The sequence below is a fragment of the Streptomyces olindensis genome (assembly GCF_040645895.1).
Classification (GTDB): domain Bacteria; phylum Actinomycetota; class Actinomycetes; order Streptomycetales; family Streptomycetaceae; genus Streptomyces; species Streptomyces olindensis.
On the sequence record NZ_JBEYZD010000063.1, the window covers coordinates 1 to 52,805 of the forward strand.

General features: G+C 72.0%; 42 protein-coding genes and 1 tRNA gene. 13 read left to right on the plus strand and 30 right to left on the minus strand.

Features of this window, described 5'->3' with window-relative positions; genetic code table 11:
- Positions 1–47: 47 nt before the first annotated feature.
- The 11 genes from ABZ948_RS31130 to bldG form a co-directional block, all read right to left on the minus strand.
- Positions 48–124: transfer RNA gene (locus ABZ948_RS31130), tRNA-Thr, on the minus strand.
- A gap of 108 nt (positions 125–232) precedes the next feature.
- Positions 233–1,894 carry an alpha/beta hydrolase gene (locus ABZ948_RS31135; RefSeq protein WP_359765131.1) on the minus strand — a complete coding sequence of 554 codons (1,662 nt, stop codon included), beginning with the start codon at positions 1,892–1,894 and terminating at the stop codon, positions 233–235.
- 156 nt (positions 1,895–2,050) lie between these two features.
- A complete protein-coding gene (locus tag ABZ948_RS31140; RefSeq protein ID WP_359765133.1) occupies positions 2,051–3,256 on the minus strand; it encodes a DNA polymerase III subunit delta' in 1,206 nt (401 codons plus the stop codon).
- A gap of 150 nt (positions 3,257–3,406) precedes the next feature.
- The gene (tmk, locus tag ABZ948_RS31145; protein WP_359765134.1) at positions 3,407–6,748 is read right to left on the minus strand and encodes a dTMP kinase; all 3,342 of its coding nucleotides are present in this window, start codon (positions 6,746–6,748) and stop codon (positions 3,407–3,409) included.
- Between the two features lie 154 nt (positions 6,749–6,902).
- On the minus strand, positions 6,903–9,737 hold the full coding sequence (gene topA / locus ABZ948_RS31150) for a type I DNA topoisomerase (protein ID WP_359765136.1): 2,835 nt from the start codon (positions 9,735–9,737) through the stop codon (positions 6,903–6,905).
- A 246-nt stretch (positions 9,738–9,983) separates the two neighbouring features.
- The gene (locus ABZ948_RS31155; RefSeq protein WP_359765139.1) at positions 9,984–10,181 is read right to left on the minus strand and encodes a hypothetical protein; all 198 of its coding nucleotides are present in this window, start codon (positions 10,179–10,181) and stop codon (positions 9,984–9,986) included.
- Between the two features lie 298 nt (positions 10,182–10,479).
- Entirely contained in the window at positions 10,480–12,009 is a 1,530-nt protein-coding gene (locus ABZ948_RS31160) for a DUF7059 domain-containing protein (protein WP_359765141.1), read from the minus strand.
- A gap of 141 nt (positions 12,010–12,150) precedes the next feature.
- Positions 12,151–12,738 carry a small secreted protein gene (locus ABZ948_RS31165; protein ID WP_359765142.1) on the minus strand — a complete coding sequence of 196 codons (588 nt, stop codon included), beginning with the start codon at positions 12,736–12,738 and terminating at the stop codon, positions 12,151–12,153.
- Between the two features lie 193 nt (positions 12,739–12,931).
- Complete coding sequence (locus ABZ948_RS31170) at positions 12,932–15,337, minus strand: sodium-translocating pyrophosphatase (RefSeq protein ID WP_359765144.1); 2,406 nt, start codon at positions 15,335–15,337, stop codon at positions 12,932–12,934.
- A gap of 272 nt (positions 15,338–15,609) precedes the next feature.
- Positions 15,610–16,047, minus strand: a complete 438-nt coding sequence (locus ABZ948_RS31175; protein ID WP_359765146.1) for an ATP-binding protein — start codon at positions 16,045–16,047, stop codon at positions 15,610–15,612.
- A gap of 134 nt (positions 16,048–16,181) precedes the next feature.
- The gene (bldG, locus tag ABZ948_RS31180; RefSeq protein WP_003991900.1) at positions 16,182–16,523 is read right to left on the minus strand and encodes an anti-sigma factor antagonist BldG; all 342 of its coding nucleotides are present in this window, start codon (positions 16,521–16,523) and stop codon (positions 16,182–16,184) included.
- A 79-nt stretch (positions 16,524–16,602) separates the two neighbouring features.
- Here bldG and ABZ948_RS31185 point away from each other — a divergent pair, with 79 nt between their 5' ends.
- Entirely contained in the window at positions 16,603–19,137 is a 2,535-nt protein-coding gene (locus ABZ948_RS31185) for a DEAD/DEAH box helicase (protein ID WP_359765149.1), read from the plus strand.
- Here ABZ948_RS31185 and ABZ948_RS31190 read toward each other — a convergent pair.
- From ABZ948_RS31190 to ssd, 7 genes are all read right to left on the minus strand, one after another.
- Complete coding sequence (locus tag ABZ948_RS31190; protein ID WP_435857664.1) at positions 19,022–19,609, minus strand: Rv3654c family TadE-like protein; 588 nt, start codon at positions 19,607–19,609, stop codon at positions 19,022–19,024. The genes ABZ948_RS31185 and ABZ948_RS31190 overlap by 116 nt on opposite strands.
- On the minus strand, positions 19,606–19,965 hold the full coding sequence (locus ABZ948_RS31195; protein WP_114254506.1) for a TadE family type IV pilus minor pilin: 360 nt from the start codon (positions 19,963–19,965) through the stop codon (positions 19,606–19,608). The genes ABZ948_RS31190 and ABZ948_RS31195 overlap by 4 nt, the downstream gene beginning before the upstream one ends.
- Positions 19,952–20,161 carry a DUF4244 domain-containing protein gene (locus ABZ948_RS31200; RefSeq protein WP_359765151.1) on the minus strand — a complete coding sequence of 70 codons (210 nt, stop codon included), beginning with the start codon at positions 20,159–20,161 and terminating at the stop codon, positions 19,952–19,954. Before ABZ948_RS31200 ends, ABZ948_RS31195 begins: the two co-directional genes overlap by 14 nt.
- An 86-nt stretch (positions 20,162–20,247) precedes the next feature.
- Positions 20,248–21,036, minus strand: coding sequence for a type II secretion system F family protein (locus ABZ948_RS31205; protein WP_359765153.1), 789 nt, complete (start codon positions 21,034–21,036; stop codon positions 20,248–20,250).
- Between the two features lie 34 nt (positions 21,037–21,070).
- Positions 21,071–21,964 (minus strand): type II secretion system F family protein, encoded by an 894-nt coding sequence (locus tag ABZ948_RS31210; protein WP_359765155.1) that lies wholly within the window; start codon positions 21,962–21,964, stop codon positions 21,071–21,073.
- Positions 21,961–23,169: a TadA family conjugal transfer-associated ATPase gene (locus tag ABZ948_RS31215; protein WP_359765157.1), complete on the minus strand. Its 1,209-nt coding sequence runs from the start codon at positions 23,167–23,169 to the stop codon at positions 21,961–21,963. Before ABZ948_RS31215 ends, ABZ948_RS31210 begins: the two co-directional genes overlap by 4 nt.
- On the minus strand, positions 23,166–24,278 hold the full coding sequence (ssd, locus tag ABZ948_RS31220; RefSeq protein ID WP_359765159.1) for a septum site-determining protein Ssd: 1,113 nt from the start codon (positions 24,276–24,278) through the stop codon (positions 23,166–23,168). Before ssd ends, ABZ948_RS31215 begins: the two co-directional genes overlap by 4 nt.
- A 575-nt stretch (positions 24,279–24,853) precedes the next feature.
- Between ssd and ABZ948_RS31225 the strand changes: the two genes are divergently transcribed.
- Positions 24,854–25,687, plus strand: a complete 834-nt coding sequence (locus ABZ948_RS31225; protein ID WP_359765161.1) for an HAD family hydrolase — start codon at positions 24,854–24,856, stop codon at positions 25,685–25,687.
- A gap of 332 nt (positions 25,688–26,019) precedes the next feature.
- Here ABZ948_RS31225 and ABZ948_RS31230 read toward each other — a convergent pair whose 3' ends face one another.
- Positions 26,020–26,844, minus strand: a complete 825-nt coding sequence (locus tag ABZ948_RS31230) for a Fic family protein (RefSeq protein ID WP_359765163.1) — start codon at positions 26,842–26,844, stop codon at positions 26,020–26,022.
- Positions 26,845–26,954: 110 nt separating this feature from the next.
- The gene (locus ABZ948_RS31235; RefSeq protein ID WP_359765165.1) at positions 26,955–28,220 is read right to left on the minus strand and encodes a polysaccharide deacetylase family protein; all 1,266 of its coding nucleotides are present in this window, start codon (positions 28,218–28,220) and stop codon (positions 26,955–26,957) included.
- 292 nt (positions 28,221–28,512) lie between these two features.
- Between ABZ948_RS31235 and ABZ948_RS31240 the strand changes: the two genes are divergently transcribed.
- The 6 genes from ABZ948_RS31240 (at position 28,513) to ABZ948_RS31265 (ending at position 36,792) form a co-directional block, all read left to right on the plus strand.
- Positions 28,513–30,879 carry a bifunctional SulP family inorganic anion transporter/carbonic anhydrase gene (locus ABZ948_RS31240; protein ID WP_359765167.1) on the plus strand — a complete coding sequence of 789 codons (2,367 nt, stop codon included), beginning with the start codon at positions 28,513–28,515 and terminating at the stop codon, positions 30,877–30,879.
- Between the two features lie 464 nt (positions 30,880–31,343).
- Entirely contained in the window at positions 31,344–33,299 is a 1,956-nt protein-coding gene (gene acs / locus ABZ948_RS31245) for an acetate--CoA ligase (protein WP_359765169.1), read from the plus strand.
- Positions 33,300–33,492: 193 nt separating this feature from the next.
- Positions 33,493–34,926: a Na+/H+ antiporter NhaA gene (nhaA, locus tag ABZ948_RS31250; RefSeq protein ID WP_359765170.1), complete on the plus strand. Its 1,434-nt coding sequence runs from the start codon at positions 33,493–33,495 to the stop codon at positions 34,924–34,926.
- A 120-nt stretch (positions 34,927–35,046) separates the two neighbouring features.
- Entirely contained in the window at positions 35,047–35,535 is a 489-nt protein-coding gene (locus ABZ948_RS31255; protein ID WP_359765172.1) for a phage holin family protein, read from the plus strand.
- The gene (locus ABZ948_RS31260; RefSeq protein WP_359765174.1) at positions 35,532–36,482 is read left to right on the plus strand and encodes an alpha/beta fold hydrolase; all 951 of its coding nucleotides are present in this window, start codon (positions 35,532–35,534) and stop codon (positions 36,480–36,482) included. The genes ABZ948_RS31255 and ABZ948_RS31260 overlap by 4 nt, the downstream gene beginning before the upstream one ends.
- 127 nt (positions 36,483–36,609) lie before the next feature.
- A complete protein-coding gene (locus tag ABZ948_RS31265) occupies positions 36,610–36,792 on the plus strand; it encodes a hypothetical protein (RefSeq protein WP_078650763.1) in 183 nt (60 codons plus the stop codon).
- A gap of 51 nt (positions 36,793–36,843) precedes the next feature.
- Here ABZ948_RS31265 and ABZ948_RS31270 read toward each other — a convergent pair whose 3' ends face one another.
- The 3 genes from ABZ948_RS31270 to nth form a co-directional block, all read right to left on the minus strand.
- On the minus strand, positions 36,844–38,043 hold the full coding sequence (locus ABZ948_RS31270) for a MarP family serine protease (RefSeq protein ID WP_359765176.1): 1,200 nt from the start codon (positions 38,041–38,043) through the stop codon (positions 36,844–36,846).
- Positions 38,044–38,056: 13 nt separating this feature from the next.
- Positions 38,057–38,752, minus strand: coding sequence for an NUDIX hydrolase (locus ABZ948_RS31275; protein WP_359765178.1), 696 nt, complete (start codon positions 38,750–38,752; stop codon positions 38,057–38,059).
- Between the two features lie 115 nt (positions 38,753–38,867).
- Entirely contained in the window at positions 38,868–39,962 is a 1,095-nt protein-coding gene (gene nth, locus ABZ948_RS31280) for an endonuclease III (protein ID WP_359765180.1), read from the minus strand.
- A gap of 374 nt (positions 39,963–40,336) precedes the next feature.
- Between nth and ABZ948_RS31285 the strand changes: the two genes are divergently transcribed.
- A complete protein-coding gene (locus ABZ948_RS31285; RefSeq protein ID WP_031115987.1) occupies positions 40,337–41,011 on the plus strand; it encodes a Crp/Fnr family transcriptional regulator in 675 nt (224 codons plus the stop codon).
- A 152-nt stretch (positions 41,012–41,163) separates the two neighbouring features.
- Positions 41,164–41,991, plus strand: coding sequence for a nucleotidyltransferase (locus ABZ948_RS31290; protein WP_359765182.1), 828 nt, complete (start codon positions 41,164–41,166; stop codon positions 41,989–41,991).
- Here the strand turns inward: ABZ948_RS31290 and ABZ948_RS31295 are convergent.
- The 4 genes from ABZ948_RS31295 to sp36 form a co-directional block, all read right to left on the minus strand.
- Positions 41,988–42,818, minus strand: a complete 831-nt coding sequence (locus tag ABZ948_RS31295; RefSeq protein WP_359765184.1) for an MBL fold metallo-hydrolase — start codon at positions 42,816–42,818, stop codon at positions 41,988–41,990. The two genes, ABZ948_RS31290 and ABZ948_RS31295, sit on opposite strands and share 4 nt — an antisense overlap.
- A complete protein-coding gene (locus ABZ948_RS31300) occupies positions 42,815–43,693 on the minus strand; it encodes an NUDIX hydrolase (protein ID WP_359765186.1) in 879 nt (292 codons plus the stop codon). The genes ABZ948_RS31295 and ABZ948_RS31300 overlap by 4 nt, the downstream gene beginning before the upstream one ends.
- Positions 43,694–43,774: 81 nt before the next feature.
- Entirely contained in the window at positions 43,775–44,236 is a 462-nt protein-coding gene (locus ABZ948_RS31305) for a RidA family protein (RefSeq protein ID WP_359765188.1), read from the minus strand.
- Positions 44,236–44,394, minus strand: a complete 159-nt coding sequence (gene sp36 / locus ABZ948_RS31310) for a Sp36 family protein (RefSeq protein ID WP_003991873.1) — start codon at positions 44,392–44,394, stop codon at positions 44,236–44,238. The genes ABZ948_RS31305 and sp36 overlap by 1 nt, the downstream gene beginning before the upstream one ends.
- A gap of 118 nt (positions 44,395–44,512) precedes the next feature.
- Between sp36 and bagA the strand changes: the two genes are divergently transcribed.
- Both bagA and bagB read left to right on the plus strand, forming a co-directional pair.
- Positions 44,513–45,490: an ATPase BagA gene (bagA, locus tag ABZ948_RS31315; protein ID WP_359765190.1), complete on the plus strand. Its 978-nt coding sequence runs from the start codon at positions 44,513–44,515 to the stop codon at positions 45,488–45,490.
- Between the two features lie 178 nt (positions 45,491–45,668).
- A complete protein-coding gene (gene bagB / locus ABZ948_RS31320; protein ID WP_359765192.1) occupies positions 45,669–47,066 on the plus strand; it encodes an ATPase BagB in 1,398 nt (465 codons plus the stop codon).
- A 103-nt stretch (positions 47,067–47,169) separates the two neighbouring features.
- Here bagB and wblA read toward each other — a convergent pair whose 3' ends face one another.
- Positions 47,170–47,508 carry a transcriptional regulator WblA gene (gene wblA, locus ABZ948_RS31325; protein WP_031115994.1) on the minus strand — a complete coding sequence of 113 codons (339 nt, stop codon included), beginning with the start codon at positions 47,506–47,508 and terminating at the stop codon, positions 47,170–47,172.
- Positions 47,509–47,928: 420 nt separating this feature from the next.
- Entirely contained in the window at positions 47,929–49,155 is a 1,227-nt protein-coding gene (locus ABZ948_RS31330) for an IS110 family RNA-guided transposase (protein ID WP_359765200.1), read from the minus strand.
- A 585-nt stretch (positions 49,156–49,740) separates the two neighbouring features.
- On the opposite strand from ABZ948_RS31330, the gene ABZ948_RS31335 reads away from it, so the two are divergent.
- Positions 49,741–52,041, plus strand: a complete 2,301-nt coding sequence (locus tag ABZ948_RS31335; protein ID WP_359765194.1) for a transglycosylase domain-containing protein — start codon at positions 49,741–49,743, stop codon at positions 52,039–52,041.
- A 300-nt stretch (positions 52,042–52,341) separates the two neighbouring features.
- Here the strand turns inward: ABZ948_RS31335 and ABZ948_RS31340 are convergent.
- The coding region (locus tag ABZ948_RS31340) for a GatB/YqeY domain-containing protein (protein ID WP_359765196.1) at positions 52,342–52,805 on the minus strand (464 nt) is incomplete at its 5' end.

The following is a 52,805-nucleotide window of genomic DNA, read 5'->3' on the forward strand; positions in this document are numbered from 1 at the left end:
TCGTCGTACAAAAGGCCAGGTCAGAACGCATCTGACCTGGCCTTTGCTGGAGCCGCCTTCGGGATTCGAACCCGAGACCTACGCATTACGAGTGCGTTGCTCTGGCCATCTGAGCTAAGGCGGCGCGCCGTCCGCACTATGGTGCGATCAGCAACGACGGTAAGTCTACACAGTTTCCGGGGGTGCTCCGTACCAGCCCCGGAGGGGAGCCCTCCGGGGCCGGGCGCGGCGGCTATGAGCAGCGCTTTCCGTCCTGGGGCGGGGTGCCGCGGAGCAGGTACGCGTTGATCGTGGAGTCGATGCAGGAGCTGCCGCGGCCGTAGGCCGTGTGGCCGTCGCCCTCGTAGGTGAGCAGGCGGGCCGAGGAGAGCTGGCCGGCCAGGGCCTCGGCCCAGCGGTACGGCGTCGCCGGGTCGCGGGTGGTGCCGACCACGACGATGGGCGCCGCCCCCTTGGCCTCGATGCGGTGCGGCTCGCCCGTGGCCCGCACGGGCCAGTACGCGCAGTTCAGGGCGGCCCAGGCCAGGCCCTCGCCGAAGACCGGGGACGCCTTCTCGAACGCGGGCAGCGACCTGCGCACCTCGTCGGGGCTGTCGAAGGCGGGCGGCAGGTCCAGGCAGTTCACCGCCGCGTTGGCGAACATCAGGTTGCTGTAGCCGCCGTCGGCGTCCCGCTCGTAGTAGCCGTCGGACAGGACGAGGAGTCCGGAGCCGTCGTTCTCCTTCATCGCGGACGTCAGCGCCTCGCGCAGCTGCTGCCAGGCGCCCTCGTCGTACATGGCCGCGATCACACCGGTCGTGGCGAGCGACTCGGTCAGCTTGCGGCCGTCGGCGTCTCCGGTCGGCACGGGGCGCGCGTCCAGCTTCTCGAAGAAGGCCTTGAGGTTCTCGCCGACCTTCCCGGGCGAGGTTCCCTCGGCGCCCAGGGGGCAGTCGGGCTGCCGTACGCAGTCCCGCGCGAACGAGCGGAACGCCGTCTCGAAGCCCGCGGTCTGTTCGAGGTTCAGCCGCCGGGCGGGCAGCGACGGGTCCATCGCGCCGTCCAGCACCAGCCGGCCCGTCCGCTGCGGGAAGAGCCCGGCGTACGTCGCGCCGAGGAACGTCCCGTAGGAGGCTCCGACGAAGTTGAGCTTCTCGTCGCCGAGCGCCGCCCGCACGATGTCCATGTCCCGGGCCGTCTCCACGGTCGACACATGGCGCAGCAGCTTGGGCGCGTCCGCGCCGCAGCCCTCGGCGAACGTCCGGTACGCCGCGACCAGCCCGTCGGTCTCCTTCGCGTCGTCGGGCGTGGCGTCCGTCTGCGTGTACGTGTCCATCTCCGGCCCGTCCAGGCACTCGACGGGCTCGCTGCGGGCCACGCCGCGCGGGTCGACCGCCACCATGTCGTAGCGGGCCCGCACCTCGGACGGATAGCCGATGCCCGCGTACGCCTGCACGTAGCCGATCGCCGAGCCGCCCGGCCCGCCGGGGTTCACGAGCAGCGAGCCGAGCCGCTCGCCCGGGCCCGTGGCCTTCTTGCGGGCGACGGCGAGCCGGACGTCGCCGCCGGACGGCTTGTCGTAGTCGAGCGGCGCCTTGACCGTGGCGCACTCGAAGCCCGGGACGCCGCAGCCGCGCCAGGCCGGCTTCTGCCGGTAGTACGGCGAGAGCGCCGCGGGGACGGGCCGCGGCAGCGCGACGAGCGCCGCCGTGTCGGCCGCCGCGGAGGCGGCGGACGCGGTGGACGTCGTCGAACTGCCGGAGGAGCAGGCGGAGACGAGCAGCGCGGCCGTGGCGAGGAGGCCGGCCGCGGTCCTGGCTCCGCTGCGGGCCCTGCGGTGGACGCCGCCGGAGCGGGAGACCGAGGCGGCGCGGAGGGAGACCGAGGCGGTGCGGGGGGTACGCCTTGTGTACATCCAGCGAGCGTAACTCTGCGCGACGGAATGGACGCCCTGCGTGCGTGTCGTGCCTCGTACGAGTGACGCGGTCAAGCCCGTGCATGCCTCGCGAGAGGTGCAGGAGCGCGCCATGTGAGCCCTGCGCGAGTGCCTCGTGAGCGGTGCGGCTTTTCCTCAGCCCGCTCTGAGCGCCATCGTCATCGCCTCCACCGCGAGGAGCGGCGCCACATTGCGGTCGAGCGCGTCACGGCAGGCGGAGATGGCCTCGATGCGGCGCAGCGTGGACTCCGGGGAGCTGCCGCGGGCGAGGCGCTCCAGGGCGTCCTCGGCGTCCGCGTTGGCGATGGCCACGCGGGAGCCGAGCTGGAGGGCGAGGACGTCGCGGTAGAAGGCCGTGAGGTCGGTCAGGGCGAGGTCGAGACTGTCGCGCTGCGTGCGCGTCCTGCGGCGCTTCTGCTTGTCCTCCAGGTCCTTCATCACGCCCGCCGTGCCGCGCGGCATGCGGCCGCCCTGCGCCGCGCCGAGGGCGGCCTTCAGCTCCTCGGTCTCCTTGCCGTCCGTCTCCTCCGCGAGCTGCTTGGCGTCCTCCGCGGCCGCGTCGACCAGCTCCTGGGCGGCCTTGAGCGCGCCGCCGATCTCCTCCACGCGCAGTGGCAGCCGCAGCACGGCGGCCCGTCGCTCGCGCGCCGCCGGGTCGGTGGCCAGGCGGCGGGCCCGGTCGACATGGCCCTGGGTCGCACGGGCCACCGCGGCGGCGACGTCCGGCTCGATGCCCTCGCGGCGCACCAGCATGTCGGCGACGGCGTCGACCGACGGCGTGCTCAGGTTCAGGTGGCGGCAGCGGGAGCGGATGGTCGGCAGGACGTCCTCGATGGAGGGGGCGCACAGCAGCCAGACCGTGCGGGGGGCGGGCTCCTCCACGGCCTTGAGGACGGCGTTGGCCGACTTCTCGTTCAGCCGCTCGGCGTCCTCGACGAGGATGATCTGCCAGCGGCCGTTCGCGGGCGAGGTGAACGACTTGCGGACCGTGTCGCGCATGTCGTCGGCGAGGATCTGCGTGCCTACCGCGGCGACCGTGGTGACGTCGGCGTGCGTGCCGACCAGGGCCGTGTGGCATCCGTCGCAGAAGCCGCAGCCCGGGGCTCCGCCGAGCGCGCGGTCGGGGCTGACACACTGCAGCGCCGCCGCGAACGCCCGCGCCGCCTGGTTGCGGCCCGCTCCCGGCGGGCCCGTGAACAGCCACGCGTGCGTCATCTTCGACGCCTCGGGCGGAGGGGCGTCGGAGGCGGCCGCGGTGACCAGCGCGTCGGCGTCCCGGGCGGCAGCGGCCAGCTGCTCGCTCACCCTCTGCTGCCCGACGAGGTCGTCCCACACGGTCATGGGTCACGCCGCCCTTCCGTCATGTTCTGCGGTGCGGAATCCATTGTGGGGGTGGGCACTGACAGTGCCGGACGGGAGCCGTACGAAAGGGGCCCGGACCGGGTGGGTCCGGGCCCCTTTTCCGCCCTCGTTCGTCTTACGCCGGAGGCCTCAGCGGCCCCGGCCGCCCCTCCCGCGGCGCCCGCGGCCCTCGTCCTGCTCCTCGTCGTGCGGTCCGAGCAGTTCGTCCGCCAGCGACGGCAGGTCGTCCAGCGGCGTCTCCTCGGCCCAGTCGGAGCGGCGGCGGCGCGGCGCCCCCTCGGCGTCGACCTGGGGCAGCTCCCGCGTGCGGTCTTCCGTACCGTCGGGCCGGGCTGTCGGGGCGGCGTCGTCCCGGAAGTAGCCGGGCGGCACCCGGTCCGCCGGTCCGTCCCCACGCACGGGAGGCAGCACGGCCGTCTCTTCGGCATCCCGGACGGGGGGCAGCACTGCCGTCTCCTCGGCATCCCGGACAGGGGGCAGCACGGCCGTCTCCTCGGCGTCCCTGACAGGCGGCAGGACCGCCGTCTCCTCGGAGTCGCTCGGCCGGACCGGCGGCAGCACCTCCGTCTGCTCCCCAGCCGTCCCCTCCCCAGCCGTCCGCTCCCCGGCCGTCCGCTCCTCCGCCGCCGGCGGAATCGGCGGCTTCGGCAGCTCGGCCGTCACCTCGGCTTCGGAGTCACCGGAGGCCCGGCCCCGGCCCTGCTCCTCGTCCCGCACCGGGCGCAGCACGGTCGTGTCGTCCGCCGAGCCGCCCGGTGTCACCACGGGCGTCGGCACGGTCGCCGCGTCCTGTCCCGCCTGCGGGCCGGAGGGGCGCTCCGGCGCGGGGCTCTTGGACATCGAGATCTTCGGTCCGGCCTCGGCCGCGGCGGCCGCCGCCTCCGCGAGCCGCCTCGCCTCCTCGGCCCGCAGCAGGGCCTCCTCGGCCTTGCGCTGCTTCTCCAGGCGGAGCGCCTCGGCCTCGGCACGCAGCCGCGCCTCCTCCTCGGCCTGCTTGCGGCGCCGTTCCTCCTCGGCCTTGCGGCGGGCCTCCTCCTCGGCCCGGGCCTTCTCCTCCGCGAGGAGCCGTGCCCGCTCCTCCTCGGCCTTCTTCCGCGCTTCCTCGGCCCGGCGCCGGGCCTCCTCCGCCTGCCGTTCGGCCTCGCGGCGCTGCGCCTCCTCCAGCTCGCGGCGCTTGCGCTCCTCCTCCTCGGCGCGCAGCTTGGCCAGCTGCTCCTGGCGCTCGCGCTCCAGGCGCTCCTCCTCGGCCTTGCGGGCGGCCTCTTCCTCGGCCTTGCGGCGGGCCTCCTCCTCGGCCTTCTTCCGGGCCTCCTCGCGGGCCTTGATCTCGGCCTCGGACAGCGGCAGCACCTGGTCGAGGCGGTGCCGGATGACGGTCGTGACGGCCTCCGGCTCCTGGCCGGCGTCCACCACCAGGTACCGCCCGGCGTCGGCCGCGGCCAGGGTGAGGAAACCGGCCCGCACGCGCGCGTGGAACTCGGCGGGCTCCGACTCCAGCCGGTCGGGCGCCTCGGTGAACCGCTCGCGCGCGGTCTCCGGCGCGACGTCCAGCAGCACGGTCAGATGCGGCACGAGTCCGTTCGTCGCCCAGCGGTTGATGCGGGCGATCTCCGTCGGCGACAGGTCACGGCCCGCGCCCTGATAGGCCACGGAGGAGTCGATGTACCGGTCGGTGATGACGACCGCGCCGCGCTCCAGGGCGGGCCGTACGACCGTGTCGACGTGCTCGGCCCGGTCGGCCGCGTACAGCAGCGCCTCCGCGCGGTGCGACAGGCCCGCGCTGGACACGTCCAGCAGGATGGACCGCAGCCGCTTGCCCACCGGCGTCGCCCCCGGCTCGCGGGTCAGCACGACCTCGTGGCCCTTGGCGCGGATCCACTCGGCGAGCGCCTCGGCCTGCGTGGACTTGCCGGCCCCGTCGCCGCCCTCCAGGGCGATGAAGAAGCCGGAGGCCGTGGTCGCCTGCTCCGGGTCGTCACCGCCGAGCAGCGCGTCCCTCAGGTCCTGCCGCAGGGGCACGCCGGAGCGGTCGTCGACCTTGGCCAGCACCAGCACGGCCACCGGCAGCAGCAGGGCGCCGGCCAGCATCAGCGTGAAGGCCGCGCCGCCGTGCGCGAAGACGAACTTGCCGCTCTCCAGCCGGTGCGGCCCGATGCCCGCCGCGACCACCGGGGCGATCACCGCGCCCAGCGCCACGCAGACCCGGACGACCGCGTGCAGGTGCTCCGTCGTACGGGACCGCCGGTACTCCTCGGTCTCCTGGTCCAGCAGGGTGTGCCCGGTGTTGGCGGCCATGCCCGCGCCGGCACCGGCCAGCGCGAGGATCAGCAGCACGCTGGTGACGTCCGGGACCAGGCCGGCGGCCAGCAGCGCGACACCGGTGAAGGCGATCGCCAGCGCGAGGAGCCGGCGGCGTGACAGGGCGGGCAGCAGGCGGGGGGCCGTACGGATGCCGACTACGACACCGCCGGTCAGCGCGCCCACGAACAGCCCGTACAGGACCGGACCGCCGCCCAGGTCCTTGGCGTGCAGGACGGCCACGGCGACGGCGGCCGACACGGCGGTGGCGACGGCGGCGCAGGCCAGCACCAGCAGCGGCATGGCGCCGGTGCGGCCCTTCTCGGCGCCCGTGGTGGTCTTCGGGCGGCGCAGCCCCTCCAGCGGCGACCGCGCGCGCGGGGTGCGCGTGGCGGGCAGCTCCAGGAAGGTCAGTACGGACAGGGACGCGGCGAACAGCCCGGCGGCGACGTAGGAGGCGAGGGCGGCCTGGTGCTGGGCGAACCAGTCGATGCCGGCGCCCAGCAGGTTGTTGAAGAGGGCGGCGACGACGAGGGCGACGGCCGCGAGGGGGATCGCCACGAAGCCCGTGCGCAGCGACAGCCGGCGCAGGGCGTCCATGTGGTCCGGCAGCGGCCGGACGGTCGCGCCCTCCGGCGGCGGGGCCGGCAGCAGGGCGGGGGCTGCGCTCTCGCGGCACACCGTCCAGAACCGCTCGGCGACTCCGGTCACGAAGGCGGTGACGAGGAGGATGGCCAGCGCGTTCTCGGGCGTCCAGTCGATCCACAGGGGCGCGACGATGAGCAGCGCGGCACGCAGCCCGTCCGCGCCGACCATGGTCCAGCGGCGGTCGAGCGGGCCGTCCTGGGAGGTGAGCGCGGTGAGCGGCCCGAGGAGCACGGCGCCGAACAGCAGCGTCGCGAGGATGCGCACCCCGAAAACGGTCGCCACTGCGAACGCCACGCCTCGGTAGCCGCCCCCGAAAGAGCCCTCCGCGATGGACGCCTGGAGGGCGAGGACGACCAGCACGAGGAGCGCGAGGGTGTCTCCCACGCCTCCCACGAGCTGGGCGCTCCACAACCGCTTCAACTGCGGACGGCGCAGCAGGGCGCGGACGGCACGCTCGCGGGAGTCCGCGACCAGGGCGTCGTCGGGGGCCGGCTGAGGGGCCGTTGGATGCTCGGCTCGCGTCATGCATTCAGCCTATCGGGAGGCACCGACACCCTGGAGCGCCCGGCCTGGCATGCGCACGCCCCGACACCGAAGTGTTGCCGGGGCGTTCGCTTTCCGAACCCTGGGCGAAGCCCCGGACCTTGGCATCAGGGGCCGGCCCGGGGTGCGAACGGCCTCAGTCCTCCGCCGACTTCGCGGCGGTCGCCGTCTTGGCGGCCGTCTTCTTCGCGGCGGTGGTCTTCTTGGCCGTCGCCTTCTTCGCCGTCGTGGTCTTCTTCGCCGCGGTCTTCTTGGCCGCCGTCGCCGTCTTCTTCGCCGGCGCCTTCTTGGCCGCCTTCTTCGCGGTCTTCTTCGCCGGCCCCTTCGCGCGCTTCTCGGCGAGCAGCTCGAACCCGCGCTCCGGGGTGATCGTCTCGACACTGTCGCCGGAGCGCAGGGTCGCGTTGGTCTCGCCGTCGGTGACGTACGGTCCGAAGCGGCCGTCCTTGACGACGACGGGCTTCTCGCTGACCGGGTCGGTGCCCAGTTCCTTCAGCGGCGGCTTGGCCGCGGCCCGGCCACGCTGCTTGGGCTGGGCGTAGATCGCCAGCGCCTCCTCCAGCGTGATCGTGAAGAGCTGCTCCTCGGACTGGAGCGAGCGCGAGTCCGTGCCCTTCTTCAGGTACGGGCCGTAGCGGCCGTTCTGCGCGGTGATCTCCTGGCCCTCGGCGTCCGTGCCGACGACGCGCGGCAGCGACATCAGCTTCAGGGCGTCGTCGAGGGTCACCGTGTCCAGGGACATCGACTTGAACAGGGACGCCGTGCGCGGCTTGACCGCGTTCTTGCCCGTCTTCGGGGTGCCCTCGGGGAGGACCTCCGTCACGTACGGGCCGTAGCGGCCGTCCTTGGCGACGATCGCGTGGCCGGTGGCGGGGTCGGTACCGAGCTCGAAGTCACCGCTGGGCTTGGCCAGCAGCTCCTCCGCCAGCTCCACGGACAGCTCGTCCGGCGCGAGGTCGTCCGGGATGTCGGCGCGCTGGTGCTGCTCGGTGTCCTTCTCGCCGCGCTCGATGTAGGGGCCGTAGCGCCCCACCCGCAGCACGATGTCGTTGCCCACCGGGAACGACGACACCTCGCGCGCGTCGATCGCGCCCAGGTCGGTCACCAGCTCCTTGAGGCCGCCGAGGTGGTCACCGTCGCCGTTGCCGGCCTCGGCGGCGCCGCCGTTGTGCGTGCCCTCGCCGAAGTAGAACCGCTTCAGCCACGGCACGGCCTGCGCCTCACCGCGGGCGATGCGGTCGAGGTCGTCCTCCATCTTGGCGGTGAAGTCGTAGTCGACGAGCCGCCCGAAGTGCTTCTCCAGGAGGTTGACCACGGCGAACGACAGGAAGGACGGGACGAGTGCCGTGCCCTTCTTGAACACGTAGCCGCGGTCCAGGATCGTGCCGATGATCGACGCGTACGTCGACGGGCGGCCGATCTCGCGCTCCTCCAGCTCCTTGACCAGGGAGGCCTCGGTGTAGCGGGCCGGGGGCTTGGTGGCGTGCCCGTCGACCGTGATCTCCTCGGCGCTCAGGGCGTCGCCCTCGGAGACCTGGGGCAGCCGGCGCTCGCGGTCGTCGAGCTCGGCGTTCGGGTCGTCGGCGCCTTCGACGTAGGCCTTCAGGAAGCCGTGGAAGGTGATCGTCTTGCCGGACGCGCTGAACTCGACGTCCCGGCCGTCGGAGGCGCTGCCGCCGATCTTGACCGTGACGCTGTTGCCGGTCGCGTCCTTCATCTGGGAGGCGACGGTCCGCTTCCAGATCAGCTCGTACAGCTTGAACTGGTCGCCGGTGAGTCCGGTCTCGGCGGGAGTGCGGAAACGATCACCCGAGGGGCGGATCGCCTCGTGGGCCTCCTGCGCGTTCTTGACCTTCCCGGCGTACGTCCGCGGCTGCGGCGGCAGGTAGTCGGCGCCGTACAGCTGCGTGACCTGGGCGCGGGCGGCGGCGACCGCCGTGTCGCTCAGGGTCGTGGAGTCCGTACGCATGTACGTGATGTAGCCGTTCTCGTACAGCTTCTGCGCGATCTGCATCGTGGCCTTCGCGCCGAAGCCGAGCTTGCGGCTGGCCTCCTGCTGCAGCGTCGTCGTACGGAACGGGGCGTACGGCGAGCGGCGGTAGGGCTTGGACTCGACGGAGCGGACGGCGAACCGCGTCTGCTCCAGGGCGGCGGCCAGGGCGCGGGCGTTCGCCTCGTCGAGGTGGAGGGTGTTCGCGCTCTTGAGTTGTCCCAGGGAGTCGAAGTCGCGGCCCTGCGCGACCCGCCTGCCGTCGACGGTCTGCAGGCGCGCCACCAGCGACGACGGGTCCGACTGGTCTCCGGCGCGGCCGGTCGCGAAGGTGCCCGTCAGGTCCCAGTACTCAGCCGAACGAAAGGCGATGCGCTCGCGTTCCCGCTCGACGACGAGACGGGTCGCGACCGACTGGACACGGCCCGCGGACAGCCGCGGCATGACCTTCTTCCACAGGACCGGCGAGACCTCGTAGCCGTAGAGGCGGTCGAGGATGCGGCGGGTCTCCTGGGCGTCGACCAGCTTCTGGTTGAGCTGGCGCGGGTTGGCCACGGCGGCCTGGATCGCGGCCTTGGTGATCTCGTGGAAGACCATCCGCTTGACCGGGACCTTGGGCTTGAGCACCTCCTGGAGGTGCCAGGCGATGGCCTCGCCCTCGCGGTCCTCATCGGTGGCGAGGAAGAGTTCGTCGGACTCCTTCAGCAGGTCCTTGAGCTTCTTGACCTGCGCCTTCTTGTCGGCGTTGACCACATAGATCGGCTGGAAGTCATGGTCGACGTCCACACCGAGGCGGCGGACCTCGCCGGTGTACTTCTCGGGCACCTCGGCGGCGCCGTTGGGAAGGTCGCGGATGTGCCCGACGCTCGCCTCGACGATGTAGCCGGGGCCGAGATAGCCCTTGATCGTCTTCGCCTTGGCAGGCGACTCGACGATGACGAGTCGGCGGCCGCCCTTCGCGGTCTCGCTGGTCGGGGACAACTTCGCTCTTCTCTCCGGTCGACGCTGGGGCCTCCCCGGAGTCGCTTACCGGGGCTGGGTACGTGGTGACGCTGCGGAGTGTGACGGTACAGCCCGCCCCCGTGTCAAACGGGAAAAGCCCGCAACGGCCACTCGAACGGTAACCCGACTACCACCATTCCTGCCGCCCGGAGTGCCCAGAGCAAGCAAGGCCCCGTGCGGAGCGCGACCTCCCGGTTACGGGCGGGCACGGCCGCGGCGCCGGACTCAGAGGCGGGTGAAGCACCACGCTCCGACCGCCAGGGCGAGCACCGCGACGACGCTCGCGAGGGTCGCCGACGCGACCGGCCTCACCCCGTGGGCGACGGGCCGGTGCCGGCGCACCCGCGTCACCGTCCACGCCAGCAGTGCCCCTCCGAACAGGGAGAACACCGCTCCCGCGAAGATCGCCGGTTCGCTCTCCATGGCCCGCCGTGCCCCTTTTCTCACGTCCGTGACTCCCCAGCCCCGGGAGGCTGACACGCGGGGGCGGCGAGCAGGCGAACCTGAGGTGAACGCCGGGGCGACACGGCTGTCGATCAAGGACGTCCAGTCCCTCACGACCCCTTTCGGACGAGGTGTTCAAATCGACTCGAATTTGTTGGCGGCTTCCTTGGCGGAAGCTGCTCCGGGGCCCTCAGTCGGCTTCCTCGGCCCAAGCCGCCCGGGCCTCTCAGCCGGCCGGGCCTCTGAGCCGCTCGGGCCCCTCAGCCGCCCGGGCCTCTCAGCCGGCCGGCTCCAGGAACCCCTGCTCCACGAGCAGCCGGATCTGTGCCGGCGTGCGGTCGCGCAGCAGTACCGGGTCCTCGCCGACCAGCTGGGCGATGGCGTCGAGGATGCGGCCGGCGCTCATCGTGCCGTCGCAGACGCCCGCGAAGCCCGCGCCGACCGTGTCCACCCGGGTCGCCCGGCGCATGCCGCGGTTCTGGCGCAGCACCACGTGCTCCGGGTCCTCGGCGCCGGGCAGCCCGACCTGCTCCTGCACGATCTCGGCGGCGAGCCGGAAATGCCCTTCGAGCAGGGCGGCGTCGTCGTGCTCGCGCAGGTAATCGAGCCGGTCGAAGTGGTTCCGGATGGTGTCGCCGAGCGGCTGCTCGACCGGGTGCGGCCACTCCTCCACCGTGAGGGAGGGCACCGCGGCGTCCGTCCTGCGCAGGGTGATCCAGCCGAAGCCGACGGCCTTCACCTTGCGCGCCTCGAACTCGTCGAGCCATGCGTCGTACCGCGCCTGGTACTCCGCCGCGTCGCCCTGGTGGTCGCCCGCGTCGCGCAGCCACAGCTCGGCGTACTGGTTGATGTCCTGCACCTCGCGCTGCACGATCCACGCGTCGCAGCCCCGGGGCACCCATGACCTGAGCCTGTCCTGCCAGTCCTCCCCTTCCACGTGCTGCCAGTTGGCGAGGAACTGCGCGAACCCGCCCTCGTTCAGCCGTTCCCCTGCCTCCTGAACGAGCGTGCGGCACAGATCGTCCCCGCCCATCCCGCCGTCGCGGTAGGTGAGCCGGGCGCCGGGCGAGATCACGAACGGCGGGTTGGAGACGATCAGGTCGTACCGCTCGTCGTCGCGGACCGGTGCGAAGAGGGAACCCTCGCGCAGATCGGCGGCCGGGGTGCCGGAGAGCGCCAGTGTGAGGGCGGTGATGTGCAGGGCGCGCGGGTTGAGGTCGGTGGCCGTCACGCGCGTGGCGTGCTGCGCGGCGTGCAGGGCCTGGATGCCGGAGCCGGTGCCGAGGTCGAGGGCGGCGGCGACGGGCGTGCGGACGGTGATGCCGGCGAGGGTCGTGGAGGCGCCGCCGACCCCGAGGACGACTCCTTCGTCGCGCCGGCCGATCCCGCCGGCGCCGCCGACGGCGCAGCCCAGGTCCGACACGATGAACCAGTCCTCGCCGCCGGGCCCTCCGTAGGGCCGGACGTCCACCGCGGCGGCGAGGCCGTCGCCGCCGGCGGGCACCAGCCAGCCGCTCTCCAGGCAGGCGTCGACGGGCAGGACGTCCGCCACGCGTGCGTGCGGCACGGGCTGCTGGAGCAGGAACAGCCGGACGAGCATCTCCAGCGGTGTGTCCCCGCGGGTGGCCCGGAGCGCGGGCACGGTCTCGCTCCGGGCCAGTGCCGCGTACGCGGGGGCGCCGAGCAGTTCGAGCAGTCCGTCGGCCGTGAAGGAGGCCGCGAGCAGGGCGTCCCGGAGCCGGGCGGCGACCTCGGGACGGTCGGTGGAGGGCAGCGGGGGCAGGGGTGACTGGCTGGCGTTACTCACGCCCCCATTGTGGCCGCCGACACCGATGACGCACGTGCCCGGACCGGGTATCGCTCGCGTCCCTGCGGGGCGGCTGTGCAGATTTCACAACCGCCCCAGAGTTCACCCCTCAGTTCACACGGAACACCGGGCCCAGCCCACTCAGCTCTGCGTGGCCCCCGCCGACGCCGTCGCCGCCTTGCAGCTCGACTGACGGGCCATCGCCTGGCCGACCTCGCCCTCCTCCAGGTTCCGGAGCGCGTCGTTCCCGCTCTTGCTCAGCTTGTCCAGCTCGGTCGCGATGTCCTTGAGCCCGTCGGCGAACTTCCCCTGGTCCTTCGTGTCCAGCGCGTCGACCTGCTTCTTCAGGTCCGCGTAGGACGAGGAGATCGAGTTGAGCTCCGTGACCGCGTCCTTCTGCTTCTTCTCACCGTTCTCGACATCCGGCGCCCCGGCCTTGTTCACCGCGGCCCCGATCGCCTTGTAGGCGTCGGACATGTCCTGGAAGGCCTGTGCGTCGGTCTTCTGGACGTCCTGCGGCGTGCTGTTGTCCGAGGTCTCCTTCTGGATCGCGGCATTGGCCGACTCGATCTTCTTGGCCTGCGGCTGTACGGCGTCACAGACCTGCTTGGCCCAGGAGTCCAGCTTCTCGTTGTCGTCGCCGCCGCAGCCCGACAGCGCCAGTACCAGTACCGCACCGCCGGACAGTGCGGCCGCGAGCTTCTTGTTCACCGGTTTGGTCCCTTCCATGGCTCTCGGCCCCGGAACATACACGCCAGATGCACGGCAACCGCACGCCGAACGTCTATTAAGACCTTTTTGTAACCTTTTGCACCAAGCGAGAGAAGGCTCACGGCGTGGTCGTGTACACACAAGAGCGGGCGCGCGTCGCGCCAACGCGCGCCGCCCGCCCGCACCTTGAGCTGGGGCTCGAAGGACCTCCCTACGAAACCACCGCCGGGTCGGCCGACTTGGGCTTCGGCTCGGCGTTGCCTTCGTCACCCATGGCGATCCCGCGCCGCTTCGAGACGTACACCGCGCCGACGATCACGAGGAACGCGACGGCCGCGATCAGGATCCGTACCCCGATGCTCTTGTCGGCGCCGTAGGAGAACTTGATCACCGCGGGCGCGATGAGCAGCGACACCAGGTTCATGACCTTCAGCAGCGGGTTGATCGCGGGGCCGGCGGTGTCCTTGAAGGGGTCGCCGACCGTGTCGCCGATGACGGTCGCGGCGTGGGCCTCGCTGCCCTTGCCGCCGTGGTGGCCGTCCTCCACGAGCTTCTTGGCGTTGTCCCAGGCGCCACCGGAGTTGGCGAGGAACACCGCCATCAGCGTGCCCGCGCCGATCGCGCCCGCCAGGTACGCGCCGAGCGCGCCGACGCCGAGCGTGAACCCGATGAAGATGGGCGCCATCACGGCGAGCAGGCCGGGGGTCGCGAGTTCCCGGAGCGCGTCCTTCGTGCAGATGTCGACGACCTTGCCGTACTCCGGCTTCTCGGTGTAGTCCATGATCCCGGGCCGCTCCCGGAACTGCCGCCGCACCTCGAAGACCACGGAACCCGCCGACCGCGACACGGCGTTGATCGCCAGCCCCGAGAAGAGGAAGACGACCGCCGCGCCCGCGACGAGACCCACCAGGTTGTTGGGCTGCGAGATGTCCATCATCAGGCTCATCGGCGCACCGGGCCCGGACAACTCCTCGCCCACGTCCCGCGCGCCGGTGATGATCGCGTCCCGGTACGACCCGAAGAGGGCCGCCGCCGCGAGCACGGCCGTGGCGATCGCGATGCCCTTGGTGATCGCCTTGGTGGTGTTGCCGACCGCGTCCAGGTTGGTGAGCACCTGCGCGCCCGCGCCCTCGACGTCGCCCGACATCTCCGCGATGCCCTGCGCGTTGTCGGAGACCGGCCCGAAGGTGTCCATCGCGACGATCACGCCGACCGTGGTGAGCAGGCCGGTGCCGGCCAGCGCCACCGCGAACAGCGCCAGCATGATCGACGTGCCGCCGAGCAGGAACGCCCCGTACACGCCGAGGCCGATCAACAGGGCGGTGTACACGGCGGATTCGAGGCCGACGGAGATACCGGCGAGGACGACGGTGGCCGGGCCGGTGAGCGAGGTCTTGCCGATGTCCCGGACGGGCCGGCGGGTGGTCTCCGTGAAGTAGCCGGTCAGTTGCTGGATCAGGGCGGCGAGCACGATGCCGATGGCCACCGCGACGAGCGCGAGGATCCGCGGGTCGCCGTCCTTGCCCTGGATCGCGGCGTCGGTGACACCGTCCAGCTCCGAGTACTTCCCCGGCAGGTAGACGAACACGGCCACCGCCACCAGCACGAGCGAGATCACCGCGGAGATGAAGAACCCGCGGTTGATGGCGCTCATGCCGCTGCGGTCGGCGCGCCTCGGCGCGACCGCGAAGATGCCGATCATCGCCGTGACGACACCGATCGCCGGCACCAGCAGCGGGAAGCCGAGCCCGGCGTCGCCGAAGGCCGCCGAGCCGAGGATCAGCGCGGCGACCAGGGTCACGGCGTACGACTCGAAGAGGTCGGCCGCCATGCCCGCGCAGTCGCCGACGTTGTCGCCCACGTTGTCGGCGATGGTCGCGGCATTGCGCGGGTCGTCCTCCGGAATGCCCTGCTCGACCTTGCCGACCAGGTCGGCGCCGACGTCGGCGGCCTTGGTGAAGATGCCGCCGCCGACTCGCATGAACATCGCGATCAGCGCGGCCCCGAGACCGAATCCCTCCAGCACCTTCGGCGCGTCGGCCGCGTACACCAGCACCACGCAGGAGGCACCGAGCAGGCCGAGGCCCACCGTGAACATGCCGACCACGCCGCCGGTGCGAAAAGCGATCTTCATCGCTTTGTGCGAGACGGCGGTCAGATCTTTTTCCGGCTCGCCTGCCGCCGGGGTCGCTTCACGCGCCGCCGCGGCGACACGCACATTGCTGCGAACGGCGAGCCACATGCCGATATAGCCGGTGGCCGCCGAGAACGCCGCTCCGATCAGGAAGAACACCGACCGTCCGACACGCTGATTCCAGTCGTCCGCGGGCAGCAGCATGAGCAGGAAGAACACGACGACGGCGAATACGCCGAGCGTGCGCAGTTGGCGTGCCAGATAGGCGTTCGCGCCTTCCTGGACCGCTGCCGCGATCTTCTTCATGCTGTCGGTGCCCTCGCCGGCCGCGAGTACCTGGCGCACCAGGACGCCCGCGACCGCGAGCGCCGCCAGCGCGACGACCGCGATGACCACGATGAGAACGCGGTTGCCATCAGTCAGTACGGCGGCTGCGAGGTCTGTGGGATGGCCCGACTGTGCTGAGATGGAAAGCCCCGCCATTCGTCCTCCTTGACGCTTGGGCTGAGCTCAAGATGTGGACGGGATTGTAGGTACCGGAACCTGATCAAAACAGAGCGCGATAAACGGAATTAGCCTTCTGAGGTAATGCCCTGAAAGCATTCTTGAGCTGCCGTGGAGCACGCGAATGATCGTGAACGAATTCACGCGATGAACGGCACAGGAACTACTGTAAAGGCGACCACTGACACCCGCACACGGCGAAGGGCCCCACGGGTGGGGCCCTTCGGAAGAACGGTGTGCGCGGTGGCCGGTCAGACCAGGATGGTGGGCGGCGGCGTGGTCGGCCAGGTCATCTTGATCGACCCGCCGTGCTCTCCCGCGCTGACCTCGACGTCGTCGACGAGGCCGCTGATGACCGCGAGGCCCATCTCGTCCTCGTCGGCCTCCCCGTCGGAGTCGCCGGGCCCGGCACCGGGCGCGCGCTCGCCGGGGACCGCGTGCGGGGCCTCGTCGCCGACCTCGATGGAGAACTGTTTCTCCTCCTCGATCAGCAGCACCTTCACCGGTGCCGAGATCCCGCCTGTCTGATGCAGTCCGACGGCCCGGGTGCAGGCCTCGCCGACGGCGAGCCTGACCTCGTCGAGGACGGCCTCGTCCACTCCGGCCCTGCGCGCCACCGCTGCCGCCACCAGCCGGGCGGTCCTGACGTGCTCGGGCAGCGCGCTGAAGCGGAGCTCAACGGTGGCCATGCATCCCCCTCGCAACTACGGGCGTGCTGTCGGGAGGCACCGGGCCGCCGAAAAGCCCGGGCCCCCTCGGTCTTCACTTCTGCCGAACTCGTGCCGCACTGCGGCCGGCCCGGGCACGGGGCCCGGGTCCGGTCTCAGTCGGTTGCCGCTACCGCTTCCTCGACCGAGGTGTGAATCGGGAACACCTTGGTGAGGCCGGTGATGCGGAAGATCTTCAGAATGCGCTCCTGGTTGCAGACCAGGCGCAGGGAGCCCTCATGGGCACGCACGCGCTTGAGGCCGCCGACCAGCACGCCGAGCCCGGTGGAGTCGAGGAAGTCCACGCCCTCCATGTCGACGACAAGGTGGAAACTGCCGTCGTTCACCAGCTCGACCAACTGCTCGCGCAGCTTGGGCGCGGTATATACGTCGATTTCGCCACCGACCCTGACGATCGTGCGATCGCCCATGGTCTCGGTCGACAGGGACAGGTCCACGGATCCTCCAGCACCTTGCTATCGAGCGGTCGCCCTTCGGGCATCTCGGCTTCAGCCCTTGGACGCTTCGCCAGCCGCGATGGCATTCAATCACTTACCGGCAGGCGTGCACGACGCCTTGGCTCCATTGTCCGTCACGCCAGTGACACACTCGGTGCCGATGGCCAAGAATCACCGATCCGATCGAACCCCGACGGACCCCGCCTCCCGGCCCGCGCCGGGCGCGGTCCTGGACCGGCTCGCGTCCGGTCCGAGCAGGGCTTCGCGCATTACTCATACGGAGCACTTGCCCCCGCGCGAGGGTCGGCATGCCGTCTGGCCAGAGCGGATCCGCGCCGAGGTCGTCGCCGCCGTGCAGGCAGCCGGTATCGGGCATCCCTGGGCCCATCAGGCCCGCGCGGCCGAGCACGCCCTGGACGGCGAGTCGGTCGTCGTCGCCACCGGCACGGCCTCCGGCAAGTCGCTGGCCTACCTCGTGCCGGTGCTTTCCACTCTTCTGGAGGGTGCCGAGGCTCCGAACGGCCGCGGCGCGACCACCCTCTACCTGGCTCCGACCAAGGCTCTTGCGGCGGACCAGTGCCGCTCGGTGAAGGAACTTTCACATCCCCTCGGCAACGCCGTGCGCGCCGCCGTGTACGACGGCGATACTCCGTTCGAGGAACGCGAGTGGATCCGCCAGTACGCCAACTACGTCCTGACCAACCCGGACATGCTCCACCGCGGCATCCTGCCGTCCCACCCCCGCTGGTCCTCCTTCCTGAAGTCGCTGAAGTACGTCGTCATCGACGAGTGCCACACCTACCGGGGCGTCTTCGGCTCGCACGTCGCGCAGGTGCTGCGCCGGCTCCGCCGCCTGTGCGCCCGCTACGGCGCCTCGCCCGTGTTCCTGCTGGCCTCCGCCACCGCCGCCGAGCCCGCGGTGGCCGCCCGCCGCCTCACCGGCGTGCCGGTGCTGGAGGTCGCCGACGACGCCTCCCCCCGCGGTGAACTGGTGTTCGCCCTCTGGGAGCCTCCGCTGACCGAGCTGCACGGCGAGAAGGGCGCCCCCGTCCGCCGTACGGCCACCGCCGAGGCCGCCGACCTGCTGACCGACCTCACCGTGCAGGGCGTCCGCTCGGTCGCCTTCGTCCGCTCCCGGCGCGGCGCCGAGCTGATCTCCGTCATCTCCCAGGAGCGGCTGGCCGAGGTCGACCGCTCGCTGGCCCGGCGTGTCGCGGCGTACCGGGGCGGCTATCTCCCGGAGGAGCGCCGCGCGCTCGAACACGCCCTCCATTCGGGTGAACTCCTGGGCCTCGCGGCGACGAACGCCCTGGAACTCGGCATCGACATCTCCGGCCTGGACGCGGTCGTCATCGCGGGCTACCCGGGCACACGGGCCTCCCTGTGGCAGCAGGCCGGCCGGGCCGGACGGTCCGGGCAGGGCGCCCTCGCCGTCCTGGTGGCCCGCGACGATCCCCTGGACACCTTCCTCGTCCACCACCCGGAGGCCCTGTTCGACCAGCCCGTCGAGTCCACCGTCCTCGACCCGGACAACCCCTACGTGCTGGCCCCGCACCTGTGCGCGGCCGCCGCGGAGCTGCCCCTGACGGACGAGGACCTCGACCTGTTCGGCCCGGCCTGCGAGGGCCTGCTGCCGCAGCTGGAGGCCGCGAAGCTGCTGCGCCGCCGCACCAAGGCCTGGCACTGGACCCGCCGCGAGCGCGCCGCCGACCTGACCGACATCCGCGGCGAGGGCGGACGCCCGGTCCAGGTCGTCGAGTCCGGCACGGGCCGGCTGCTCGGCACCGTCGACGCGGGCGCCGCGCACTCGACAGTCCACGAGGGAGCCGTCCACCTCCACCAGGGCCGCACCTACCTCGTGCGGTCGCTGGACCTGGAGGACTCCGTCGCCCTGGTCGACGAGGCCGCCCCGCCGTACTCCACGGTCGCCCGCGACACGACGTCCATCTCGGTCCTGGAGACCGACATCGAGGTCCCCTGGGGCGACGGCCGGCTCTGCTACGGCTCCGTCGAGGTCACCAACCAGGTCGTCTCCTTCCTCCGCAGACGGCTCATCACCGGTGAGGTGCTGGGCGAGACCAAGCTCGACCTCCCTCCTCGCACGCTGCGCACCCGGGCCGTGTGGTGGACCGTCACCGAGGACCAGCTGGACCGCGCCCGGATCACCCCCGAGATCCTCGGCGGCTCCCTGCACGCCGCCGAGCACGCGTCGATCGGCCTGCTGCCCCTCTTCGCGACCTGCGACCGCTGGGACATCGGCGGCGTGTCGATCCCGCTCCACCCCGACACGCTCCTGCCCACGGTCTTCGTCTACGACGGCCATCCCGGCGGCGCGGGCTTCGCGGAGCGCGCCTTCCACACCGCCCGCACCTGGCTGACCGCCACTCGCCAGGCGATCGCCTCCTGCGAGTGCGACGCCGGCTGCCCGTCCTGCATCCAGTCCCCCAAGTGCGGCAACGGCAACGACCCGCTGCACAAGAGGGGCGCGATGCGCCTCCTCACGGTGCTGCTGGAGGGGGCTCCGGAGGAGAAGACGGCGGAAGACCCGGGGCCGACGGAAGATCCGGGGCCGGCGGAAGCCCCCGGGCCGGCGGAAGATCCGGGGCCGGCGTAAGGCCCGGGGCCGACGGAGGCCCCGCCCGCGCCCGCACCTCCGCCGTGAACGGCCCCCGCCCCGAGGCCGCCGTCACGTCGGAGATCTGCCCGACGACCTCGCACCGCGCGAGCCGCACGCCCTGTGCCCGGGCCACCCGGCCGGCCCGCGCGCAGGCCGCCGCGGTGCCCTCGGCCCAGTGGTCCGCCGCCGCGAGCGCCGCGAGATCCGCGGCGCCCGCCGCACGGTGCCGGATCACGACGGCCTGCCCCAGCGCGAGGACCACGCCGAACACCACGCACAGGACGGCGATCGCCCCGACGCTCCAGACGGTGGCCGACCCACGATCCGACCAGACAGTGGCCGACCCACGATCCGACCTGACGGCGGCCGACCCGCGATCCGACCAGGCAGCGGCCGACCCACGATCCGACCAGACGGCGGCCGGCCCTCGGTCCGATCCTGCCCGCCCGGTCACTCGACGCCGTCTCACGACCCCACCGCCTCCTCCACCGACGCCACGGCCTCCTCACGAACGGCGAAGGACAGCCCGCGCAGTACCGGCGGCTCGGCCACGACGACCACCCGCACGTGCTCCGCGTCCCGGCTGACGGTGACCTTCGCGCCGGGCGGCGCCGCCTCGCGGGTCAGCCGCACGACCGCGCCGGGCGGGTCCTGCCGGGCGGCCGCGCGGGCCCCCGTCCGCGCCGCGTCCACGCACTGGATCTGCGCGGCCACGACCAGCAGCCCCCACACCAGCGCCATCGCGAACATCACCAGCACGGGCAGCACCACGGCCGACTCCGCTGTGACGAACCCCCGGTCGGCGCCCCGCTCACATCCGCGCATTGAGGGCTTCCTTCACGATGCTCTGCAACTCCGCGCTGACCGCACCGCTGGTGACCACCTTGTAGAGCACCACCGCGAACGCCACCGCCGCGACGATCCCGGTGGCGTACTCGGAGGTGACCATCCCCGCGTCCCGCCGCGCCGCACGCACCCTGCACACCAAGGCACGCAGCCGTGCCCGCACCACCTGATACATCTCAACCCCCGTATACATGTCGATCCTGGTGGGAAAGTCCGAACTTCTGTCGTTTGTCGCTCACTTGCCGCCGTTCCGTCTCCGCGTCAGTCACCACCCCCTCCGAGCACCCCGCCTGCGAGCCCGATGACCACGGGCAGCACTCCGACCGCGATGAACGCGGGGAGGAAGCACAGGCCCACCGGCGCGCTGACCATGACGCCCGCTCGGCGGGCCCTGGCCGTCGCGGCGCGGCTCCAGTCGGCACGGGCCTGCGCGGCGAGCCGCGCGACCGGTGCGGCGGCCGGCAGCCCGGACACGTCGGCCCGTTCCAGCAGCCGGGCCAGCCCTCCGGCGCCCGGGACGGCGGCCAGCCTCCGCCAGGCCGCCCCCGGTTCACCGCCCAGCCGGACCTCCGCCGCGCCACGGGCCAGCGCGTCTCCCACAGGGCCGCCCAGGGCCTCCCCGACCGCCTGTGCCGCGACCACCGGTCCGGCACCCGCCGCGATGCAGGCGGCCAGCAGGTCGGCGGCGAGGGGCAGTTGCCGGGCCGCTTCGGCGAGATCGGGCGCCCGTGCCTCCGCCCCGGCCGCCTCCTGCCGCAGCCGCCACCGCCACATGCCCACCGCGCCGGCCAGCCCGACGGCGACACCGGTGAGGCCGCCGACCAGTGCCCACCCGGCGCACGCCACTCCCACCGGAGCCAGCCAGGTCCGCGCGGCCCCGCGCAGGGCGAGGCGCGGGACGGGAGCGGGTGGTTTCCGGACCTGCAGTTCGGCCAGCCGCCGCAGTATCCGCCGTCGTCGCCGCCCGTCCACCAGCCACCGCACCGACGACGCGAGGGCCGACAGGGCCCCCACCGCCACCCCCAGCCTGTGGACAATCTCTCCGCTCATGCCTCCGCCCCCAGCCTGTGGACAACTTCTCCGCTCATGCCGCCGCCTCCGCGCCCCGCACGATCCGCAGCACCCACCACACCCCGAGGCCCTCCAGCACACCGCCGACGACCAGACAGCCCAGACCCGCCGGGGTGTGCAGCAGGACATGGAGGGGATCGGCGCCGAGGGCGCCGCCGATCAGGAGCCCCAGGGCAGGCAGCCCGGCGAGCATCACCGCCGTGGCCCGGGCGCCCGCCAACTGGGCGCGCAGATCGCCACGCTGGTCCCGTTCGGCGCGCAGGGCGGCGGCGAGCCGGTCGAGTCCGGCAGCGAGCCCCGCGCCCTGGTCCACGGCCACCCGCCAGCACGCCGCGAGTCCCCGCAGCCCCTCGGCGCCCGGCTGCCGTGCCGCCGTCGCGAGCGCGTCCGGCACGTCACCGCCGAACCGGGCCGCCGCCAGTACCGTCGCCTGCGCGTCCGCGAGTCCGCCGCAGTCCCGCGCCGCCCGCAGCAGCGCCTCGCCCGGCTGGCGTCCGGCCCGCACCTCCCCGGCCAGCGCCCCGCACAGCGCGATCACCGCGTCGGCCCGGCGCTCCCGCTCCCGCCGTGCCCGGCCGGCCAGCCGGACCCGCCGCAGCAGGGGCACCCCGGCCGCCCCCAGGACGACCGGCAGCACGGACGCCCCGAGCACCGCCAGGACGAGACCGGCGACCGGCGCCCACCACTCGGGCCGCAGCCGACCGCGGACGCGCCGCAGCCCGCCGGTCATCCGCCGCCATCCGGGCGGCCCGTTCTGCACGGCCCCGCCGCACGCGAGCAGCAACCGCGCCCGCCGCGCCGCCGAGTGCCGCTCACCCGTCAGCCAGACCGCCGCCCCCATGCACGCGACGGCCGCCCCCATCGCCATCTCGGCCGCACCCATAGACATCTCAGCCGCCCCCGTCATGACCCGCCCTCCTTCGTCCCGGCCTCACACGGCCCGTCTCCGTCTCCCCGGAGCAGCCCCCGCAGCCGCTCCCAGCCCCGCTCCCGCACGAACGCCTCGGCTCCCCACCGCAGCGCGGGCACCGTCCGCACCAGCCCCGACGGATCCCGCTCCAGCACGTGCACCTCCGCGATCCGCCGCCGCCCGGACCGGTCGCGCACCAGGTGCAGCACCACGGAGAGGGCAGCGGCCACCTGGCTGTGCAGCGCGGCCCGGTCGAGCCCGGCGGCCGTGCCGAGCGCCTCAAGCCGGGCCGGCACATCGGCGGCGGCGTTGGCGTGGACGGTCCCGCAGCCGCCCTCGTGGCCCGTGTTCAACGCGGCCAGCAGATGCACCACTTCGGGCCCGCGCACCTCGCCGACCACCAGCCGGTCGGGCCGCATCCGCAGCGCCTGGCGCACCAGGTCCTCGAGGGTGACGAGGCCCGCGCCCTCCTGGTTGGCGGGTCTCGTCTCCAGCCTCACCACGTGGGGATGGTCCGGCCGGAGCTCCGCCGAGTCCTCGGCGAGGACGATCCGCTCGTCCGGCCCGACGAGCCCCAGCAGGGCACTCAGCAACGTCGTCTTGCCGCTGCCCGTGCCGCCGCTGACGAGGAACGACAGCCGTGCCTCGAGCAGTGCGCGCAGCACGCGGTCCCCGCCCGGCGGCACCGTGCCCGCGGCGACCAACTCGCCGAGCGTGAAGGCACGCGGCCGCACGACGCGCAGCGAGAGGCAGGCGCAGCCCACGGCCACCGGTGGCAGCACCGCGTGCAGCCGGGTCCCGTCGGGCAGCCGGGCGTCGACCCACGGGCGGGCGTCATCCAGCCGGCGTCCGGCCACCGCGGCGAGGCGCTGGGCGAGCCGTCGTACGGCCGCCGCGTCCGCGAAACGCACCGCCGTCAGCTCCAGTCCGCCGCCCCGGTCCACCCAGACCCGGTCCGGGGCGGACACCAGCACGTCGGTCACCGACGGGTCGGCGAGCAGCGGCTCCAGTGGCCCGCTGCCGACCAGCTCCGACCGCAACCGCGCGGCGGCCCCCAGGACTTCGGCGTCCCCGAGCACCCGCCCCTGCTCACGCAGGGCCTGCGCCACGCGCGCGGGGGTCGGCTCGGCCCCGCTCTCGGCCAGCCACCGCCGCACCCCGTCGAGCAGCTCCGCGCCCTCCAGTCCGGCCAGCGTGCTCATGCCGTACCCGCCTCGACCAGGGCCCGCTCCCAGAACTCCTTGCAGAACCGGGCGAGCGGCCCCCGCCCGGCCGCACCCGGTGGTGCCGTGTCCTCGTCGGGGCGCAGCAGCCCCGGCTCCACCGGCACCTCACCGACCAGCGGCAGTCCGAGCAGCCGGGCCACCTCGCGGTCGTCGAGCCCCGGCGGATACGGCCCGCGGACCGCCACCCGCAGGTCCCGCAGGACCATGCCGACCGCGGACGCCACCCGCCCGGCGGCCGCCACGGCCCGCAGCTCGGCGGGCACCACCAGCAGGCCCAGGTCGAGCTGGCCGAGCACCTCGGCGACCCCGTCGTCGATCCGGCGCGGCAGGTCCACGACGACCGTGCCGCCCCGGCGCCGGGCCGCCGCCAGCACCGCGCGCACCGCCTGGGGCGGGACCGCGATCCGGTCACCACGGTCCCAGCTGAGCACCCGCAGCGAGTGCAGCTCGGGCAGTGACTCCTCCAGGGCGCCCCCACCGACCCGGCCGCGTGAGGAGGCGAACGCGGGCCAGCGCAGCCCCTCGGCCGTCTCACCGCCGAGGAGTACGTCGAGTCCGCCACCCAGCGGATCGGCGTCCACCAGGAGGGTGCGCAAGCCCTCCCGCGCGGAGGTGACGGCGAGGGCGCACGCGAGCGTGGACGCTCCGGCCCCGCCCCGGCCGCCGATCACGCCCACGGTGAGAGCGGGCCGGCCGACGCCCTCGGCCACGTCGGCGATCCGGTCGACGAGCCACTGTTCGCCGTCGGGCAGCATCAGCACGTGCTCGGCACCGATCTCGACGGCACGCCGCCACACCCCCGAGTCGTCCTGGTCCCGGCCGACGAGGATGACTCCCCTTCTGCGCGCGGCCCCGCGCACGCGCCGCGCGGCGTCGTCGCCCACCAGGACGAGCGGCGCCGCCTCCCAGCTGCCTCTGCGCTCCGGCACCCCGTGGTGCACCTCGGGTGTGGCGCCCGCCGCCGCGCACAGGCGCAGCAGGTCGTCGAGGAGTTCGCTGTCCTCGGTGACGATCAGCGGTCCGCCCTGCCGCCCTCCGGCGGCCGGCGGTGGATCGTGTGTGACGGCTCCGGCCACGGTCTCCATCCCCCTTCGCTGCACGACTCGCGCGGCCCCTGCGGCCGCGCGATTCAGATCCCGGGAAGAACCGGCGAGACGGCCTCCCTGTGAACGGCCGGCGGAAACCGGCCGAACGCGCCCCGGCAATCGGAACCGGCCATGAACTCGCCGCGAGCGGGGTGCGCTGGAATCACGGTGCAGCGATCCCGGAAATCGTGTGGATCTTGGTGGATAACTGTGGACGCCTCGGGGGTTGTGAATATCGCCGTCACCCATACCGGTGACCCCCGCAGACCCTCTGTGCGACTCCCACAGAGCAGTCCGACGACTACACGGCGTGACGGATCATGGGCATGAAGAAGAGGCGGCCGAAGCCGCCTCGGAAGCGGCGCTCAGGCCGCGCGAAGAAGGAGAAAACCCACCCGGACATGCGACGACCCCCGCCGGGGGGGAGAGCGGGGGTCGTCCCCACGGCCGACTCGGGGGGGGAGGAGTCGGGCCGGGTTAGCACGGTCGCGAACGATCCGTGACTTCCATGGTGTACCCGAGAGCCCTCTCAGGCAAACCCACGCGCCCCACCTTACGCCGAATGGGCTGCCCCTATGCTCAAGGGCGTGGAAAACCACTCCTTGCCCCGCACAGCGGCCTTCTTTGACCTGGACAAGACCGTCATTGCGAAGTCGAGCACGCTCACGTTCAGCAAGTCGTTCTACCAAGGCGGCCTGATCAACCGCAGGGCCGTGCTGCGCACCGCATATGCCCAGTTCGTCTTCCTGGCCGGCGGCGCCGACCACGACCAGATGGAGCGGATGCGCGCGTACTTGTCCGCGCTGTGCCGCGGCTGGAACGTGCAGCAGGTCAGGGAGATCGTCGCCGAGACCCTGCACGACCTGATCGACCCGATCATCTACGACGAGGCCGCCTCCCTCATCGAGGAGCACCACACCGCCGGCCGCGACGTCGTGATCGTGTCCACGTCGGGCGCGGAGGTGGTCGAGCCGATCGGCGAGCTGCTCGGCGCGGACCGCGTGGTGGCGACCCGCATGGTCGTGGGCGAGGACGGCTGCTTCACCGGCGAGGTGGAGTACTACGCCTACGGCCCGACCAAGGCCGAGGCCATCAGGGAGCTGGCCGAGTCCGAGGGGTACGACCTCAGCCGCTGCTACGCCTACAGCGACTCGGCGACCGACGTGCCGATGCTGGAGTCCGTCGGCCGTCCCCACGCCGTGAACCCGGACCGGGCCCTGCGCCGCGAGGCCCTCGCGCGCGGGTGGCCGATCCTGGACTTCCACCGCCCGGTCCGGCTCAAGCAGCGCATCCCCGCGTTCTCCGTACCGCCGCGTCCGGCGCTCGTCGCGGTCGCCGCGATAGGGGCCGCCGCAGCTACCGCGGGCCTCGTCTGGTACGCGAACCGGCGCCGGGCCACGGTCGCCTGACCTGGGGTTACCCAAGGTCCTATTTGAACCTAAAAGTAAAGAAGTGTGGTCCGGGCTTCCGCTTGCTTCGGGTCAGGAGTACAAAGGACTCAACGGCCCGCGAGACCAAGGACATCCGAGAGGATCACCTTAAAACGCATTTGGCCCCACGGACCGAGCATGGACACCGGGCACCCACGCGACGTCGACCCGTCGATTACGGGCCAGCCGCACCAGGTGACGGGCAAAGTTCCCGACCTGATGGGCACATATCGAGGACGCTTGGTAACCCGGTGCTCATGCCAGCGGCGGTACGAGTTCTCGTACCGCCGCATTTCTTGTCCCCAGGGCTCTCACGCCGCTCCGCGCTGCAGCGCCTCGCACACCGCCGTCGACTCGCGCGCTCCCAGTTCGACCGCCCTGCCACAGTGGGCGATCCAGGCGGCCACGCCCTCCGGGGTGCCGGAGACGTACCCCGCCAGGGCCTGCAGATAGGCCTCGCGGCCCAGCTCGGCGTGGCCGACCTCGGCCGGGCAGACCGACTTCGGGTCCAGGCCGCTGCCGATCAGCACGATGCGCTCGGCGGTGCGCGCCACCAGCCCGTTGTGGGACGTGAAGGGGCGCAGGGCGAGCAGTTCGCCGTGCACGACGGCGGCCGTCACCAGCGCCGGGGCGGAACCGCCCGCGATGATCAGCCCGGCCAGCCCCTCCAGCCGGCCGTGCGCCTCGGCCGCGCTCGGCAGCGGCAGCCCGACGAGCGGCTCGTCCACCGGCTCGCCCTCCTGCCGGGGCCGCCCCACCTGGTCGGCCTTGTCCGCGGCCGCCACCAGGTGCAGCCGGGCCAGCACCCGCAGGGGCGACTGCCGCCAGATCGACAGCAACTGGCCCGCCTCGGCGGTGAGCCGGAGCGCGGCGCCGACGGTGCGCGCCTCGTCGTCGCCGCTGAAGTCCGTACGACGGCGCACCTCCTCCAGGGCCCAGTCCGCGCCGGACAGGGCCGCCGAGCCGCGGGCGCCGCGCAGGGCCGCCTCGGAGGTGATCGCGTTGCTGCGCCGCCGCATGATCCGGTGTCCGTAGACCCGGTCCACGGACTTGCGCACGGACTCCACGGAATCGGCCACTCCGGGCAGTGCCCCCAGGGCCGCGAGCGGATCGGCGGTCGCGCCTGCTGTACTCATGAGTACGACCCTACGCACCCCAAGGGCCCGCCCTGCGGCGGAGTGGCCTTCTTCACGCGCGCGTGCCCTTCTTCACGCGCGCGTGCCCGTCACGGCGAACCGCCGGGCGACTACCCCTGGGCCGCCGGAGCCCCGGGCACTCCCCTCGGGGCGGGGGCGGGACGGCCGGACAGGAAGGCCTCCCAGCCCTCCTTCGGCGCCTCGCCGACCTTCAGGGTGCGCAGCTTCTCCAGCACCTTGGGGTCCTGGGCGTCCAGCCAGTCCACGAGCTGCCGGAAGGAGACACAGCGCACCTCCTCCTTGGTGCACACCGTCTCGATGACCTCCTCGACGGCCCGCATGTACGTGCCGCCGTTCCAGGACTCGAAGTGGTTGCCGATGATCAGGGGCGCGCGGTTGCCGTCGTAGGCCCGCTGGAAGCCCTTGAGCAGGCCGTCGCGCATCTGGTCGCCCCAGAAGCCGTGCATGGCGGGGTCGCCCTGGGTGGCGGTGCCCGACTGGTTGACCATGAAGTTGTAGTCCATGGTCAGCTGCTCGTAGGAGTGCCCGGGGAACGGCACGAGCTGCATGGACACGTCCCACAGGCCCTGTTTCCTGCGGGGCCAGACCTGGTCGTTGACGCCGCTGGTGTCGTAGCGGAAGCCCAGCTCCCGGGCCGCCTTGAGGAAGTTCCGCTGGCCTTCGAGGCAGGGTGTGCGGGCGCCGATGAGCTCCTTGTCGTAGTCGAAGGGCAGCGGGGACGCGTTCTTCAGGCCCGTGTTGGTCTTCCAGGTCTTCACGAACTGCTTGGCCTGGGCGATCTCGTCCTTCCAGTCCGCCACCGACCACTCGCCGACCCCGCCGCCGCTGCCGCAGAAGTGGCCGTTGAAGTGTGTGCCGATCTCGTTGCCCTCCAGCCACGCCAGGCGCAGTTGCTTGACGGTGGCGGCGATGCCACGGCGGTCGTTGAAGCCGATGTCGGAGCGGCCCGGGGAGTGCTGCGGGGGCCGGTAGAGGTCGCGCTTCTCGTCCGGCAGCAGGTACACGCCGCTGAGGAAGTACGTCATGGTCGCGTTGTTCTCCCGGGCGACCTTGCGGAAGTGGGAGAACAGCTTCTGGCTGTCCTCACCGGCGCCGTCCCAGGAGAAGACGACGAACTGCGGGGGCCGCTGGCCGGGGCGCAGCCGCTCGGGCCGGGGCAGGTGGGGCTGGGCCCCGGTGTAGGCGGTGGAGCCGTCCCCGATCAGCCGGACCGCGCTCTTGGGTGCCTGAGCGGGCTTGGCCCTGGACGGTTCGGGGGTGCCTTGCCGGGAGGTGCCGGTCGCGCAACCGGCGAGCGATGCGGCGCAGACCGCGGCGATCACGGAGCCCGCGGCGATCCTGTGGGTGGCGGCCATGTTCCGCCCACCTTCTTCCTTCTCTCGGGTGCCGACAGCGCCGCCAAATTCGCACGAGACCGAGAAGGAATTAGTACGACAAGCCGATCAAATAGCCACTTCACTCGTCGGGGTGATTTATTAGCCCATTTGCCCGTAAAGTCTATGCTCGTCCTTTACTCTGCATTACGATCCGTTTACTGAGCGTTGATTTATCCCGCCGATTTACGCCGTGACCCACGGCCGCGACAGAACCCGCCCCGAGCGGGACCCCAGTCACGCGACCGCGCAGCCCCGGAGGAGACGGGAAACCATGTCAGCCTGCGTTCCCACCCGCGCCGCCGATCCGAACCGGACCGAGCGGACCCATCCACCCCACAGCCCGCCGACCGGCCCCCGCCGCTTCCGTATCGCGGGTGCCGACGTGTCGGCCTCGATCGCGGTCTTCCTGATCGCACTGCCCCTGTCCCTGGGCATCGCCCTGGCCACCGGCGCGCCCCTCCAGGCCGGCCTCGTCGCCGCCGCCGTGGGCGGGCTCGTCGCCGGACGGCTCGGCGGCTCCCCGCTCCAGGTGAGCGGGCCGGCCGCCGGGCTCACCGTCGTCACCGCCGACCTCATCCAGCGCTACGGCTGGCGGACGACCTGCGCCATCACCGTCCTCGCCGGTCTGGCCCAACTCGGCCTGGGCTGCCTGCGCGTGGCCCGTGGCGCCCTCGCCGTCAGTCCCGCCATCGTGCACGGCATGCTCGCCGGGATCGGCGTCACCATCGCCGTCGCCCAGCTGCACATCGTGCTCGGCGGCACACCGCAGAGCTCGGTCCCCGACAATCTGAGAGCCCTGCCGGCCCAGTTGGCGCAGCTGCGGCCCGCGTCCGTGTCGGTGAGCGCGCTGACCCTGGCGCTGCTGCTGCTCTGGCCGAGACTGCCCGGCCGGGCCGGACGCCTGCTGCGCAAGGTCCCTGCCGCGCTCATCGCCGTCGCCGGAGCCACCGCTGCCGCCGCCCTCGCCGGTCTGCGCCTGCCCAAGGTCGACCTGCCGTCCTGGAGCAACCACGCGCTGGCCGGACTGCCCGAGGGCCCCGTCCTCGGCCTCCTCGCCGCCGTGCTCACCACCACGCTGGTGTGCAGCGTGCAGTCGCTGCTGGGCGCGGTCGCCGTGGACAAGCTGGTGGCCGGCCGCCCGGGCCTGCCCGCCCGGGTCGGACGCTCCGACCTCGACCGCGAACTGCTCGGTCAGGGCGCCGCCAACATCGTCTCCGGTTCGCTCGGCGGCCTGCCCATCGCCGGTGTCGCGGTGCGGAGCACGGCGAATGTGAACGCGGGAGCGGTGAGCCGGAACTCCACGATGCTGCACGGCGTTCTCGTAGTGATCGCCACGCTGCTGATGGTCCCGATCCTGGAGCTCATCCCGCTCGCCTCGCTCGCCGCCCTGGTGATGTCCGTCGGCATCCAGATGGTGTCCCTGAACCACATCCGCACGGTGACGCGCCACCGAGAGGTGTGGGTCTACGCCGTCACCACCCTGGGCGTGGTGACCCTGGGCGTCCTCCAGGGTGTCGCCCTGGGCATCGCCATGGCCGTCGCCGTCGCCCTGCACCGCCTCACCCGCACCCGCATCACGCACGAAGAGAGGGAAGGAGTCCATCACGTACACGTCAGAGGACAGTTGACGTTCCTCGCCGTGCCGCGGCTCAGCCGGGCCCTGCACCTCGTGCCCCACGGCGCCGACACCGTCGTCGAGCTGGACGGGTCGTTCATGGACCACGCGGCGTACGAGACGCTGCAGGACTGGCAGAAGACGCACACCGCGCAGGGCGGCACCGTCGAGATCACCGGCCGGCACCCCGGCACCCGCATCTCCGAACCAGCGGCCGTCGCCGACTGCCGTTGCCGGCCCTGGACGGCCTGGCGCAACCACCAGTGCGAACGCCCGCAGTCCGCGTTCCTCTCCGAGCAGGACGCGGACGGGTCGGTTCGCTCCGAGCCCGATCCGGCAGGCACCGGCGGAGCCGACGGGCACGAACTGGCGCGTGGCATCAGCGCCTTCCAGCGCAACACCGCACCCCTGGTGCGCAGCGAGCTGGCCCGGCTGGCGCGCGAGGGGCAGCGGCCCTCGCAGCTCTTCCTGACCTGCGCCGACTCACGACTGGTCACCTCGATGATCACCTCCAGTGGTCCGGGCGACCTGTTCGTGGTGCGCAACGTGGGCAACCTCGTCCCGCTCCCGGGCGAGGAGAGCGGCGACGACTCGGTGGCAGCCGCGATCGAGTACGCCGTGGAGGTGCTGCGCGTGCGGTCCATCACGGTGTGCGGGCACTCGGGCTGCGGCGCCATGCAGGCGCTGCTCAACTCCGAGCCGGGCGGCGCCCGGACACCGCTGAAGCGGTGGCTGCGGCACGGGCTGCCGAGCCTGGAGCGCATGACCGACGACAGCCGGCCGTCGGGCAGCCTGGCCGGCCGGGTGCCCGCGGACGTGGTCGAGCAGCTCTGCCTGACCAACGTGGTCCAGCAGTTGGAGCACCTGCGCGCCCACGACGCGGTGGCCCGGGCCCTGGCGGACGGCGCCCTGGTGCTCCAGGGCATGTACTTCCACGTGGGCGAAGCCGAGTCGTACCTGCTCACCGAGGCGGACGGCGGCGGCGTCTTCGACCGCGTACGGGAGGCGGACCTGACGGCGTGAGCCGGGCGCCCGCCCGGGTGCGCGCGACCTACGGGACCGCGCACCCGGCGGCCCGCACCGTCCCTCACACCGCCGGCCCTCACACCGCCGGTCGGCACACCACCGGTCGGCACACCACCGGCCCGCACCGCCCCGCGGCTGGCGGCCTCCACCGCCCCATGCCCGGGCGGCCCGCACCGCCCCTCACACCGCCGGCCCTCACCGCCCCGCACACCGCAAGCCGTCACCGCCTCACCCAGCGGTCCGCGGACCGGCAGGCCTCTCCGCCCCTCCCGCGGGCACGTGACCGGCGTTACACGTATGAACTTTCCCTGGTCGGTGTCCGTGGGTACGGATGACCCCGGCCGTCGAAACCACCGCCCAACAGGTCTAAACCAATCGGCGGTCGGACCTTGTCATCGCACCCCCGGGTCTGATGAGCTGTGGCCTGGGACACAACGGACACCCTGGGAAAGGCAGATGCCGTGAGCAACGAAAGCCTGGCCAACCTGCTCAAGGAAGAGCGCAGGTTCGCACCCCCCGCCGACCTGGCCGCCAACGCCAACGTCACCGCGGAGGCGTATGAACAGGCCAAGGCTGACAGGCTCGGCTTCTGGGCCGAGCAGGCCCGCCGGCTGACCTGGGCCAAGGAGCCCACCGAGACGCTCGACTGGTCGAACCCGCCGTTCGCCAAGTGGTTCAAGGACGGCGAGCTCAACGTCGCCTACAACTGCGTCGACCGGCACGTGGAGGCCGGGCACGGCGACCGGGTCGCCATCCACTTCGAGGGCGAGCCCGGCGACAGCCGCGCGATCACCTACGCCGAGCTCAAGGACGAGGTCTCCAAGGCGGCCAACGCGCTGCTGGAGCTGGGCGTTCAGGCCGGGGACCGGGTCGCCGTCTACATGCCGATGATTCCCGAGACGGCGATCGCGATGCTGGCCTGCGCCCGCATCGGCGCCGCCCACTCCGTCGTCTTCGGCGGCTTCTCCTCCGACGCGCTCGCCACCCGCATCCAGGACGCCGACGCGCGCGTGGTCATCACCTCCGACGGCGGCTACCGGCGCGGCAAGCCCTCCGCGCTCAAGCCGGCCGTGGACGAGGCCGTCGAGAAGGCGGGCAACGTCGAGCACGTCCTGGTCGTGCGCCGCACCGGCCAGGAGGTCGCCTTCACCGAGGGCCGCGACCTGTGGTGGCACGACCTCGTGGGGCGGCAGAGCGCGGAGCACGCCCCGCAGGCGTTCGAGGCCGAGCACCCGCTGTTCATCCTCTACACCTCGGGCACCACGGGTAAGCCGAAGGGCATCCTGCACACCTCCGGCGGCTACCTCACCCAGGCCGCCTACACCCACCACGCCGTCTTCGACCTCAAGCCGGAGACCGACGTGTACTGGTGCACCGCCGACGTCGGCTGGGTCACCGGCCACTCGTACATCGTCTACGGCCCGCTCGCCAACGGCGCGACGCAGGTCATGTACGAGGGCACGCCCGACACCCCGCACCAGGGCCGCTTCTGGGAGATCGTCCAGAAGTACGGCGTGACGATCCTCTACACCGCGCCGACGGCGATCCGCACGTTCATGAAGTGGGGCGACGACATCCCCGCCAAGTTCGACCTGTCCAGCCTGCGCGTGCTGGGCTCGGTGGGCGAGCCGATCAACCCCGAGGCGTGGATCTGGTACCGCAAGAACATCGGCGGCGACCGCACCCCGATCGTCGACACCTGGTGGCAGACCGAGACCGGCGCGATGATGATCACCCCGCTGCCGGGCGTGACCGCCACCAAGCCCGGCTCCGCGCAGACGCCGCTGCCCGGCATCTCCGCGACGGTCGTCGACGACGAGGCGAACGAGGTGCCCAACGGCGGCGGTGGCTACCTGGTGCTGACCGAGCCGTGGCCGTCGATGCTGCGCACCATCTGGGGCGACGACCAGCGGTTCATCGACACGTACTGGTCGCGCTTCGAGGGCAAGTACTTCGCCGGTGACGGCGCCAAGAAGGACGACGACGGCGACATCTGGCTGCTCGGCCGGGTCGACGACGTCATGCTCGTCTCGGGGCACAACATCTCCACCACCGAGGTCGAGTCCGCGCTCGTCTCCCACCCGTCGGTCGCCGAGGCGGCCGTGGTCGGCGCGGCGGACGAGACGACCGGGCAGGCGATCGTCGCCTTCGTGATCCTGCGCGGCACGGCCGCCGAGACGGAGACGCTGGTCGACGAGCTGCGCGCCCACGTCGGCAGCACCCTCGGCCCGATCGCCAAGCCCAAGCGGATCCTGCCGGTGGCCGAGCTGCCGAAGACCCGCTCCGGCAAGATCATGCGCCGGCTGCTGCGGGATGTCGCCGAGAACCGCCAGCTCGGTGACGTCACCACGCTGACGGACTCCACGGTCATGGACCTCATCCAGGCCAAGCTGCCGGCCGCGCCCAGCGAGGACTGATCGCGGCAGAGCAGAGAATGAACGAGGGGCACCCGGCAACACGCCACCGGGTGCCCTTCGCGCAGCTGGGAGAAGATCGCCCTGTGCACCCCCGGGCACACTTAAGTAGGCTAAACAAAACGAAGCTCATAGGGGTGCCGGGAAGTCTGGTCGGCAGGTCGCTGTTCCCTGCCCAGATCCGGAGGTCTCCCCCGTGACCGCGCCCCGCTCCGCTCCTCGCAAGGTCCTCGACCGACTGTCACTGCCCGAGCGGACCTACGTGGCGGACGCGCTGCGCACCGAGACGGTCGGCGGCGTCCTGCTGCTCGCCGCCGCGGTCATCGCACTGCTGTGGACGAACATCCCCGCGCTGCACGACAGCTACGAGGACATCGCCCACTTCCACTTGGGCCCCGCCGCCCTCGGCCTCGATCTGTCGGTCGCGCACTGGGCCGCCGACGGACTTCTCGCGATCTTCTTCTTCGTCGCCGGCATCGAGCTCAAGCGCGAACTCGTCGCGGGTGATCTGCGCGACCCCAAAGCCGCCGCGCTGCCGGTCGTCGCCGCCCTGTGCGGCATGGCCGTACCCGCGCTCGTCTACACGGTCACCAGCGTCACCGGCGGCGGCTCGCTGGCCGGCTGGGCCGTGCCCACCGCCACCGACATCGCCTTCGCCCTCGCCGTGCTCGCCGTCATCGGCACGTCCCTGCCGAGCGCGCTGCGCGCCTTCCTGCTCACGCTCGCCGTCGTCGACGACCTCTTCGCGATCCTGATCATCGCCGTCTTCTTCACCGACGACCTGAACTTCGCCGCGCTCGGCGGCGCCGCGGCCGGCCTCGCCGTCTTCTGGCTGCTGCTGCGCAAAGGCGTACGCGGCTGGTACGTCTACGTGCCGCTCGCCCTGGTGGTGTGGGCCCTGATGTACAACAGCGGCGTCCACGCCACCATCGCGGGCGTGGCCATGGGCCTGATGCTGCGCTGCCACCGCCACGAGGGCGAGGCGCACTCCCCCGGCGAGCACATCGAGCACCTCGTACGGCCCCTGTCGGCGGGACTGGCCGTACCGCTGTTCGCGCTGTTCAGCGCGGGCGTCTCGGTGTCCGGCGGGGCGCTCGCCGACGTGTTCACCCAGCCCGAGACCCTCGGTGTCGTCCTCGGACTCGTCGTCGGCAAGGTGCTCGGCATCTTCGGCGGGACCTGGCTGGCCGCGCGCTTCACCCGGGCGTCGCTCAGCGACGACCTCGCCTGGGCGGACGTGTTCGCGGTGGCGAGCCTCGCCGGCATCGGCTTCACCGTCTCCCTGCTCATCGGCGAACTCGCCTTCGAGGGCGACCAGGTGATGACCGACGAGATCAAGGCCGCCGTACTGTGCGGCTCGCTCATCGCGGCGACCCTCGCGACCGTCCTGCTGAAGATCCGGAACGCCAAATACCGCCGCCTGTGGGAGACCGAGGAGCGCGACGAGGACGCCGACGGCATCCCGGACATCTACGAGGAGGACGACCCGGCGTACCACCTGCGCATGGCGGAGCGCTACGAGCGCAAGGCCGCCGAGCACCGCCGCATCGCCCAGGAGAAGGCAGCGGCGCGGCACGGGCTTGCCGAAGTGCCGGGCGGGGCAGGCGATGACCGCGACGGTCCGGCATGATCTGACGAGACGGTACAAAAGACGGGACCGTACGCAGTCAGGCCGTACGCAGTCGGACGACTGTGGCGAGTCAGGCACAGGACGCGGAAATCGGACCGTACGCAGAAGAGGGAGACCGCGATGAGCGCACCCGACGGCAGCCCGGTCGGCGCCGAACGCAGCATCGGCCAGCTGTTCGCCTCGGCGACGGCGGAAATGTCGGCGCTGGTGCACGACGAGATCGCGCTGGCGAAGGCGCAGCTCAAGCAGGACGTCAAGCGCGGCGCGACCAGCGGGGGCGCCTTCTCGATGGCGGGGGCGGTCCTGCTGTTCTCGCTGCCGATGCTGAACTTCGCGCTGGCCTACGGCATCCGCACCTGGAGCGACTGGAACCTCGCGATCTGCTTCCTGCTGTCCTTCGCGGCGAACGTGCTGGTCGCGGTCGTGCTCGCGCTGATCGGCGTGGTCTTCGCGAAGAAGGCCAAGAAGAACAAGGGGCCGCAGAAGGTCGCCGCCTCGATGAAGCAGAGCGCGGGCGTCCTGCAGAAGGCCAAGCCGCACCCGCGCCCGGAGCTCACGCAGGACCGGGTCCCCGAAGCCATCGAGGCTGTGGCACGCTCGTCGTCATGACGGACCCCGCCACACCCTCGGCACAACCGGCCTCGGCCGTACTCCTGGACGTCCCCGGCGGGAAGCAGGTGAGCCACCGCGACGTCGCCGCCAACGGCGCCCGCTTCCACATCGCCGAGCTGGGCGACGGGCCGCTGGTGCTGCTGCTGCACGGCTTCCCGCAGTTCTGGTGGACCTGGCGGCACCAGCTGGTGGCGCTCGCCGACGCGGGGTTCCGGGCCGTCGCCATGGACCTGCGGGGTGTCGGGGGCAGCGACCGCACGCCGCGCGGCTACGACCCCGCCAACCTCGCGCTCGACGTCACCGGGGTCATCCGCTCGCTCGGCGAGCCCGACGCCGCGCTGGTCGGCCACGACCTCGGCGGATACCTGGCGTGGACGGCCGCCGCGATGCGCCCCAAGCTGGTGCGGCGGCTGGCGGTCGTCTCCATGCCGCATCCACGGCGCTGGCGCTCGGCCATGCTGCGGGACGTCAAGCAGACGCGCGCCGGTTCACACATCTGGGGGTTCCAGCGGCCCTGGATCCCGGAGCGGCAGCTCACCGCCGACGACGGGGCGCTCGTGGCCGAGCTGATCCAGGAGTGGTCCGGGCCGCGCCCGCCGGAGGACGAGGCGCTGGAGAACTACCGCCGCGCCATGTGCATCCCCTCGGCGGCGCACTGTGCGGTCGAGCCGTACCGCTGGATGGTGCGCTCCCTGGCGCGCCCGGACGGCATCCAGTTCAACCGGCGGATGAAGCGGCCCGTGCGCGTGCCGACCCTCCATCTGCACGGCTCGCTCGACCCCGTGATGCGCACGCGCAGCGCGGCCGGCTCCGGCGAGTACGTCGAAGCCCCGTACCGCTGGCGGCTGTTCGACGGCCTCGGCCACTTCCCGCACGAGGAGGACCCGGTCGCGTTCTCCTCGGAGCTCATCAACTGGCTGCGGGATCCCGAACCCGATCGGTGACCGGGTGACCGCGCCCGGTACCGGCGCCTGAACGCTTGTCCTACGAACGGCCAATTGCCCGGCGCATAGGCCAATTGGGCGCCCCGGGAGCGGTTATCGACCATGGGGCAGGGGCACACGTCGGGGTATGGGCTGGACGCACGACTACAGTGACGCAAGCCGCAATCGCCGCTCGGCGGGCGGTGCGAACTCCTACCAGCGAGGCGGTGCACCGCAGATGGCGGGGGCGGACCCCAGGGTCGGGATCCCGCGCATCCTCCGCCGCCGGGCCCGCTGGGTCTCCGTACGACTGCGCCACACACGCGACTGAGGCGTCACCCGCGCGAGTGACGCGCGGGGCCCGCCCTTCCCCGAGCCGCTCCTAGAGCGCGCAGCTGTCGCTGCCCACCTGCTGGTTGGCGGTGCGCCCCTTGGTGATGTCCTCCTGGATCTCGTCCACGGTGAGCGCGTACCCGGTCTCGGCGTCGTCGAGGGACTTGGCGAACACCACGCCGTAGACCTTGCCGTCGGGGGTGAGCAGCGGGCCGCCGGAGTTGCCCTGGCGGACGGTCGCGAAGAGGGAGTAGACGTCGCGGCGGACCGTGCCGCGGTGGTAGATGTCCGGGCCGTTGGCCGTGATGCGTCCCCGCACGCGCGCGGCCCGCACGTCGTACGCCCCGTTCTCCGGGAAGCCCGCGACGATCGCGCCGTCGCCGCTGGCCGCGTCCTTCGTGGTGAACCGCAGCGCGGGCGCCTTGAGGTCCGGCACGTCCAGTACGGCGATGTCGCGCCGCCAGTCGTAGAGCACGACCGTGGCGTCGTACTTCCTGCCCTCGCCGCCTATCTGCACGGTCGGCTCGTCGACACCGCCCACCACGTGCGCGTTCGTCATCACGCGGCGGTCGGCGAAGACGAAGCCCGTGCCCTCCAGGACCTTGCCGCAGCTCGGGGCCGTGCCCATGACCTTGACGATGGAGCGCTGGGCGCGGTTCGCCACCGGGCTGCCGGCCAGGGCCGGGTCGGGCGGCTGGACGTCGGTGATCGGCTCGTTGGAGAACGGGCTGAAGACCTGTGGGAAGCCGTTCTGCGCGAGGACGGAGGAGAAGTCCGCGAACCAGGTGGCGGCCTGGTCGGGCAGCGCCTGGGAGACGCCCTGCAGCACCTTGGAGTTGCGGACCTCCTTGCCGAGCGTCGGCAGCGTGGTGCCCGCGAGGGCCGAGCCGATCAGCCAGGCGACCAGGAGCATCGCCACGACGTTGACCAGCGCGCCGCCGGTCGCGTCGAGGGCCCGGGCCGGGGACCAGGTGATGTGCCGGCGCAGCTTGTTGCCGAGGTGGGTGGTGAGGGCCTGGCCGATGGAGGCGCAGACGATCACGACGACGACCGCGACGACGGCGGCGGTCGTGCTCACCTCGGCGTTGTCCGTGAGCGCGTCCCAGATCACGGGCAGCGCGTAGACGGCGACGAGGCCACCGCCCAGGAAGCCGATCACCGACAGGATGCCGACGACGAAGCCCTGGCGGTAGCCGACGACCGCGAACCACACGGCGGCGACCAGCAACAAGATGTCCAGCACGTTCACGAGGGCCACCCTGTCATGCGCGCCAGTCGAGCGGGACCTGCTTCTCGCGGTCCCAGGGCCGCTCCCAGCCCGCGTAGTGCAGCAGCCGGTCGATGATTCCCGCCGTGAAACCCCAGACAAGGGCTGATTTGACCAGAAATGCCGGACCTTGGTGGCCGCTGGGGTGGAGGGTGGTGGCTCGGTTGGCGGGATCCGTGAGATCCGCCACGGGAACTGTGAAGACCCTGGCGGTTTCGTTCGGATCGACCACCCCGACCGGGCTGGGCTCGCGCCACCAGCCGAGCACCGGTGTGACGACGAAGCCGCTCACCGGGATGTACAGCCGGGGCAGGACGCCGAAGAGCTGGACGCCCGCGGGGTCGAGGCCGGTCTCCTCCTCCGCCTCGCGCAGGGCGGCCCGCAGCGGTCCGTCACCCTTCGGGTCGCCGTCCTCCGGGTCGAGGGCCCCGCCGGGGAACGAGGGCTGCCCCGCGTGCGAACGCAGGGAGCTCGCGCGCTCCATGAGCAGCAGCTCCGGCCCCTGGTCGCCCTCGCCGAAGAGGACCAGCACGGCGGACTGCCGGCCGGCGCCGTCCTCGGGCGGCAGGAAGCGGCTCAGCTGCCTCGGCCGGACCGTCTCCACAGCGTGCACCACCGGGTCCAGCCAGGCGGGCAGGCCCTCCTTGCTCACGGTCACCGGGCCGCCCTGTGTGTCGCTCGCGCGCGTCATCGCCACCCCCGTCGTCCTGCCGCTTCCAACGCACGGCGGCCCCGAGATCGTTCCGCGAGGGGCCGCAGTCCCCTGTACGGGGGGCTTGCGGAGGTGTCCGGGCGGCTCGGGCGGCTCATCCCGCCCCCAGGGGCGGCGCCGGCCTGCCGCCCGCGTCCAGGTAGGCCTGCGGAGGCCTCAGGCGCTGGCCGGGGAAGCCGCCCTTCTCGTACTTGAGGAGCTTCTTCGCCTTCTCCGGGTCGGTCTCGCCCTCGCCGTACGCCGGGCAGAGCGGGGCGATCGGGCAGGCCCCGCAGGCCGGCTTGCGGGCGTGGCAGATGCGGCGGCCGTGCCAGATGACGTGGTGCGAGAGGTCCGTCCAGTCGCTCTTCGGGAAGAGCGCGCCGATGGCGGCCTCGATCTTGTCGGGGTCGGTCTCGGCGGTCCACTGCCAACGGCGCACCAGGCGCTGGAAGTGCGTGTCCACCGTGATGCCGGGGCGCCCGAAGGCGTTGCCGAGCACGACGAACGCGGTCTTGCGGCCGACGCCGGGCAGTTTGACCAGGTCCTCCAGCCGGCCGGGCACCTCGCCGCCGAAGTCCGCCACGAGCGCCTTGGACAGCCCTATGACGGACTTCGTCTTGGCCCGGAAGAAGCCGCAGGGGCGGAGGATCTCCTCCACCTCCTCCGGGTTGGCGGCGGCCAGGTCCTCGGGGGTGGGGTACTTGGCGAAGAGCGCGGGCGTCGTCTGGTTGACGCGCAGGTCGGTGGTCTGGGCGGACAGGACCGTGGCGACCACCAGCTGGAAGGGGTTGTCGAAGTCCAGCTCCGGGTGCGCGTACGGGTAGACCTCGGCGAGCTCGCGGTTGATACGGCGGGCGCGGCGGACCAGAGCGGTACGCGACTCGCCGCCCGGCGGGTGGACGACGGTCCTGGCGGGGGCGGTGTCCTTGAGGCGGGCGGTGGCCTTCTTGGGCGCGACGGTGACCTTCTTGGCGGCGGGCGCCTTCTTCACGGCGGGTGTCTTCTTCACGGCGGGTGTCTTCTTCGCGGCAGGTGTCTTCTTCGCGGCCTGCGCCTTCTTCACGGCAGGTGCTTTCTTCGCAGCCGGTGCCTTCTTGGCGGGGGCCGCCTTCTTCCCGGCCGGGGACTTCTTCCCAGCCGGTGACTCCTCCGCAGCCGGCGACTCCTTCGTAGCCGGTGACTTCTTCGCAGCCGGCTCCTTCTTCACGGCAGGCGGCTTCCCGGTCGGCGTCGGCTGTCCCGAAGCCGCCGCCCCCTCTGTCGCTTTCGCCGTTTTCCTACCGCCATCGGGGCTCTGTTCGCCCACAGCGGAATCGCGACGTACAACCACCCGCGCAGCCCCCTCGGCCTGTGCTCTCACCGGCGATTTGGACACCCGGCCAGCCTAAGGCCAGGCACCGACATCCGCCCCGGCCCCTGAAGATCGGCGCCCAATTGGACCCCTGCCGCGTACCCCGGGACACCTGTGCGGCATCCTTGTGACAGATCACACTGTTTGGACCGTCCGGCAAAATGGGCACCACGGTCCCCTGGTACGCGGGGGAGCAAGATCCCCTGAGCAGGTCGAAAGGGAGAGAACTCGTGGACGACGTTCTGCGGCGCAATCCGCTCTTCGCGGCGCTCGATGACGAGCAGGCCGCGGAGCTCCGCGCCTCCATGAGTGAGGTGACCCTCGCCCGCGGTGACTCGCTGTTCCACGAGGGCGACCCCGGCGACCGCCTCTACGTGGTCACCGAGGGCAAGGTCAAGCTGCACCGCACGTCCCCCGACGGCCGGGAGAACATGCTGGCCGTGGTCGGCCCCGGCGAGCTCATCGGCGAGCTGTCGCTGTTCGACCCGGGTCCGCGCACGGCCACGGCCACCGCGCTGACCGAGGTGAAGCTGCTCGGCCTCGGCCACGGCGACCTCCAGCCCTGGCTGAACGCCCGGCCCGAGGTGGCCTCGGCGCTCCTGCGCGCCGTCGCCCGCCGGCTGCGCAAGACCAACGACGCGATGTCCGACCTCGTCTTCTCGGACGTGCCGGGCCGTGTCGCCCGCGCCCTGCTCGACCTGTCGCGCCGGTTCGGCGTGCAGTCGGAGGAGGGCATCCACGTGGTGCACGACCTCACGCAGGAGGAGCTCGCCCAGCTGGTCGGCGCGTCCCGTGAGACGGTCAACAAGGCCCTGGCGGACTTCGCCCAGCGCGGCTGGCTGCGCCTGGAGGCCCGCGCGGTGATCCTCCTGGACGTGGAGCGCCTCGCCAAGCGCTCGCGCTGACGCGCCCGTCCCGGCCGTACGTCTTCGGGCCCTGTCCCCTCGCGGGACGGGGCCCGACGTCATGCGCGGCCCCGCCAAGGCGCCCTGCCCCGCCGTCGGCCCGGCGTCGAAAACGAGGCGCGCCGGATCGCCCCGCACGGCACAGTGACCGCATGGCCGGAACCGTTCACCGCCCAGGACTCGACGCCGGGGGCTTCATCGCCCGGGAGGGCTCCCTCGCGCGCGTGCCCCGTACCTTCCGCCCGGTCGTCGCCGCGGCCAGGGAGGGGCTCGCCGACGTGTTCGGGAGCCGGCTGCACAGCGCGTACGTCTACGGGTCGATACCGCGCGGCACCGCGCGCGTGGGGCACAGCGACCTCGACCTGCTGCTCGCCCTGCGCGCGGAGCCGACCGAGGCAGACCGGGCCGACGCCCGTGCGCTCGGCGCGGCGCTGGACGCGGAGTTCGCGCAGATCGACGGCCACGGGACGCTGCTCTTCAGCCGGGAGCGGCTGCTGAGCGACCTGGAGCGGCACGACCTGGGCTGGTTCGTCGCCTGCCTGTGCACCCCGCTGCTGGGCGAGGACCTGGCCGCGTCTCTGCCGCGCTACCGCCCCGACACGCTGCTGGCCCGCGAGACCAACGGCGATCTGCACCTGCTCCTGCCCCGCTGGCGCCGCCGGATCGCCGAGGCGGACGACACGGCGGAGGCCCGCCGTCCGCTGGTCCGTTTCATGTCCCGGCACCTCGTCCGCACCGGCTTCACGCTCGTCATGCCCCGCTGGAACGGCTGGACCAGCGACCTGCGGGAGATGGCGGAGGCGTTCGCCGGCTACTACCCGGAGCGCGCCGAGCAGCTGCGGGCGGCGGCCGTCCTCGGACGCGAGCCGACGGGGGACGCCGCCGTGCTCCGGTCGTACGTCGACGATCTCGGACCGTGGCTCGCCGGGGAGTATGCGCGCGTGCACGGCGTCAAGGCATCGCGCCCCGAGGGGCCCTAGATGAGCCCGTGTTCCTCCAGGTAGTCCAGCTGGGCCCGTACCGACAGCTCCGCCGCCGGCCACAGGGAGCGGTCGACGTCGGCGTAGACGTGGGCGACGACCTCGGCGGGGGTGCGGTAGCCGTCCTCGACCGCCGTCTCGACCTGGGCGAGACGGTGGGCGCGGTGGGCCAGGTAGTACTCAACGGCGCCCTGGGCGTCCTCCAGGACCGGGCCGTGGCCCGGCAGGACCGTGTGGACGCCGTCGTCGACCGTGAGGGACCTGAGGCGGCGCAGGGAGTCCAGGTAGTCGCCGAGACGGCCGTCGGGGTGGGCCACGACCGTCGTGCCGCGGCCCAGGATCGTGTCGCCCGTCAGGACCGCCTGGTCCGCCGGGAGGTGGAAGGAGAGCGAGTCGGCGGTGTGGCCGGGCGTCGGTACGACCCTCAGTTCGAGACCGCCGGTGGTGATCACGGCCCCGGCGGCCAGGCCCTCGTCGCCCAGCCGCAGCGCCGGGTCGAGGGCACGCACGCGCGTGCCGGTCAGTTCCGCGAACCGGGCGGCGCCCGCCGCGTGGTCGGGGTGGCCGTGGGTCAGCAGGGTCAGGGCGACGCGCTTGCCGGCCTGCTCGGCCGTGGCGACGACGTGGCGCAGGTGCCCGTCGTCCAGCGGCCCCGGGTCGACCACCACGGCCAGGTCGGAGCCGGGCTCGGAGAGGATCCAGGTGTTCGTGCCGTCCAGGGTCATCGCCGACGGGTTGGGGGCCAGGACGTTGACGGCCCGCGCGGTGGCGGGACCCGAGAGGACACCGCCCCGGGGCTGGCCGGGAAGGGCTGCTGCGTCCGTCATGCGCTGGCTCCACCGGTCGGGGCGGTCGGGACGTGCTTGGTGAACTCGTCGTGGCCCGGCCAGGAGAGCACGATCTCCCCGTCCACCAGGCGGGCGGTGGCCAGAATGGGCGTGAGGTCACGGCCGGGGGCGGCGGCGAGCGCCTGGGCGGCGGTCTCGTACGCCGTCAGCTGCCGCAGGGTCGCGATGGTCGGCGGCATCATCAGCAACTCGCCCGCGTCGTACCCGGCCGCCGCCTCGCCCGGGGTGATCCACACCGTGCGGTCGGCCTCCGTGGAGGCGTTGCGGGTGCGCTGTCCCTCGGGGAGGGCGGCGACGAAGAACCAGGTGTCGTAGCGGCGGGCCTCGAACTCGGGGGTGATCCAGCGCGTCCAGGCGCCGAGCAGGTCGGACCGCAGGACCAGGCCGCGCCGGTCCAGGAACTCCGCGAAGGACAGGTCCCGGGCGACCAGGGCGGCGCGGTCGGCCTCCCAGTCGTCGCCGGTGGTGTCGCCGACGACCGAATCGGGCGCCGGGCCGGCGAGCAGCACGCCCGCCTCCTCGTACGTCTCCCGCACGGCCGCGCAGACGATCGCCTGGGCCGTCGTCTCGTCGACGCCGAGCCGGTCAGCCCACCACGCGCGCGTGGGGCCCGCCCAGCGGACCTGGTGGTCGTCGTCGCGCGGGTCGACACCGCCGCCCGGATACGCGTACGCGCCCCCGGCGAAGGCCATGGAGGCGCGTCGGCGCAGCATGTGGACGGCGGGGCCGGAGCCGGTGTCCTTCAGGAGCATGACGGTCGCCGCGCGCTTCGGGGTGACCGGAGTGAGGGTGCCGGCCGCGAGTGCGCGGATGCGGTCCGGCCACTCCGGGGGGTACCACTGACCGTTCGCCATGGGCGCGAGGCTATCCCGTGACGGGCGGATGTTCGAGTGGCCCCCGGGTCCGGATCGCGCAGCTCGGACGGGTGCGCGGTGCTACGCGAGCTCCACCTGGATCTCGACCTCCACCGGCGCGTCCAGCGGCAGCACCGCCACGCCGACCGCGCTGCGCGCGTGCACGCCCTTGTCGCCGAGGACCTCGCCGAGCAGCTCGCTCGCGCCGTTGAGCACCGCGGGCTGGCCCGTGAAGTCCGAGGCCGAGGCCACGAAGCCGACGACCTTCACCACGCGGGCGATGCGGTCCAGGTCACCGGCGACGGACTTGACGGCGGCCAGGGCGTTGAGCACACACGTGCGTGCCAGCTCCTTGGCCTCCTCCGGGGTGACCTCGGCGCCGACCTTGCCGGTGACCGGAAGCTTGCCGTCCACCATGGGCAGCTGCCCGGCGGTGTAGACGTACGGCCCGGACTGCACGGCCGGCTGGTAAGCGGCGAGCGGCGGGACGACGTCGGGCAAGCTCAGGCCGAGCTCGGCCAGCTTCGCCTCGACGGCGCCCACTACTGCTTCTCCCGCTTCAGGTAGGCGACGAGCTGCTCGGGGTTGTTCGGCCCGGGCACGACCTGGACGAGCTCCCAGCCGTCCTCGCCCCAGGTGTCCAGAATCTGCTTCGTGGCGTGGACGAGCAGCGGCACGGTTGCGTATTCCCACTTGGTCATGCGGCCGACTCTAGCCCCTGTCCGAGCGGGGTCTCGGCCGCGGTCCGGGGGCGAACCCTGCACGGGTTGTCCACAGCCTCCCGCGTAGCCCGGGCGCGGACTGGTTAGGCTCGAATACGTGAGCAGGCTCCAGGTCGTCAGCGGCAAGGGCGGTACCGGCAAGACCACGGTGGCCGCGGCCCTAGCGCTGGCCTTGGCCGACGAGGGGAAGCGGACGCTTCTCGTCGAGGTCGAGGGCCGCCAGGGCATCGCGCAGCTCTTCGAGACCGAAGCGCTGCCTTATGAGGAGCGGAAGATCGCCGTCGCTCCAGGGGGCGGGGAGGTGTACGCCCTCGCCATCGACCCCGAACTGGCCCTTCTGGACTACCTCCAGATGTTCTACAAGCTGGGCAGCGCCGGACGGGCCCTGAAGAAGCTCGGCGCGATCGACTTCGCCACCACCATCGCGCCCGGCCTGAGGGACGTACTCCTGACGGGCAAGGCGTGCGAGGCGGTGCGCCGCAAGGACAAGGGCGGGCGGTTCGTCTACGACTACGTCGTCATGGACGCCCCGCCCACCGGGCGCGTCACACGCTTCCTGAACGTCAACGACGAGGTCGCCGGCCTCGCGAAGATCGGCCCCATACACAATCAGGCGCAGGCCGTGATGCGGGTGCTGAAGTCGCCGGAGACGGCCGTGCACCTGGTGACGCTGCTGGAGGAGATGCCCGTCCAGGAGACCGTGGACGGCATCGCCGAGCTGCGGTCGGCGCGGCTGCCGGTGGGGCGGATCATCGTGAACATGGTGCGGCCGGAGGTGTTGGACGCGGCCGACCTGGAACTCGTACGCACGGTCCCGCGTTCCACAGTCGCGCGGTCGCTGTCGTCCGCCGGGCTCGGCGGGGCGCGGCGCGGCGGGCACGCGGAGCGGCTGGTGGACCCGCTGCTCACCCAGGCCGAGGAGTACGCCGAGCGGTACGCGCTGGAGCACGAGCAGCGCGCGGTCCTCACCGAGCTGGGCCTGCCGCTGCACGAACTGCCGCTGTTCGCCGAGGGCATGGACCTGGCGGGGCTGTACGAGCTGGCCCGCGAGCTGCGCGAGCAGGGCGTGTCGTGAGCCGGCCACGCACAGGGCTGCGGCCCGGCAGAGGGCTGAAGCCACGCACATGGCTACGGCCACGCACATGGCTACGGCCGCGGACAGGGCTGCGGCCGTGCATAGGGCTGCGGCCCGACACAGGGCTGCGGCCCGGCACCGAGGCAAGGCCCGTCATGAGTCGGAAGCAGGGGATGTCATGAGTCGTCCGGACCCGGCCCACACGCACGACCCGGCCCGCCACCACCACCTCGCCCCCGCGCGTGTGCTCGACGTCGATCCGCTGCTCCAGGACCCGAAGACCCGCATCGTGGTCTGCTGCGGCTCGGGCGGGGTCGGCAAGACCACGACCGCGGCGGCGCTGGGCCTGCGCGCGGCCGAGCGGGGCCGCAAGGTGGTCGTGCTCACCATCGACCCGGCCCGCCGGCTCGCCCAGTCCATGGGCATCGACTCCCTCGACAACACCCCGCGCCGGGTGAAGGGCATCGACGACTCCGCGGGCGGCGAGCTGCACGCGATGATGCTCGACATGAAGCGCACCTTCGACGAGATCGTCGAGGCGCACGCGGACCGCGAGCGGGCGGCCGCCATCCTGGGCAACCCCTTCTACCAGTCGCTCTCGGCGGGCTTCGCGGGCACGCAGGAGTACATGGCGATGGAGAAGCTGGGCCAGTTGCGGGCCCGGGACGAGTGGGACCTGATCGTCGTCGACACCCCGCCGTCCCGCTCGGCGCTGGACTTCCTGGACGCGCCCAAGCGGCTCGGGTCGTTCCTGGACGGACGGCTGATCCGGCTGCTGACGGCCCCGGCGAAGCTGGGCGGCCGGGCCGGGATGAAGTTCCTGAACGTCGGGATGTCGATGATGACCGGCACCCTCGGCAAGCTGCTGGGCGGTCAGCTCCTGAAGGACGTCCAGACGTTCGTCTCCGCGATGGACACCACCTTCGGCGGTTTCCGCACGCGCGCGGACGCCACGTACAAGCTGCTCCAGGCGCCGGGGACGGCGTTCCTCGTGGTCGCGGCCCCGGAGCGGGACGCGCTGCGCGAGGCCGCGTACTTCGTGGAGCGGCTGGCCGCGGAGGACATGCCGCTCGCCGGGCTGGTGCTCAACCGGGTCCACGGCAGCGGCGCCGACCGGCTGTCGGCCGAGCGGGCGCTCGCCGCCGCGGAAAATCTTGAGGACTCCCGCATTGTGGATCAGGAGGGCGGGAAAGCTGGACTTCGTAACTCTCCCGAAACGCAAGACAGTTCAGACTCTCCCACGCCCGAAACACCAGCTCCGGCCGCTGCTGAGGCCTCCGACGGTGGCTCCCCCGCCGAGGACGACGCCGAGCACGCCGAGCGTTCCGTCGACCAGCTCACGGCAGGCCTGCTGAGGCTGCACGCCGAGCGCATGCAGCTGCTCTCCCGCGAGCAGCGCACGCGTGACCGCTTCACCGCGCTCCACCCCGAGGTGGCCGTGACGGAAGTGGCCGCGCTGCCCGGTGACGTGCACGACCTCACGGGGCTGCGCGACATCGGCGACCGGCTCGCGGCCAACGAACGCGAGCTGCCCGACGCGTCCGCTGGGTCCGACCGGCCCGAGGCAAGCGCCTGACGGACGCGGCCCGGTGCTGCCGCCGAAGCGGCGTGCTGCCGCAGAAGCCGCCAAAGGGCCCGTCAAGGGCCCTGAGACGTAGGGAGACCCCGGAGGGAACTCCTCAGCTCACCGCGGCGTAGTTCTCGTAGACCTCGTCGTCGTCGAGAGGCACCACACCCGTGCCGCGCTCGTACTCCGAGCGCGCGGTCTCCAGCAGCCGGCGCCAGGAAGTCACCGTGGGCCGCCTGCGCAGCAGTGCGCGGCGCTCCCGCTCCGTCATGCCTCCCCACACGCCGAACTCGACGCGGTTGTCGAGCGCGTCGGCCAGGCACTCCGTGCGCACCGGGCATCCGGTGCACACCGCCTTGGCCCTGTTCTGCGCTGCTCCTTGAACGAACAGTTCATCCGGATCGGTAGTGCGGCAGGCCGCCTGCGCACTCCAGTCGGTTACCCAGCCCATACCGGCGCCGTCCTCTCCCGAATCGAGGCTCCCCCACGGCGGCAGCGGCATATTCACCGCCGCCAGTTGAGGACGTTACGGAAGGTGGGCACAGCGCAACACCCCCAGCGGGCCCAATCTTGAATGGCCCGAACGGACTATGGGTAAGCGGCAGATCACCCGGGGGAGTGAGCTGGCGACATACGTAACTTTCCCGGCAAACCAGGACAGTTCAGTTGCGTCACAACGGACGCCGTATGACACACAAGGCGGATTCGGACACGCCCCCACCAAAAAAGTTGGGGAACACCCGGAACGATTCGGGGTCGCCGGACGTATTGATACGTGGCCTCACTGCTGTGACAGTTGAGAGCAGCTTAGGCCAAGGCCTATACGCCTGTCCGGCGAATGAGAACGTAGACACCTCACGTTGCTATGCCGTCAAGCGGCGGCGGCCAGTTCAGTGGGGAACGCGGTGTCCTCGTCGAACAGCTTGCGGTGCTGGATGCAGTGGTAGAGCTGGCCGATCATGCGGTTGAAGAGGTTGCGTTGGGCGGCTGCGTGCCAATCGCCAGTCTCGCGTCGTCGCCGGTAGTGGGCGTTGGCCCCGTCGGAGGCCCGGAGCGATGCGAAGGCCCAGAGGTAGCCGGCGTGGTTGAGCCGGTCGTTCTTCACCCACCGCCGGGTGATCGACGACTTCTTGCCTGAGGCTCTGGTGATGGGCGATGAGCCCGCGTATGCCTTCAGGCCGCGAGCGTCGGCGAAGCGGGCGTGGTCGTCCCCGATCTCAGCGAGGATCCGGGCGGCGAGCTGGATGCCGAGCCCGGGGAAGCTCAGCAGGATCTCGGCGTCCGGGTGTTGAGGGAACGCCTCTTCCACCGCCTCGGCGAGCTGGTCTGCGGCGGTGCAGGCGGCCTCCAGCTGGATGAGGAGGGCGAGCATCTGCTTGCCGAGCGCGTCCTCGACGAGCAGCGGCTGGTGGGCCCAGTCGGCTCGGAAGACGAGGCGGATGCGGTCGGCTTCGCCCTCGATGCCGCGCTTGCGGCCGGCACGCTTGAGAGCGGCCTGGAGCTGAGTGCGGGTGAGCTTCGCGGCGCGCGTGGGGGTGGCAGCAGTCTTCAGGAGTTCGCGGGCTTCGGGGCGGCACAGGCCGTTGGCCCAGGTAGCGAAGGCTTTCAAGGCAGACGGGTAGTACTCCCGGAGCAGGGATCGGAGCTGGTTGGCCAGTTGCTGCCGGTTCCATAAGGAGTCCTGCTGAGCGCGGGCGAGGACGGCGATTGCGCGGCCGAGGTCGGAGTCTTCGGGCAGCGGCCGGTGGGCGTGCATGTCGGTTCGCAGGATGTTCGCCAGGACCAGGGCGTCGCCAGGGTCGGACTTCTTGCGGGAGACGCTGTGTCGGTCGCGGTAGCGGGCGGCGGCCATCGGGTTGATCGCGTACACCTTCCGCTTGCCGGTCCGCAGGACGGCGACCAGCAGGCCGCGGGAGGTTTCGATCGCCACCGGGATCGGCGTCTCCTTGCTGTCGCCGTACTCAGCGAGGAGGTCCAGCAAGATCTTGTATCCAGCCGCGTCGTCGGTGATGTGTCGCTTGGCCAGTAACTGGCCCGTGTCGTCGACCAGAGCGACGTCGTGCGTGTTTTCCGCCCAGTCGATTCCGCAGTAGATCAAAGCGTTCCCTCCCGATGTGCTGGTGTTTTCGCTGGTCACGAGCGTATGCGGGCCACGCGAGCTACCTAATCCCAGGCATCAACCGCCCAGCGGAAGTGCCGACACCTCACTAGCCGTTCGTGGCACCAGCGCACCCCACGGGCCCCGGTCTCCGCGGGAGCTCAAGCGGCTCGGGCGCATCGAGGAGTCACCATGCGGTGGGCTCGCACCACCAACACCAACGAGTGATCAAGTGGCGGGTGTTGACGGCCGGAGGTATCGAGCGTCGCCCCTCTTCGAAGAGACCTCGCGGGTCTGGTGCCAACAAGACATCCGCTCGACACCCACATGGACCGCTTTGGTGGTGGCGGCCACAAAGGCGCCGAGCGCCGCCGATCTCGCCAAAAGACGTCTTCGCCTGGACTACTGAAGGCATCCGTCCGGCGCCCACGCGACCGCCACCACCATGAGCACCAGGACCGCGCACACGATCTACGTTCAGGCGTCGACTGCCCGGCTGCCCTTAGATGTCACGATCCGGCACTCGAACATCCCGAGAAGCACCGCTCTCCCGGAACGCTCATAACAAGGGATTAGGCTGCCCTCATGCCAAAGAAGCGCTCGGGCGGTGGTCTGTCCCCCACGCAGCAGGCCGCCAAGTTCCTCGGTGTCAGTGTTCTCGCGGGGGCCGTGCTGGCCGGCATCGCGCTGCCCGCGGTGGGCGCGCTGGGGCTGGCGGCGAAGGGGTCGGTCGAGAGCTTCGACGAGCTCCCGGCCAACCTCAAGACGCCGCCGCTGAGCCAGCGCACCACCATCCTCGACGCCGACGGCGGCCAGATCGCCACCGTCTACTCGCGCGACCGCACGGTGGTCCCCCTCAAGGACATCGCGCCGAACATGCAGAAGGCGATCGTCGCGATCGAGGACTCGCGCTTCTACCAGCACGGCGCGGTCGACCTGAAGGGCGTCCTGCGCGCCCTCAACAAGAACGCCCGCAGCGGTGAGGTCGCCCAGGGCGCCTCGACGCTGACGCAGCAGTACGTGAAGAACGTCTTCGTCGAGGAGGCGGGCGACGACCCGACGAAGGTCGCGCAGGCCACCCAGCAGACCATCGGCCGCAAGATCCGCGAGCTCAAGTACGCGATCCAGGTCGAGGAGGAGCTCGGGAAGAAGAAGATCCTCGAGAACTACCTCAACATCACCTTCTTCGGCCAGCAGGCCTACGGCGTCGAGGCCGCGGCCCGGCGCTACTTCTCCAAGTCCGCCAAGGACCTGAACCTCCAGGAGTCGGCCCTCCTCGCCGGCATCGTCCAGTCGCCCAGCCGGTACGACCCGGTCAACGACGAGGCGGAGGCCACCAAGCGCCGCAACACCGTGCTGCGCCGCATGGCCGAGGTCGGCGACATCTCCCGGGCCCAGGCCGCCGAGGCGATGAAGGCCCCGCTGGGCCTGAAGGTCAGCAAGCCGAGGAACGGCTGCATCACGGCGGTCAAGGGCGCGGGCTTCTTCTGCGACTACGTGCGCGAGGTCTTCCTCACCGACCCGGTCTTCGGCAAGACCAGGGAGGCCCGGGCGAAGGTCTGGAACCAGGGCGGTCTCACCGTCCGCACCACCATGGACCCGCAGGCGCAGGACGCCGCGCAGCGGTCCATCAAGGACCACGTCTACAAGAGCGACCCGGTGGCCACCGCCGCCACCCTCGTCGAGCCCGGCACCGGCAAGATCCTCGCCATGGGCCAGTCGCGTCCGTACGGCTTCAAGAAGAACGAGACGCAGATCAACCTCTCCGTCGACCAGGCGATGGGCGGCGGCATGGGCTACCAGCCCGGTTCGACGTTCAAGCCGATCGTGGCCGCCGCCGCCCTCGAGGACGGCATGCCGCCCAACAAGGTGTACTCCTCGCCGTACCGGATGGCGTACCCGAGCCCGGTCGCGGCCTGCGACGGCAAGAAGTGGCTGAACGACCCCAACAACCCGGCGAAGCTCGAGAACGAGAACTCGTCGGAGGTCGGCCCGTACGACATGAAGGAGGCGACCGCCAAGTCGGTCAACACCTACTACGTGCAGATGATCAGCGACATCGGCATCTGCCCGGTGACGACGATGGCGAAGAAGATGGGCGTCGAGCGGGCCGACGGCGACAAGATGCCCCAGGTGCCCTCCATCGCCCTCGGCACGCAGGAGATGTCCCCGCTGACCATGGCGAACGCGTACGCGACCTTCGCCTCGCGGGGCATGTACTGCACGCCGGTCGCCATCGAGTCGGTCAGCCAGCGGGTCGGTGACAAGACCCGCAAGCTCGAGGTCCCGAAGTCGACGTGCTCGCGCGCCATGTCGGAGAACACCGCCGACACCATCAACGCGCTGCTGAAGGGCGTCGTCGAGGACGGCACGGGCCGGAAGGCCGGTCTCGGGAACGGCCGGGACAGCGCCGGCAAGACCGGTACGACGGACGAGCGCTACGCGGCCTGGTTCGTGGGCTACACGCCGAACATGGCGGGCGCGGTATGGGTCGGCGACCCGGCGCACAAGCGGAGGATGACCAACATCACCATCGGTGGCCGCCCGTACGACAAGGTCTTCGGTGGCGAGGTCCCCGGCCCCATCTGGAAGGACATGATGTACGGGGCGCTGGAGGGCAAGCCGGTCGAGAACTTCAACACCGTCCACATCCCCGACGGCATCGACCGGAACCGTGACCGCGGCGACGGTGACGGCGGCGGTGACGGTCGCGAGGACGGGGACAACGGGGACAACGACGGCTTCATCGGCGGTCTGGTCGGCGGCAACAACAACGGCGGCGGGGGTGGCGAGACCGTCCCGACGCCTTCGTTCTCCATCCCCGAGGGATTCTTCCGCGGACAGGACAACGGCGGCGGGAACGGCAACGGCGGCCGGTTCGGCTGACCGGGCCGGCTCGGCCGAGTGGGCCCGCCCGCCCGAGTGGGCCCGCCCGCCCGAGTGGGCCCGCCCGCCCGAGTGGGCCCGCCCGGCCGAGTGGACCTGCCCGGCTGAACGGGACCTGCCCGGCTGAGCGGGCCGGTTCCGCCGAGCGGCCGGTGTGACCGCACAGGCGTGATCTGACAGAGGTGCGGCCCTTCGGGCCGGCGACACGAGGGGCGGCCCTCTCCTTCCCTGCCGGGAGGGAGAGGGCCGCCCTTTGTCCGTGTGCCGGTCGGCGACGACCGGCGGTGGTAGCCGCCCCGGTCAGCCGGCCAGCAGCTTCTTCACCGCGGCGGCGACACGGCCGCCCTCGGCCTGCCCGGCCACCTTCGGGTTCACGATCTTCATGACCGCGCCCATGGCCCGCGGCCCCTCCGCACCGGCCGCCTTGGCCTCCTCGACGGCCTGGGCCACGATCTGCTGGAGCTCCTCGTCGGACAGCTGCTTGGGCAGGTACCCGGCGAGCACCTCGCCCTCCGCCTTCTCCCGCTCGGCCTGCTCGGCGCGACCGCCCTGCGCGAAGGCCTCGGCCGCCTCACGCCGCTTCTTCGCCTCCCGGGTGATCACCTTCTGCACCTCGTCGTCGGAGAGCTCGCGCTTCTCCTTGCCCGCGACCTCCTCCTTGGTGATCGCGGCGAGCGTCAGCCGGAGCGTCGAGGAGCGGAGCTCGTCGCGCTCCTTGATCGCGGCGTTGAGGTCATCCTGCAGCTTCGACTTGAGCGTGGTCA

Bases quoted from the DNA above. Each gene is read 5' to 3' on its own strand.
- ABZ948_RS31135 (WP_359765131.1), bottom strand. From the start codon at position 1,894: ATGTACACAAGGCGTACCCCCCGCACCGCCTCGGTCTCCCTCCGCGCC.
- ABZ948_RS31140 (WP_359765133.1), bottom strand. From the start codon at position 3,256: ATGACCGTGTGGGACGACCTCGTCGGGCAGCAGAGGGTGAGCGAGCAG.
- tmk (WP_359765134.1), bottom strand. From the start codon at position 6,748: ATGACGCGAGCCGAGCATCCAACGGCCCCTCAGCCGGCCCCCGACGAC.
- ABZ948_RS31155 (WP_359765139.1), bottom strand. From the start codon at position 10,181: ATGGAGAGCGAACCGGCGATCTTCGCGGGAGCGGTGTTCTCCCTGTTC.
- ABZ948_RS31165 (WP_359765142.1), bottom strand. From the start codon at position 12,738: ATGGAAGGGACCAAACCGGTGAACAAGAAGCTCGCGGCCGCACTGTCC.
- ABZ948_RS31170 (WP_359765144.1), bottom strand. From the start codon at position 15,337: ATGGCGGGGCTTTCCATCTCAGCACAGTCGGGCCATCCCACAGACCTC.
- ABZ948_RS31175 (WP_359765146.1), bottom strand. From the start codon at position 16,047: ATGGCCACCGTTGAGCTCCGCTTCAGCGCGCTGCCCGAGCACGTCAGG.
- ABZ948_RS31185 (WP_359765149.1), top strand. From the start codon at position 16,603: ATGGCATTCAATCACTTACCGGCAGGCGTGCACGACGCCTTGGCTCCA.
- ABZ948_RS31195 (WP_114254506.1), bottom strand. From the start codon at position 19,965: ATGCGCGGATGTGAGCGGGGCGCCGACCGGGGGTTCGTCACAGCGGAG.
- ABZ948_RS31200 (WP_359765151.1), bottom strand. From the start codon at position 20,161: ATGTATCAGGTGGTGCGGGCACGGCTGCGTGCCTTGGTGTGCAGGGTG.
- ABZ948_RS31205 (WP_359765153.1), bottom strand. From the start codon at position 21,036: ATGAGCGGAGAGATTGTCCACAGGCTGGGGGTGGCGGTGGGGGCCCTG.
- ABZ948_RS31210 (WP_359765155.1), bottom strand. From the start codon at position 21,964: ATGACGGGGGCGGCTGAGATGTCTATGGGTGCGGCCGAGATGGCGATG.
- ABZ948_RS31215 (WP_359765157.1), bottom strand. From the start codon at position 23,169: ATGAGCACGCTGGCCGGACTGGAGGGCGCGGAGCTGCTCGACGGGGTG.
- ssd (WP_359765159.1), bottom strand. From the start codon at position 24,278: ATGGAGACCGTGGCCGGAGCCGTCACACACGATCCACCGCCGGCCGCC.
- ABZ948_RS31225 (WP_359765161.1), top strand. From the start codon at position 24,854: ATGCTCAAGGGCGTGGAAAACCACTCCTTGCCCCGCACAGCGGCCTTC.
- ABZ948_RS31230 (WP_359765163.1), bottom strand. From the start codon at position 26,844: ATGAGTACAGCAGGCGCGACCGCCGATCCGCTCGCGGCCCTGGGGGCA.
- ABZ948_RS31235 (WP_359765165.1), bottom strand. From the start codon at position 28,220: ATGGCCGCCACCCACAGGATCGCCGCGGGCTCCGTGATCGCCGCGGTC.
- ABZ948_RS31240 (WP_359765167.1), top strand. From the start codon at position 28,513: ATGTCAGCCTGCGTTCCCACCCGCGCCGCCGATCCGAACCGGACCGAG.
- ABZ948_RS31255 (WP_359765172.1), top strand. From the start codon at position 35,047: ATGAGCGCACCCGACGGCAGCCCGGTCGGCGCCGAACGCAGCATCGGC.
- ABZ948_RS31260 (WP_359765174.1), top strand. From the start codon at position 35,532: ATGACGGACCCCGCCACACCCTCGGCACAACCGGCCTCGGCCGTACTC.
- ABZ948_RS31265 (WP_078650763.1), top strand. From the start codon at position 36,610: ATGGGCTGGACGCACGACTACAGTGACGCAAGCCGCAATCGCCGCTCG.
- ABZ948_RS31275 (WP_359765178.1), bottom strand. From the start codon at position 38,752: ATGACGCGCGCGAGCGACACACAGGGCGGCCCGGTGACCGTGAGCAAG.
- ABZ948_RS31290 (WP_359765182.1), top strand. From the start codon at position 41,164: ATGGCCGGAACCGTTCACCGCCCAGGACTCGACGCCGGGGGCTTCATC.
- ABZ948_RS31295 (WP_359765184.1), bottom strand. From the start codon at position 42,818: ATGACGGACGCAGCAGCCCTTCCCGGCCAGCCCCGGGGCGGTGTCCTC.
- ABZ948_RS31300 (WP_359765186.1), bottom strand. From the start codon at position 43,693: ATGGCGAACGGTCAGTGGTACCCCCCGGAGTGGCCGGACCGCATCCGC.
- sp36 (WP_003991873.1), bottom strand. From the start codon at position 44,394: ATGACCAAGTGGGAATACGCAACCGTGCCGCTGCTCGTCCACGCCACG.
- bagB (WP_359765192.1), top strand. From the start codon at position 45,669: ATGAGTCGTCCGGACCCGGCCCACACGCACGACCCGGCCCGCCACCAC.
- wblA (WP_031115994.1), bottom strand. From the start codon at position 47,508: ATGGGCTGGGTAACCGACTGGAGTGCGCAGGCGGCCTGCCGCACTACC.
- ABZ948_RS31335 (WP_359765194.1), top strand. From the start codon at position 49,741: ATGCCAAAGAAGCGCTCGGGCGGTGGTCTGTCCCCCACGCAGCAGGCC.